General features: G+C 42.2%; 51 protein-coding genes and 2 pseudogenes (2 of these 53 running past the window's edge). 25 read left to right on the top strand and 28 right to left on the bottom strand.

Features of this window, described 5'->3' with window-relative positions; translation table 11 throughout:
* On the bottom strand, positions 1-97 hold the start of the coding sequence (locus DP114_RS27600) for a hypothetical protein (protein ID WP_169268090.1). 164 nt of this gene lie to the left of the window's left edge; only the first 97 of its 261 coding nucleotides appear in the window; the start codon lies at positions 95-97; its stop codon lies beyond the left edge, outside the window.
* A 71-nt stretch (positions 98-168) separates the two neighbouring features.
* Entirely contained in the window at positions 169-1,056 is an 888-nt protein-coding gene (locus DP114_RS27595; protein ID WP_171977641.1) for a hypothetical protein, read from the bottom strand.
* 44 nt (positions 1,057-1,100) lie between these two features.
* Between DP114_RS27595 and DP114_RS35870 the strand changes: the two genes are divergently transcribed.
* Positions 1,101-1,223: a hypothetical protein gene (locus DP114_RS35870; protein WP_256379288.1), complete on the top strand. Its 123-nt coding sequence runs from the start codon at positions 1,101-1,103 to the stop codon at positions 1,221-1,223.
* Positions 1,224-1,413: 190 nt separating this feature from the next.
* A complete protein-coding gene (locus DP114_RS27590; RefSeq protein WP_169268092.1) occupies positions 1,414-1,788 on the top strand; it encodes a DUF4870 domain-containing protein in 375 nt (124 codons plus the stop codon).
* Between the two features lie 223 nt (positions 1,789-2,011).
* Here the strand turns inward: DP114_RS27590 and DP114_RS27585 are convergent, their stop codons facing one another.
* Positions 2,012-2,281 (bottom strand): type II toxin-antitoxin system Phd/YefM family antitoxin, encoded by a 270-nt coding sequence (locus tag DP114_RS27585; RefSeq protein WP_171977640.1) that lies wholly within the window; start codon positions 2,279-2,281, stop codon positions 2,012-2,014.
* 157 nt (positions 2,282-2,438) lie between these two features.
* On the opposite strand from DP114_RS27585, the gene DP114_RS27580 reads away from it, so the two are divergent.
* Positions 2,439-2,702, top strand: a complete 264-nt coding sequence (locus DP114_RS27580) for a hypothetical protein (RefSeq protein WP_169268761.1) — start codon at positions 2,439-2,441, stop codon at positions 2,700-2,702.
* Positions 2,703-2,812: 110 nt separating this feature from the next.
* On the opposite strand, the gene alaS is transcribed toward DP114_RS27580, so the two are convergent.
* On the bottom strand, positions 2,813-5,455 hold the full coding sequence (gene alaS / locus DP114_RS27575; RefSeq protein ID WP_171977639.1) for an alanine--tRNA ligase: 2,643 nt from the start codon (positions 5,453-5,455) through the stop codon (positions 2,813-2,815).
* A gap of 332 nt (positions 5,456-5,787) precedes the next feature.
* Here alaS and DP114_RS27570 point away from each other — a divergent pair, with 332 nt between their 5' ends.
* From DP114_RS27570 to DP114_RS27560, 3 genes are all read left to right on the top strand, one after another.
* Positions 5,788-6,129, top strand: coding sequence for a 2Fe-2S iron-sulfur cluster-binding protein (locus tag DP114_RS27570; protein WP_169268763.1), 342 nt, complete (start codon positions 5,788-5,790; stop codon positions 6,127-6,129).
* Between the two features lie 276 nt (positions 6,130-6,405).
* Positions 6,406-6,816: a phage holin family protein gene (locus DP114_RS27565; RefSeq protein WP_169268764.1), complete on the top strand. Its 411-nt coding sequence runs from the start codon at positions 6,406-6,408 to the stop codon at positions 6,814-6,816.
* A gap of 143 nt (positions 6,817-6,959) precedes the next feature.
* Positions 6,960-7,151 (top strand): YqaE/Pmp3 family membrane protein, encoded by a 192-nt coding sequence (locus DP114_RS27560; RefSeq protein ID WP_169268765.1) that lies wholly within the window; start codon positions 6,960-6,962, stop codon positions 7,149-7,151.
* A gap of 123 nt (positions 7,152-7,274) precedes the next feature.
* Here DP114_RS27560 and DP114_RS27555 read toward each other — a convergent pair whose 3' ends face one another.
* The 6 genes from DP114_RS27555 to DP114_RS27530 form a co-directional block, all read right to left on the bottom strand.
* Entirely contained in the window at positions 7,275-8,054 is a 780-nt protein-coding gene (locus DP114_RS27555) for a histidine kinase (RefSeq protein ID WP_169268766.1), read from the bottom strand.
* 123 nt (positions 8,055-8,177) lie between these two features.
* A complete protein-coding gene (locus tag DP114_RS27550) occupies positions 8,178-8,363 on the bottom strand; it encodes a hypothetical protein (RefSeq protein WP_169268767.1) in 186 nt (61 codons plus the stop codon).
* A gap of 377 nt (positions 8,364-8,740) precedes the next feature.
* Positions 8,741-9,952, bottom strand: a complete 1,212-nt coding sequence (locus DP114_RS27545) for a glycosyltransferase family 4 protein (RefSeq protein ID WP_171977638.1) — start codon at positions 9,950-9,952, stop codon at positions 8,741-8,743.
* 4 nt (positions 9,953-9,956) lie between these two features.
* Positions 9,957-12,200, bottom strand: coding sequence for an ABC transporter ATP-binding protein (locus DP114_RS27540; RefSeq protein ID WP_171977637.1), 2,244 nt, complete (start codon positions 12,198-12,200; stop codon positions 9,957-9,959).
* Positions 12,201-12,369: 169 nt separating this feature from the next.
* The gene (locus DP114_RS27535) at positions 12,370-13,521 is read right to left on the bottom strand and encodes a glycosyltransferase family 4 protein (RefSeq protein ID WP_171977636.1); all 1,152 of its coding nucleotides are present in this window, start codon (positions 13,519-13,521) and stop codon (positions 12,370-12,372) included.
* A gap of 15 nt (positions 13,522-13,536) precedes the next feature.
* Positions 13,537-14,541 (bottom strand): glycosyltransferase family 2 protein, encoded by a 1,005-nt coding sequence (locus tag DP114_RS27530; protein ID WP_169267812.1) that lies wholly within the window; start codon positions 14,539-14,541, stop codon positions 13,537-13,539.
* 448 nt (positions 14,542-14,989) lie between these two features.
* On the opposite strand from DP114_RS27530, the gene gloB reads away from it, so the two are divergent.
* Positions 14,990-15,763, top strand: a complete 774-nt coding sequence (gene gloB / locus DP114_RS27525; RefSeq protein ID WP_169267813.1) for a hydroxyacylglutathione hydrolase — start codon at positions 14,990-14,992, stop codon at positions 15,761-15,763.
* Positions 15,764-15,986: 223 nt separating this feature from the next.
* A complete protein-coding gene (rplI, locus tag DP114_RS27520; RefSeq protein ID WP_169267814.1) occupies positions 15,987-16,445 on the top strand; it encodes a 50S ribosomal protein L9 in 459 nt (152 codons plus the stop codon).
* A gap of 74 nt (positions 16,446-16,519) precedes the next feature.
* On the opposite strand, the gene DP114_RS27515 is transcribed toward rplI, so the two are convergent.
* The 3 genes from DP114_RS27515 to DP114_RS27505 form a co-directional block, all read right to left on the bottom strand.
* Entirely contained in the window at positions 16,520-17,302 is a 783-nt protein-coding gene (locus tag DP114_RS27515) for an FHA domain-containing protein (RefSeq protein ID WP_169267815.1), read from the bottom strand.
* Between the two features lie 374 nt (positions 17,303-17,676).
* Complete coding sequence (locus DP114_RS27510; RefSeq protein ID WP_169267816.1) at positions 17,677-20,655, bottom strand: glycerol-3-phosphate acyltransferase; 2,979 nt, start codon at positions 20,653-20,655, stop codon at positions 17,677-17,679.
* A gap of 304 nt (positions 20,656-20,959) precedes the next feature.
* On the bottom strand, positions 20,960-21,100 hold the full coding sequence (locus DP114_RS27505; protein ID WP_169267817.1) for a hypothetical protein: 141 nt from the start codon (positions 21,098-21,100) through the stop codon (positions 20,960-20,962).
* A 694-nt stretch (positions 21,101-21,794) separates the two neighbouring features.
* On the opposite strand from DP114_RS27505, the gene DP114_RS27500 reads away from it, so the two are divergent.
* The 5 genes from DP114_RS27500 (at position 21,795) to DP114_RS27480 (ending at position 28,003) form a co-directional block, all read left to right on the top strand.
* Positions 21,795-23,192 carry a glycosyltransferase gene (locus tag DP114_RS27500; RefSeq protein ID WP_171977634.1) on the top strand — a complete coding sequence of 466 codons (1,398 nt, stop codon included), beginning with the start codon at positions 21,795-21,797 and terminating at the stop codon, positions 23,190-23,192.
* 167 nt (positions 23,193-23,359) lie between these two features.
* Complete coding sequence (locus DP114_RS27495) at positions 23,360-24,313, top strand: SGNH/GDSL hydrolase family protein (protein ID WP_171977633.1); 954 nt, start codon at positions 23,360-23,362, stop codon at positions 24,311-24,313.
* A gap of 121 nt (positions 24,314-24,434) precedes the next feature.
* Positions 24,435-25,127 carry a pentapeptide repeat-containing protein gene (locus DP114_RS27490; RefSeq protein ID WP_171977632.1) on the top strand — a complete coding sequence of 231 codons (693 nt, stop codon included), beginning with the start codon at positions 24,435-24,437 and terminating at the stop codon, positions 25,125-25,127.
* Positions 25,128-25,477: 350 nt separating this feature from the next.
* Positions 25,478-27,061, top strand: a complete 1,584-nt coding sequence (locus DP114_RS27485) for an FAD-dependent oxidoreductase (protein ID WP_171977631.1) — start codon at positions 25,478-25,480, stop codon at positions 27,059-27,061.
* Between the two features lie 66 nt (positions 27,062-27,127).
* Positions 27,128-28,003 carry an SMP-30/gluconolactonase/LRE family protein gene (locus DP114_RS27480; RefSeq protein WP_171977630.1) on the top strand — a complete coding sequence of 292 codons (876 nt, stop codon included), beginning with the start codon at positions 27,128-27,130 and terminating at the stop codon, positions 28,001-28,003.
* A gap of 846 nt (positions 28,004-28,849) precedes the next feature.
* Here DP114_RS27480 and DP114_RS27475 read toward each other — a convergent pair.
* A complete protein-coding gene (locus DP114_RS27475; protein WP_246162595.1) occupies positions 28,850-30,244 on the bottom strand; it encodes a transposase in 1,395 nt (464 codons plus the stop codon).
* 809 nt (positions 30,245-31,053) lie between these two features.
* Here DP114_RS27475 and DP114_RS27470 point away from each other — a divergent pair.
* The gene (locus DP114_RS27470) at positions 31,054-31,236 is read left to right on the top strand and encodes a hypothetical protein (RefSeq protein WP_169262992.1); all 183 of its coding nucleotides are present in this window, start codon (positions 31,054-31,056) and stop codon (positions 31,234-31,236) included.
* 107 nt (positions 31,237-31,343) lie between these two features.
* Here DP114_RS27470 and DP114_RS27465 read toward each other — a convergent pair.
* The 7 genes and pseudogenes from DP114_RS27465 to pdxA form a co-directional block, all read right to left on the bottom strand.
* Positions 31,344-31,628 (bottom strand): annotated as a pseudogene (locus DP114_RS27465) (polynucleotide kinase-phosphatase); the annotation flags it as partial.
* A gap of 14 nt (positions 31,629-31,642) precedes the next feature.
* Positions 31,643-31,849 (bottom strand): annotated as a pseudogene (locus DP114_RS27460) (3' terminal RNA ribose 2'-O-methyltransferase Hen1); the annotation flags it as partial.
* Between the two features lie 614 nt (positions 31,850-32,463).
* Positions 32,464-34,074, bottom strand: a complete 1,611-nt coding sequence (locus DP114_RS27455; protein ID WP_246162834.1) for an MFS transporter — start codon at positions 34,072-34,074, stop codon at positions 32,464-32,466.
* Positions 34,075-34,092: 18 nt separating this feature from the next.
* Positions 34,093-34,290: a type II toxin-antitoxin system HicA family toxin gene (locus DP114_RS27450; RefSeq protein WP_169262993.1), complete on the bottom strand. Its 198-nt coding sequence runs from the start codon at positions 34,288-34,290 to the stop codon at positions 34,093-34,095.
* On the bottom strand, positions 34,291-34,536 hold the full coding sequence (locus DP114_RS27445; RefSeq protein ID WP_169262994.1) for a DUF1902 domain-containing protein: 246 nt from the start codon (positions 34,534-34,536) through the stop codon (positions 34,291-34,293).
* Positions 34,537-34,586: 50 nt separating this feature from the next.
* The gene (locus DP114_RS27440; RefSeq protein WP_318284248.1) at positions 34,587-35,303 is read right to left on the bottom strand and encodes a 5'-methylthioadenosine/S-adenosylhomocysteine nucleosidase family protein; all 717 of its coding nucleotides are present in this window, start codon (positions 35,301-35,303) and stop codon (positions 34,587-34,589) included.
* 30 nt (positions 35,304-35,333) lie between these two features.
* Positions 35,334-36,440 (bottom strand): 4-hydroxythreonine-4-phosphate dehydrogenase PdxA, encoded by a 1,107-nt coding sequence (gene pdxA / locus DP114_RS27435; RefSeq protein ID WP_171978317.1) that lies wholly within the window; start codon positions 36,438-36,440, stop codon positions 35,334-35,336.
* A gap of 256 nt (positions 36,441-36,696) precedes the next feature.
* Here pdxA and petM point away from each other — a divergent pair, with 256 nt between their 5' ends.
* The 6 genes from petM (at position 36,697) to DP114_RS27405 (ending at position 41,359) form a co-directional block, all read left to right on the top strand.
* Complete coding sequence (petM, locus tag DP114_RS27430; RefSeq protein ID WP_169262995.1) at positions 36,697-36,810, top strand: cytochrome b6-f complex subunit PetM; 114 nt, start codon at positions 36,697-36,699, stop codon at positions 36,808-36,810.
* Positions 36,811-36,953: 143 nt separating this feature from the next.
* Positions 36,954-37,943, top strand: a complete 990-nt coding sequence (locus DP114_RS27425; protein ID WP_169262996.1) for an SDR family oxidoreductase — start codon at positions 36,954-36,956, stop codon at positions 37,941-37,943.
* Positions 37,944-38,066: 123 nt separating this feature from the next.
* Positions 38,067-38,984 carry an NAD(+) kinase gene (locus DP114_RS27420; protein ID WP_169262997.1) on the top strand — a complete coding sequence of 306 codons (918 nt, stop codon included), beginning with the start codon at positions 38,067-38,069 and terminating at the stop codon, positions 38,982-38,984.
* A gap of 263 nt (positions 38,985-39,247) precedes the next feature.
* Positions 39,248-39,934: a response regulator transcription factor NblR gene (nblR, locus tag DP114_RS27415; protein WP_171977629.1), complete on the top strand. Its 687-nt coding sequence runs from the start codon at positions 39,248-39,250 to the stop codon at positions 39,932-39,934.
* 67 nt (positions 39,935-40,001) lie between these two features.
* A complete protein-coding gene (locus tag DP114_RS27410) occupies positions 40,002-40,547 on the top strand; it encodes a DUF192 domain-containing protein (protein WP_171978316.1) in 546 nt (181 codons plus the stop codon).
* A 620-nt stretch (positions 40,548-41,167) separates the two neighbouring features.
* Positions 41,168-41,359, top strand: coding sequence for a DUF2949 domain-containing protein (locus DP114_RS27405; protein ID WP_169262999.1), 192 nt, complete (start codon positions 41,168-41,170; stop codon positions 41,357-41,359).
* 171 nt (positions 41,360-41,530) lie between these two features.
* Here the strand turns inward: DP114_RS27405 and DP114_RS27400 are convergent, their stop codons facing one another.
* The 6 genes from DP114_RS27400 to DP114_RS27375 form a co-directional block, all read right to left on the bottom strand.
* Entirely contained in the window at positions 41,531-42,157 is a 627-nt protein-coding gene (locus DP114_RS27400; protein ID WP_171977628.1) for a class I SAM-dependent methyltransferase, read from the bottom strand.
* 280 nt (positions 42,158-42,437) lie between these two features.
* Positions 42,438-42,683, bottom strand: coding sequence for a DUF5340 domain-containing protein (locus DP114_RS27395; RefSeq protein WP_169263001.1), 246 nt, complete (start codon positions 42,681-42,683; stop codon positions 42,438-42,440).
* Positions 42,684-42,780: 97 nt separating this feature from the next.
* On the bottom strand, positions 42,781-43,680 hold the full coding sequence (trpC, locus tag DP114_RS27390; RefSeq protein WP_169263002.1) for an indole-3-glycerol phosphate synthase TrpC: 900 nt from the start codon (positions 43,678-43,680) through the stop codon (positions 42,781-42,783).
* 90 nt (positions 43,681-43,770) lie between these two features.
* A complete protein-coding gene (gene lpdA / locus DP114_RS27385; protein WP_171977627.1) occupies positions 43,771-45,201 on the bottom strand; it encodes a dihydrolipoyl dehydrogenase in 1,431 nt (476 codons plus the stop codon).
* A 239-nt stretch (positions 45,202-45,440) separates the two neighbouring features.
* Complete coding sequence (locus tag DP114_RS27380; RefSeq protein ID WP_171977626.1) at positions 45,441-47,798, bottom strand: two-partner secretion domain-containing protein; 2,358 nt, start codon at positions 47,796-47,798, stop codon at positions 45,441-45,443.
* 395 nt (positions 47,799-48,193) lie between these two features.
* Positions 48,194-48,460, bottom strand: coding sequence for a hypothetical protein (locus DP114_RS27375; protein WP_169263005.1), 267 nt, complete (start codon positions 48,458-48,460; stop codon positions 48,194-48,196).
* 1,105 nt (positions 48,461-49,565) lie between these two features.
* Between DP114_RS27375 and DP114_RS27370 the strand changes: the two genes are divergently transcribed.
* The 4 genes from DP114_RS27370 to hpnK all read left to right on the top strand — a co-directional run bounded on the left by DP114_RS27370 (position 49,566) and on the right by hpnK (position 54,176).
* Positions 49,566-50,387, top strand: coding sequence for a squalene/phytoene synthase family protein (locus DP114_RS27370; RefSeq protein WP_169263006.1), 822 nt, complete (start codon positions 49,566-49,568; stop codon positions 50,385-50,387).
* Positions 50,388-50,815: 428 nt separating this feature from the next.
* On the top strand, positions 50,816-52,270 hold the full coding sequence (hpnJ, locus tag DP114_RS27365; RefSeq protein WP_171977625.1) for a hopanoid biosynthesis associated radical SAM protein HpnJ: 1,455 nt from the start codon (positions 50,816-50,818) through the stop codon (positions 52,268-52,270).
* Between the two features lie 147 nt (positions 52,271-52,417).
* A complete protein-coding gene (locus DP114_RS27360; protein ID WP_246162831.1) occupies positions 52,418-53,281 on the top strand; it encodes a ferritin-like domain-containing protein in 864 nt (287 codons plus the stop codon).
* 10 nt (positions 53,282-53,291) lie between these two features.
* Positions 53,292-54,176 carry a hopanoid biosynthesis-associated protein HpnK gene (gene hpnK, locus DP114_RS27355; protein ID WP_171977624.1) on the top strand — a complete coding sequence of 295 codons (885 nt, stop codon included), beginning with the start codon at positions 53,292-53,294 and terminating at the stop codon, positions 54,174-54,176.
* A 149-nt stretch (positions 54,177-54,325) separates the two neighbouring features.
* Here the strand turns inward: hpnK and DP114_RS27350 are convergent, their stop codons facing one another.
* Positions 54,326-55,405 carry an MraY family glycosyltransferase gene (locus DP114_RS27350; RefSeq protein WP_171977623.1) on the bottom strand — a complete coding sequence of 360 codons (1,080 nt, stop codon included), beginning with the start codon at positions 55,403-55,405 and terminating at the stop codon, positions 54,326-54,328.
* Between the two features lie 728 nt (positions 55,406-56,133).
* Between DP114_RS27350 and groL the strand changes: the two genes are divergently transcribed.
* Positions 56,134-57,671: the 5' portion of a chaperonin GroEL gene (gene groL, locus DP114_RS27345; protein ID WP_169263010.1), read on the top strand. Its footprint extends 145 nt past the window's final position; 1,538 of the gene's 1,683 nt are visible here — the first part of the coding sequence; the start codon lies at positions 56,134-56,136; its stop codon lies off the right edge, out of view.

Below are 57,671 nucleotides of genomic sequence, written 5' to 3'. Positions count from 1 at the left end.
ACCAATCATGCACTTTTGTTGTCGCGAAAAACGATTGCCCGTTCTCAAACATCCGGGTAAGTTCCATCTGTAGAGTGTAGGGATTGAGTCTGCCCATTGTTAACTACCTTTGTTAATAATGATTTATTATCCAACACTTGCTGGGGCTAGCACCCAGATTTACCTGGCTTAAATTTCAGCCGCAGCTCGCTCTATCAATCGACGTGCTAAAGTTTGTGTACCTGTATGTTCGTAGTAATTCGTCGAGATATCCAGCAACGCAGCAACATAATCTAGCTTATCATCAGCAATATCAACAAAACTTTGCAAGTTGTTAGCTACCTTTTGTGGTGTTAAATTCTTTGAAGTAATCAGACCATTCATCCAACCACTCACTAAATTGAAGCTTTCGCCGATAAAGTTCAGTTTGCTACTGGAATTGTTACCTGGAATTTGTGTTTTGATATTTTGAAAGGTCGAGTTTTGCTCTAACTCCTGAGGGCTTGTCTGATTAATTCTAGATAGTGCTTTGTTAATAAAGTCCGGACCTAAGGGTATCAAACCATCAAAGCAAACTAATGCAGCCATACGGATGAACGACTCACCGCTGTATTCACCCAAAGACTTGACAAAATCGCCAATACTGTTTCCAGGAATACCGTTAATTTGGCAGAAAGCGACTAACTCAACAACTAATTTCAAGCACAAATCTATGGTTTGTGCTTTATCAGCTTTGGGAGTCATTCGGTTTAAAAAACCCAAAAGGGGAATTTTCTCACCCACTTTGTTTGCTAAAGCGGCTGCACCAAGTGCTTTATCTGTGTGTTCAACGGTTTGATAAAGCCACATTGCTCGTTGGTATCCACCAGAGCGATCGTTGTAGAGATAAACTGCTCGTTCGCCAATTTGTTGAATCAGCCTTTCGTCGGTTTCGCCAGTGACAGTTTTGATGGTATTAACAAACCCAACTACATTTTGCCACTCACCAGGAGCAATAAAATCGAGCGCGCGCAATGCAGAAACGGTCAAATTGCTGGTTGGTAGTTCATCAACTAACTTAGAAATTGATTTGCTCATAAATACACCTCTTAATTGTTTTCTACTTACTCAGGATAGAAAATGTGTCTGAACAATACGCGCGCGGCGCGTCTGTTGCTACGAGTGCGATCGCCTTCGCCAGACACTGCATGCTGGAAGCACCTCGGAGTGATCTTAAAGCTGCGGAGCGCATTCACGCCTGTTAGATCTTAACTTTTCTTTTACTGTGTAAGAGTTCGGAAAACCTCATAACCTATAATTGATGAGTTGCACTCAAAGTTAACCTGTAGCTAAGGAAAAGCGTAAAAGCTTTCTAAGTACGGTAACCTGTAATGCTAAATTTATTTGGTAACCGTTAAAATCAAAACAAGAAAGCGAATTGAGGAGCCACCAACGATGCGAGTTACATACGATTCTGATAAGCGCAAATTGCTATCATCTCTGTGTCATGGGGCGATTTTTTTTAGTACAACATTATTTTCGGTTGGTGTTCCAATTTTAATTAACTTAATTTCCGATGATCCAGTTGTTAAAAGCAACGCCAAAGAATCAATTAATTTTCACTTCAATGTTTGGTTCTGGGCAATACTAATTGGAGTTCCAATTGGGATTATATCTTTTCTCACCCTTGGTCTTGGCGGAATTTTGTTCTTCCCTGTTGTTGCTTTTGGCTTTTTACTACACTGGGGACTGACAATTTGGGCGCTGTTGCACTGTTTCACTAACCCTGATGAACCGTTCCGTTATCCATTTATTTTTCGAGTTTTCTAATTAAATTAATTTTGGATAAAGTTTGTTTTTAAAAAAGGGATTGCGATAAGAATCCCTTTTTTATTTATTGGATGGGTAGACTACTCCGGTGCAAGCCTACGACACACAAGTCATCGAATGACTCAAAACTCCTTCTCTACGAGATGCACTCACGTTCGGAACCTCACCCTGCCCTGTCGGGCATCCCTCTCCTTATAAAGGAGAGGGAAAGATTTTAGCTATGCTAAAAGCGAGGGTGAGGTTTTGAGCGAGATGTGTGTACACGGTAACCCCGCAAGCTGTCTTCGGGCAAAGGTTCATCAAAATCATCAGGCACTGTAAATTCTCCAGCACACAAACCAAATGGTCGTAATTGCTTGTTAGTATTTGTAATTGGTTTTAGTTCGGCAATTGCCTTGTCTGCTTGGACAATGACAAAGCTTTCACCCGCCTCAACTTGATTAAGGTACTTCAAGGGATCTCGTTTAATATCGTCAACTGTGACTTTCTGCATCCTTTGTACTTCGGCGTAGTGGTGTGGAGATAGTACATTTTTTAAGCCAATTTTAGTATAAAGTACCTACCCACAAGGGTGAAGCACTTACTCAGTAATTTAGACTAAATTGGGAAATATTGCTCAACACTGTTATTTAAAAAGTCAAAAGTTTCTTATGGAACCATCACCACACGAACTAAACCAACCCAAATCAAAAGTAGAAAGTCCTACCACGTTGCTTAAGCGCTTTAGTGCTGGGGCGGCAGTCGGACTGATAATTGCTGCATTAAGTTGGGGTAGCTATGCTTATTTTTTTGACAATTTCATACCGCTAACCAATGGCATTATATTCTGTTTGGGACTGACAATCATCTCCGGGTTAATGACACTCAAATGGGGCTACAACACATTGGAGTCTTTGTTGCAGTTATTGTCGTAGTGTTAACAGACGTATACGGGGTTTTCTGTTCTAATGCTTACCTAACTCAGCCTACAAATTTATTCAAAGTTTCCAGGCAGGCAAGATGCCTGCCCCACAAGAAAATACAATTAACCCAAAGCCGATCGCAACTCATTTTGCGCTTGTTCCAACGCCAGAGGTAATTTACTCGCATCACGTCCGCCTGCTTGTGCAAGATTCGGTCTTCCGCCGCCGCCACCGCCACAAATTTTGGCGATCGCACCCACAAATTTCCCAGCTTGCAACCCTTTCTTATTCACTTCTGAACTAAAAGCTGCAACTAAGCTGACTTTCCCCTCTTCTGGAACAGAACCCAACACCACTGCACCATTACCAAGTTTTTGCAGCAAGCGTTCAGCTACAGTTTTTAAGGACTCTGGATCAACGCCTTCCATTTTGGCGACGAGAATTTTATAATCGCCGATGGACTCGACTGTTTGCAGCAAACTATCTGATTTGGCGATCGCAAGCTGTGACTTGAGAGTTTCTAATTCCTTCTGGCTGGTTCTGAGTTCATTTTGCAGAGTTGTAATTCTGTCGGGGAGTTCTTCGGGTTTTACCTTGAAGCGATCGCTCAAATCTTTCACGACCTTATCTCGTACATTCAGGTAATCTAGGATTGCAGGACCTGAAACTGCTTCAATTCGCCGCACTCCTGACGCCACCCCAGCTTCAGAGATAATTTTGAAAACACCTATCTCCGCAGTGTTACTGACGTGAGTCCCCCCGCACAATTCCATTGATACACCTTGAAAATCAATGACGCGTACTTCTTCGCCGTATTTTTCCCCGAACATAGCGACAGCACCTCTAGCTTTTGCTTCGGCTAAAGGTAGAATTTCCACTTTGGCAGAATGTGCTTCAGCTATCCAAGAGTTCACCAGTTCCTCAACTTGGTGTATCTCATCTGGTGTTAAAGCACGGGGACAGTTGAAGTCAAACCGTAATCTGTCAAATGACACCAGCGAACCTGCTTGCGAGATGGAGTCATCAACAATTTTCTTCAACGCCGCTTGCAAGAGGTGAGTTGCGGTGTGGTTAGCTTGGAGACGACGACGACAAGCTTGGTCAATTTGGGCGGTAACAGTATCTCCTACTCGGATTGTACCGCGTTCGATGCGTCCGAAGTGAACAAAGAAATCAGATTCTTTTTTCACGTCGTGAATTGTCACGAGGACGCCATCACCGGAGAGATATCCGCGATCGCCAATTTGTCCTCCCGACTCTGCATAAAATGGAGTTTGGTCGAGGACAATTTGCACGTCTGTTCCTGCTTCTGCTTCTTCTTGGGAGACGCCACTTACCAACAACACTTCGACTTTGGATGTCGCCACAGGTTGGGTGTATCCGATAAATTCTGTCGCCTGGATATCTTCTGCCAGCTTGTCCAGAGAACCTTGCACTGTTAAGTCGATTGTTTTGTGTGCTTCCTTGGCGCGTTCTACTTGCTTTTGCATTTCCGTATCAAAACCAGCCTCATCTACGGTGAGGTTGTTTTCAGCAGCAATTTCTTGAGTCAGTTCTAAAGGGAAACCGTAAGTATCGTATAAGGTGAAAGCACTTTCACCACTAATTTGGGTTTCGCCTTTGCTTTGCACCTGTTGGATAATTTCTGTCAGCAGTTCTTCACCACGTTCCAAAGTTTTCAGGAAGCGGGATTCTTCTCGTTGCAGTTCTGCTTTGATGGCGTTTTCTCTTTGCCGGACATTGGGGTAAGCTGATTCGGAGAGGGCGATCGCACTTTCCGCAACTTGGGTAGTAAACTCTCCACCAATCCCAATCAATCTTCCATGACGGACAACCCGACGAATCAGGCGGCGCAGAATATAACCTCGTCCCACATTAGAAGCGCGGATTTCATCGGCTATCATGTGGACGACTGCACGAATATGATCTCCAATCACTTTTAAGGAGACTTTAGTTTTCTCATCAGCTTTGGCGTAGTCTATCCCAGCAATTTCCGCTGCTGTTTTGATAATGGGGAAGATTAAATCAGTTTCGTAGTTGTTGGGAACTCTTTGGAGGATTTGCGCCATCCTCTCCAAACCCATCCCAGTGTCGATGTTTTTGTTCGCCAGTGGTGTTAAGTTTCCTTCAGCATCTCGGTTATATTGCATGAAGACGAGGTTATAAAACTCGATAAACCGGCTGTCATCTTCTAAATCTATGTTGTCATCGCCACGTTCCGGGTGGAAATCATAGTATATCTCTGAACATGGACCACAAGGGCCAGTCGGACCAGAAGCCCAAAAGTTATCATCAGCCCCCATGCGCTTGATTCGTGCTTCCTGAACACCAATTTTATCGCGCCAAATTCCAAAAGCTTCGTCATCTTCCTCAAAGACACTGACAACGAGTTGTTCTGGTGGTAAACCAAAGACTTTTGTGGACAACTCCCAACCCCAAGCTATTGCTTGTTCTTTGAAATAATCTCCAAAGCTGAAGTTTCCCAACATCTCAAAGAACGTGTGATGCCGTTTGGTGCGTCCGACATTTTCGATATCATTGGTGCGGATGCATTTTTGGGAAGTCGTCGCACGTTTGAATTCGCTTGTCCGCTGTCCGAGGAAGATGGGTTTAAATGGTAGCATCCCCGCGATCGTCAGCAGTACGGTTGGATCTTCTGGTACGAGGGAAGCACTCGGGAGAATTTGGTGTCCCCGTTGAGCATAGAAGTCAAGGAATTTTTGGCGAATGTCGTTTCCGCTGAGGTATTGGGGATAATCAGACATGGGTATTTACAAAAATAGTATCAACGAATAAAGTTTGTGAGTTGCGAGTCCTGAAAAATAAATTATAAGTTCGTAAGAAATCTTGAGTCATTTTCTCCTTATTATCTTGATTGAACTCAGCACTCATTAAGTACGTTTATATATTTTTGCATTTTGTTTCAGTTTGCGACCACTAACCTTTGCCAAGAGGGTAGGTTAGGGGTATAAGGGTGTAGGGGTGTAAGGGTGTAAGGGTGTAAGGGTGTAGGGGGAAATCCATCATTTGCCCTGATTCACCAAATCAAGCAGGATTTTTCGTCTTATGCCCTTGCCACTGTAAAACTACTTATCACATGACAGTTTATCAAGTTCGACTCGTCAATTCTGGAATCGGATTGGATCGCACCATTGAAGTCCCAGATGATCAATATATTCTTGATATCGCTCAAGAAGCTGGTATCCGTCTTCCTTCAGGATGCAATCAAGGGGAATGTTCCGCCTGTGTTGCCAAAATCATCAGTGGGGAAGTTGATCAAAGTGAGCAAAAGTTTCTACGTCCGCATGAAGTGGAAGCTGGCTACACAATCACCTGTGTTGCTTATGCTTTATCGGATTGTACTTTAGAAACTCATCAAGAACAAGTTTTGTATAAATCATCGCTTTATTTTAAGTCAAATGCAGCACCATCAGAATAGTTATAAAGGACATTTATCAAAGTCAGTGTAGGGTACGTTAACCAACAGTAATGCACCTTACAAATTTAATATTTTCTTTAGAATTCGCTAACAAGAAATTATTTATTTTATTCATAACACTTAACTCTCAATTATTTTCAAAACTAGCCAAATGGCGTAATAGGATATCTACCTTACTAGAGAGGTTGATACGCATCTGATCATTTCAAGATAGAAGAAGGATGCTAAAAACATCTTCTCTAGTTAGTTTTTAGGTTAGTTTTTAGGAAACAATTTATGCCCCCAACATTACTGCCAACATTTTTAACGACTCTAATAACAGCTTTGAGCTTGCTAATTGTTGATTTAGTTGTTCCTGGTGTCAACATTAGTAACTTTGTATCGGCTTTGGTTGCTGGTTTGCTTATAGGCTTTGTGAATGGTTCAGTTAAGCCAGTTCTATCAGCTCTTTCTTTGCCACTTAACTTAGTAAGCTTGGGAGCATTTTCACTCATTGTTAACGGGATTTGTTTCTCAATAGCTGCCTTTTTAGCTCCTGGGTTCCAAGTTCACGGATTAATAGCTTTTATTCTTGGTCCAGTTGTTCTTTCTTTTGCTGGTACTTTAATTAACAATTACTTTACTGAAAGAAGAATTTTAACTGCCAGTGAAGAAATTAAAGACAAGGCGCAACTACCTTCGAGTTAAATCTCAGCAATGAGTTGTAGAGACGACACCTTGTGATCTCTACTTAAAGCCGAATTCAAATAATTCCTCTGGAGGAGTTATTCTTTCGGTTAATTCAGGAAAATGTAAGTGAAAACAAATTTTGAAAAAGTAGCAGTGATATTATGACGAAACTACTCCGTTTGGTTCTTGGTTTGGTTATTCCTCCTTTAGGTGTTTTCTTGACAGTTGGAATTGGTCCTACTTTGTTGATTAACGTTTTGCTAACGCTTTTAGGTTGGCTTCCTGGTAGTATTCATGCAGTTTGGGTTATTGCTAAGTACGAAGATAAATTGAATGGAGAGCAAGTATACTAAAGTCCAGTAAATTATCCCAGCGACAACAAGTGGCGCTGACACAGAATAAAAACCTGCATCCGCAGGTTTTCAAATACAAAAAAGAGTCCGTAAATACGGACTCTTTTTTGTGATCGCCAAGATCTATTTATTAATCGGTTCTTTATCTTTAATCTTGTCAGCCGCTGTTAAAAGCAACTCTCTTAAGATTTGTCGGATTTGACGTTCTTTTTTGGCGATCGCCGTACCCGCTTCCCCAATCTTCTCATCCAGTTGCGAGCTTTTTTCTTGTACCTGTGTAACCACCGCTTCTGCTTGTGGACGCGCTTCGTTAAACCAGGTTTTGGCGTCGTCTAAATGTCCCTTCACTTCCTCAGAACGTCCACCATAACGTGCAGCTAAGTTAGCTTGGACTATAGCCAACTGTGCTCGTAGTTGAGCATAGCGTTTCTTCAGTAGTGAAAATTCCTCACTATCTTTAATAGCATCGACAGCAGAATTGATCGCGGTTTTTGAACTAGCTGATTTCTCTTTACTCGTGTCTTGAATTTCTGTTAAAATTCCATCTACTTCTCGCTGGATATTCTCTTCTTCTTCATCCAACTTAATTTGTAGCTGTTTAACTTCAGCTTGGGTTTTTGCAATATTTTCATGTCTTTTACTATTAACGGCTTCCAAGGCTCCTTCAATAGATGCCGTCACTTCTTCTTTCAGTTCGCCACCTTTGTCTTGCAAGTTTTCAACAACTGTACTTACAGCATCTTTCACAATAGTACGAAGTTCTGTAGAACCTTCTTTGAATTCAGAAACAACTTGAGAAACTGCGGCTTTGACAATTTCTCGAATGCGTTCTGTTCTGAGTTGTCCGGTTTGTTTAGCTTGTTGCAGGTCGTTTGTAATTTGCTCTTTTATGTTATTAGGCATCTTCAATTCAGGTTGAGATTTAACTTATACAAATTTATCGACATTCTGTCTATCTTTTATGTTGACGCAATATTTTCTCTGGTGGTACATCCGTTAGATAGAAAATAATTAGCTAGGCTTCTCTCAATAGTCCTCTAACTCTGCCCAATTATCTTCTTTATAAGCATCAGAGTTATAACTCTCAGCGATCCAACGTAATATTGGGGCTGTTCTGGGATGAGTATCCCCTACTGCAATTGCATAACTCCGATATGTTTGAGCTAATTGTCTTTCTTGGCTCCACCTTGTGAATTTTGTTACAAACCACATTCCGCACCCTGAAGTGTCACATACTGGAGGCTGTAGACAATGAAGGCACGATAGTACTAGTGCACTAACAAAAAAGAAGTGCGATCACACTTCTATAGCAGTCCTATTTCATTTGTGTGAAAGTGCCTGCGCTCTGCGCTTAAAAACAAAGTACATTTGTAAATTCTTCTTAAGCGTTAAGCGTTAAGCGTTCCCTACCTCAACGAGTAATTTCACAATTCATTTAGGATTGCTATAGAGAGTGAACAAGTATAAACGCAGTGAAAGCAATGATATCTTATCAGTACTGTCTGTGTTGAGAGTATCAACACCTGTGATTTTTTACAAATCATTTAGGATTGCTATAGCTGTTCAAAAATCAAATGAGAATTCTATAGTTAAGCAATAAGTGGAGGACGAAGAGATTCATCAACATAACTCAAAATTCTTGCGGCTCGATTTTCCCAAGAAAACTGCTTCACAAAGTTGATAATATCTTGATAGCCTTCGGCTTTCCTTGGATGAGTTTTTAAAACCTGCGCTATTGCTTCGGCAAATTTGTTAGGACTATCTGGTTCGCACCAAGCAGCGATCGCGTTAGTATTCTTAAACTCTACTAAAGAGGGAATTTCTGTTGCGACAATGGGATTTCCAGAAGTTAAGTAATCAAACAGCTTGAGGGGAGATGTGAATGTTGCAGCTTCTCCGGAACAATGGGGATGAGCTAAGATATCAGCGGCTTGTAGCAAAGATGGTAAATCTTTGTGCAAGAGATATCCCAAGAATGTTATGTTGTTAACTTGCTTTTCTTTTGCTAATTGCTGATAATGTGCAACTTCTTTCTCATCACCACCTGCACAGACAATTTGAAGATTTGGCATGAGTGCAGCAACATCAACGAGGATATCGATACCTTTAAATTTTCTTAATGCTCCTGCATAAACGATTAAATGTGAACGTTCATCTTTGAGAAGTTTTTTGCGCCACTCTGCAATTTTTTCTGGTTGTCTAATCATAAACGAAGAATTATAGCCATTGTGCACCGTAATGACTTTTTCTGGGGGCATCCCATGTTTTATCATGTGTTCTCGGACTGTATCAGTCACTGTAGCAGCCACTTGAAACAGTGGATGATTCACAATTTCTGGCTCAAATTCCTTATCTTCGTAATGGTGATGTTCGTAAATTGCTGGGACACCATTTTTAACTGCTGCTTTGATGAAATTCCAGTTCCAAGCGTGGACAAGTTTGGTAGTCGAAAGGATATGGAATGGAAAATAATATTTTGTGGCGATGGTGTTAGAGTCGGTGAATTTACTATTAATATAATCAATAGGCCAAGGCATGGGTAAGGGAGCAACTTTGAGCTTTTGCTGGATGTTGTAGTATTTGATGAGTGCTTCTGGTGTTTTCCTTGGTTGAAATGGACGAGCTAAATGAATTGGGTTGAAAGCTGCTAATCCTTTGCGAGGATATGCCAAAACTGATGAGTAACCCAAGTTTGCTGCTCCGTTTGCAGCGTTTGTACCTACTATAATATGAGCTTCTGGTTTGGGTATCTCTTCTGTTAAAAAGAAGACGTAGTTTTTCAGAAGAGTCGTATTTTTCATGATTTTAAACTTTAAGGTTATCGTCGAAATGATCTAACTTTTCTAGCAGATGCGTGAGCGCTTGATAAGCTTCCTGGATAAATTTCTGTTGGCTAGGGAGCGTATTTCTCGAATCATTGGCTAGGGAGTTTAGAGAGCTAAGTATAGGATCAAGAGTCATCCGAAACTGATTGCAGATAACTATCAAATTTTGATTGAGGGTGGCGACGTTGTGATTTGGCTGTGCGCCTGATAAAGTCCAGTTCGTTTGTAGGTGCACAATATCTTCAAAAACATCAATGCTGTTGAGAACTTTTAAGCCTGATTTGTAGGATTCTTCTATAAATTTATTTGGCTGTTGAAGATTGTTTTGTCTATCATCAACTAGTAAGCGCAAAGAACCAATCATAGACTGAAGCCGCGTACGAATTTCATGAGAGAGGCGCACTAAGTTTTGCTGGCGTTTGGTAGCTGTTTCCACTTTATCGGCAAATTGCATTGCGTACAAACGCGAGTAGTAACCACCCTTTTGTAAGAGTTCTTCATGGGTTCCCACCTCCACCACACTTCCTTGATCCAAAACAGCAATTTGATCCGCTTTTTGCACTGTGGAAAGGCGGTGAGCAATAACTAATGTTGTGCGATCGCGACTGAGGTTATCTATCGCCTCTTGCACTAAACGTTCGGAAACAGTATCTAAAGCACTCGTGGCTTCATCTAAAATCAAAATTTGTGGATCTTGTAGTAAAGCACGCGCGATCGCCAGGCGTTGTCTTTGTCCCCCAGACAACATGACACCGCGATCGCCAATGATAGTTTTAAATCCCTGCGGCAATTCACTGATAAACTCATAAGCATTTGCCTGCTTTGCTGCTGTGATAATTTCCTCTTTGGTTGCTTCCTGACGTCCGTATGCAATGTTATTCCACACTGAGTCATTAAAAAGGAAAGTATCTTGACTGACAATTCCCATTACCTGTCGTATTGAGAGTAAGTCGAAATCACACAAATCGATGTCATCAATAGTAATACAACCAGATGTCGGATCATAAAATCTGGGTAACAGATCTGCCAATGTTGATTTTCCTGCACCAGAACCGCCTACCAAAGCCAGTGTTGTACCTTGTGCTAAGTATAAATTTACATCTTTGAGTACCTGTTTTTCATGATCAGGATAGGAAAAGCAAACCGACTGAAAACCGACTCCTTTATTTAATTTTGTGTAAACAATTGAACCGTTACTCATTAACGGCTTATTCTCCCAGCTTAAGAACTCAGTAACTACGTCCACACTGGTAGTAGTACTAGCAAAGCTACTGCGAAGAGTATTTAACTGAGAAATAAACGGTAGCAGTCGTAGTAATACCAATAAATATGTTAGTAGTACTGTTGAAAGCGAGACAATTTGGTTTACAAAGAAGGTGCGACTCAAAAAGACAATTAGTATGATAGCTGTCACGCCCATGACTTCACTCAGTGGTGCGATCGCTTCCGAATAAACCTGAGACTTAAAATCAGCTTTTTCGCGAGCGTGAATGAGTTTCCGAATACGTTGATATTCTCTTTGTTCACTACCCGTTGCTTTAACTAGACGAATTCCGTTGAGAGTTTCTAGTATAGCGATCGAATAGGCTCTAGACATATCGCTAAGCTGCTTACCAAACTGTTTGGCACGGCTAATAGCATACTGATTTATTAACGTGACTAAAGACAGCAAAACCGTTGCAGCAATTGTCAATTGCCAGGAAATTGACAGTAGTATCCCGACAAAAACTAGAATTGTAATCCCTAAGATGATTAATTTAATCGTATTACCTACAGCACTGGCTGCACGGCTAATTTCTCCCCCAAGACTGTTGATTATGTCACCAACTTTCGTCTTGGCGTAATAAGATAAATCAATTTGTAGCAATAAAATTAAGCCAGTTTCGCGCATATCCGAAGTGACTTTGCGCGTTAAGGTACTAGATGCTAAAGTGCTAGCGTACGTTGCTATATTTTTTAACAGAATCGTAAAGATAATTGTCCCCGCCATCACTCCTAATAGGTAATTTTCGGGAATATTATCAAACGGAGACATCAGTTTTTTGAGAATAGCAGGAGCACCACTGAAATCCACTTCTTGTCCCACTATTCTTAAAATCACTGGAACAATCAGAGCAGTGCTAACACCATTAAATAAAGCTCCAGAAAACCCTAACAATATCGTCAGGAAAGTCAAAACTGGATATGGTTTCGCAAATCTTATTAGTAGTTTGCTGGTAGACATTGGGGATTTGTCTCACAATTTACTTTTGATTAACAGAATTCATAAATCAATTACAATAAATAATTTTCATCTTTCTGTTTTAGACAAATGCAAATACTCCTCATATCCTATTTTGACCGTCAGTGAAGTCTGATAAACTCACCCCTTGAAAATAATACATTAGAAATACTCATAACCCAGCAATTACCGACTCTAAGGTAGATGCCATAGTCTCAAGGCTATATTTATTTATACATCTTTCTCTTGCCTTGAAACCTCGCTCATTTGCTGACTCTAAATTCTCAAATATAAAATCAATTTGATCTGCAATTTGTTCTGGAGAACCAGGAGCAACCAAATAACCAGTTTCACCTAAAATTTCTGGAATATCTCCAACTCTAGTTGATAATACGGGTTTAGCCATTGCCATTCCATCTGTTAATTTTAAGGGGAATTGGGCACGAGCGATGATTGTATCTCGCTGAGGAACAACCACAATATGAGCAGCTGCTACAACCTCAGGCATAACCTCCACAGGACACTTGGGCAACTTGATAATCCAACGCCCCCATCTTTGAATGAGTTTATCATCATAATCATCATAAGGACTGCCACCAACAATCACTAGTCTTAAATCTGACTGGTTTAACTGATCCAACGCCATCAAGACATCTTCAACACCTTTATGTGGTCGTGGTGCACCTGGAAACATTAAAATACGATAGTCACCAAGATCATAACGAATTCGGCTAGCCTTTGAATCGTACAAACTAGGGTCGAACATAGCAGTATCTTTACCATTAGGCAGATAAATACCGCCAAAACGTTCTTGGAGAAACTGAGTATCTATTGTTACGGCATCAGCCTTTCGTACTAAGTTTTCCATCCATTGTATATAAAGTGGATGATCAGGAAATCTTAATGCACCATCTTTCTTTAAAATATCTCTGGCTAATTGTTTGAGACTAGGACGATACTTCCACTCCATACCTCCATACCAGCTTAATTCCCAGTCATCCATATCCAAAAGCAAAGGACGACGGCTGCTGATTTTTTTCAAAAGAGATAAACCAAAACTCGTAACCTTTGGTTTGACTGCATAAATAATATCTCCATCTATTTTTTCTAAAACTTGCCGACTGTAGCTCAAAAACTCAGGATAGTTTTTTCCAGGAACAGAAACAATCTTGATTCCATTGGGAGGAATTGCATAAAGTTCTTTTCCAAAAAGAAAACCGATAATTTCTACCTCATGGTTAAGCTTTTTAAGAACTTGTGCTAGCAAAAAGGCACGAACACTCCCACCACCGCTTAAGTCACTAACAATTAATGAAAATTTCATAAGTATTATTTTTTATCACTTTCCTTTTGGAAACAGCATGGATATCACTTTATTTGTACGGTTACCGCGATACTTTTCGTAGAGTAGGAAATTTGGGAGGATTTTTCGGATAGTATTGAAAGTCTGCAGTTGCTTTTGATTTTTGAGCGTAATTTGTTTGTTGAGTACGCGAACCGGCATAGGAACTATTTTTAGTAATCTTTCAAAATCGTCTTCCTCTTTCTCCATAATTGCTTCCTCTAAGAAGAATTCCAGACCGATTTGACAAAATTTGTTTAGTTCTGAATAATTTTTGAGAATATTTTCGTAAAAGATAATATAGTAGTTTTTCATATAATTCCAACTATTAGTTCTATTTGACTGATGCTTGGTGTAGTAAGTACCAATCATCGGGGTGTAAACGAAATTCGCACCTGCCATTAAAATAGCGACAGCAAAATATCTATCCCCCAGTGCTTTGAGGTATTCCGGAAATTTTGTCTTAGTCAAGACACTTTTTTTCATCAGCATAGCTTGCTGAAGCGCGGGATGAGGTGTATTTGCCAGGAAGTCAGGAATGAGTAAACGTTGAACGAATTCATCTTTAGTCAATGAGCCAATGACATTTTCCTGAGTGTTGACAATATTTTGGTTTGCATCAAAAAACACCCGTTCATAATCGCAGTAAAAGACTGTGTCGTTATTGGCGTTAACTTGTTCTAAATAGCTGAGGTGAAATCTAGTTTTGTCTTCATGAATCCAATCATCTGCATCTAGACATTGAATCCATTCACCCTGTGCTTTCTCAACGCCAAAATTGCGAGATGAAGGCAGACCACCGTTTTCTTTATAGTAGTATTTTACTCGCTCATCTAAATTCATCAACTGCTCAGCTACCTGACGAGTATTATCCGTAGAGCCATCATCGACAATCAAACATTCAACATCAGAAAAAGTTTGTGATAAGACACTTTTGACTGAGCGTTCAAGGTAACAACCTTGGTTAAAGCAGTTCACAATGATTGAGACTTTAGGTGACATTTATAAATAATTCCTTATTTGTGAAAATCTATTGATAGACTGAAAATCAAGATGTTCATTCATGAATGTCTTTGAAAAATAAATCCTAGCATTAGATTTTTGGCAGGATGACAACATGTTTTAAGTCAAATGACGCCTGTACATCATATTTATTGTTAATATCGCATGAGTTACCCTGAATGTCTCGTTCGCCAAATATTTACATCAAGCAAGCGCGATACGCACATGGGATCAGCTTCCGGGTGATCGCACTTTGCGTTCTCGCTCCCTAACTTCTGGCACAATCATAAGATAAGTCCCCAAAAGAATTGACGCTTCACGATTTATCTGGTCGAGAATTTCCCTTGTCCATTACAACATATAGCTTGTGCAGGTAGTCCAGTCCCTCTGTTTATCGATAGCATTGTTGAGAAATGCCAAACAGCAAATTTTCAGGGAGATACACTAAATGGAAGTTATTCGTCTTGAGGCACTTTCAGATAATTACATTTTTCTGCTGCACGATCCAAAGCAAAATATTGCTGCTGTTGTCGATCCAGCCGAGGCGGAACCAGTTTTGCAGAAACTCAACGAGTTAAAAGCTGAGTTGGTGGCAATTTTTAACACGCACCATCATCAGGATCACATCGGAGGAAACCGCCAACTTATGCAACAATTCCCTAATGTGATAGTTTATGGTGGGGCTGAGGATAAAGGGAGAATACTCGGACAGCAGGTGTTTTTACAGCAAGGTTCGCGCGTTGAATTTGCACACAGAAGCGCTGAGGTTATCTTCGTTCCCGGACATACCCGCGCTCATATCGCCTATTATTTTCCACCAGACAACCCAAGTCAAACGGGTGAGTTATTCTGCGGCGATACCCTGTTTGCTGGTGGTTGTGGTCGCTTATTTGAAGGAACACCAACGCAAATGATTCATTCCCTGAGCAAATTCCGCTCGTTACCTGATTCTACTCGCGTCTGGTGTGCTCACGAATATACTTTGAAAAATCTGCAATTTGCCCTTACCGTAGATGCAGATAATACCGACCTACAAACACGTTATGATCAAGCGAAAACGTCCCGCAGTCATGGAGAAGCAACTGTTCCCTCGCTTTTAGGAATCGAAAAGCTCACAAATCCCTTTTTACGTTGGGATCAGCCAGCATTACAATCAGCTGCTAATAGTCGCGACTCGCTACAAACCTTTACGCGATTGCGAGGAATGAAAGATAGATTTTAAGATAGTCATTAGGAGGCAGTGCTCGACTAGGAATAAATGACTCGGTGCAAAGAAGATTCATTTTTCTTGGCTTCAGAGTTGCGATCGCACCTTCCATTTCGCTATGATTTGTAGGTTTCGGGCTATACGCGAAGCTGCTTGGGATATAGCTGCATCCATATCAACTGTCCTGTTGAAGCCCAAGCAATTAAGATTTTACAGAAAACAAAGAAAAAGAACAACGATGGCGAAACGCATACAATTAGTTTTAACTCAAGATATCATCAAGCTAGGAAAATCTGGCGACTTAGTGGAAGTTGCTCCCGGCTATGCTCGTAACTACTTAATTCCCAAAAGTTTGGCAACTCGTGCTACTCCTAGTATTCTCAAGCAAGTCGAACGTCGCCGCGAAGTTGAACGCCAGCGGCAATTAGAATTGAAACAACAAGCCCAAGAGCAGAAAGCAGCTTTAGAAAAAGTTGATAATTTAAGAATTGCCAAGCAGGTTGGTGAAGCCGAAGCTATTTTCGGTACTGTCACCACCCAAGAAGTGGCAGAGGTTATTCAACAAACCACAGGACTCGAAGTGGATCGGCGTGGTATCACCCTACCCGATATTAGCAAGTTAGGAACTTATGAGGCTGAAATTAAGCTGTATACTGACGTGACAGCAAAAGTCAGCATTCAAGTTGTAGCTAGCTGAAACTTCTAAACCACCCACACTGTAACGTAAGATTCAGTGTGGGCTTCTATTGGTTAGCAAAAACGTTGAATCTATTAATTCTTTAGCAAACTATAGTTCAAAAATTTTCCACTCGTAAAGATTTGACATCCAGCGACTAACAAAGCACAGGATGCGAGAATAGCCAAAATAGATGCTGGCACAAAGGCATTCCCATTAAAAAACATAACTGTAATTCCTAATGCCATCAAAAACCATGCTATATGACGGAATGTTTGACGACAGATAAGGACTACAACCCCTACACTACATGACAGTACACCCGGAATGCGTACAGAAGGAGGAATCTGACTATTCACTGCTAAAATAAAAATTCCTACTACCATTAATACCAAGCCAATGAGCTTAGTCAAAAGCTCCATTCGAGATGGCTTTGTGTTTGCGACGAATTCAACCTGAATCACTGTCGGTGAATGATTCAGCATAGTATTATCAGACTGAGTTGGTATTTCTTGTTCTTGTTTCTGTAGAAAGATAAATGTGATCTTAGCCCCATGACCTAGGTCTATCTTATCTCCAAACTTAAGTGGATAGCGGTTTGTTGGCTCTAGCTTAATATTATTGAGATATGTACCATTGACGCTGCCGAGATCAACGAGATAGTAAGTATTTTTTTCGACATGAATCTCCGCATGAAGTCGAGAAGCAAAATTGGCATCTGGTAAGCCTGCAACATTGATATCAGGCATGGTCTGATCTTTGGGCTTACCAATGCTAATAACAGAAAAATTTTGGGGCAACTCAAGAGGAGTGTCGGTTTGAACATGAAAAAGCTCTAAACTTTGCCCTGTTGTCTGTGATTTGCCGGGGTTTTGCATGCCTTGTCTTTAGGGAGCAGTTTTTCAACTAATGTGAATTATCTTGTTTGGTCGCGAAGATGCGTCAGCTGATAACTCTTGATTTATTGTCTTAATTTTAATACTTACTATGATTACTTATATTGTCTGTACTATATTATATGCCCTGATGAATACTCTGCCGTCTTGTAAACGGTAGATCATAACAATTTCTTAAGTAACCATAACGCAAAACGGGAAGGATTTACACTTGAGCGCACCACATCCAGGAAGTTTAATCTGGCAAAAATCCCTGGCTTAGGCGGTTGCAGTGTTAATCTCAAAGGTAAGCCTGCTTGCTGACGAATTGTGCGTATCGCAATCTAAAACAGGTGATAACCAACTCTTTCGCTAAGTCATTCAACGAATCTCAAGTCGTCGGATATTTCCACAATACCTTTATACCCATCAATCCGCACTTTCTGACCATCTTGTAATAATGACATAGCATCTGTCACATCCATAATGGCAGGAATACCATACTCGCGAGCGATGATTGCCCCGTGAGAAAGTCGTCCACCCGCTTCAGCAATCAATCCTCCAGCCCTAACGAGTAGAGGTGCCCAACCGGAATCTGTATAAGGTACGACTAGGATGACGTCTCGGTCAATATCTCCAACACTCTGTAAATTCCGCAACACCTTTACCCGTCCTTCTGCTTGTCCAGGGCTGGCAGGAATACCTTGTAAAACATGATTTGGGGAAGGAATTCCTGTTTTTAAAGGGAATGCGGGAGGATTATTGCCGTAAACTAAAACAGGTACTGCATTTCGCTGATTATCTTGTGCTAGTTGTGTGCGCCTCAATTCTACTAAATCCTGCAACTGTTGGACAAAAGCAGGTTCAAAACTTTCAACAAGACGCCGTACTTCCTCAAGTTCTAAGAAAAAGATATCTCCTGGTTGTTTGAGTAAGCCCGACTTTAACCAAACCTGTTCCAAAGCTACAAAACACCAGCGCAACTGCGCTAAAAGTCGAGAATAAACCTCTGTGACTCGCCCTTTAAGATGCACACGCTTTTGGACAAACCTTCTGTTCTTCTTCCTTTGACGCTTTTGGTGTTTTAGCGGTTCATTTGTCTGCATCAATTGTACAAACAACTGCTTAACCGCCTCTGATTCTTCTTTCCAGGTGGGAACAGCAATATCAGTTCCTACTTCGCTCAAATAACCGTAATGCTCAAGCAATTTGTCGAACTTGTTTAGAATTTCTTGCCCTTCGGGAGTTCGTCTTAACTGCTCAAACACCGTTACTGGGTTAAACTCAGGTAAGATCTGCCGAGCTGTTGTGGCTAAATCTTGAATCGCTCGCAACGCCGCTACTTCTGGCGTCCGACTATTATCAATATCCCCATCCTTTACCCGAAAGATAGCTTGTCGCAACGCCGCACTCAACGGAGCTAATATACTGTAGTATGTTGCACCACGAAGTAACTCCAGAATTAAGTTAATTCTTGTCCACAGCCTTGCTGGCTCAAGGTTTTCTACGGGTTCTGAGGCTAACTCAGACAAAGCCGGAACAAACTGCTTGCGATTATCCCTGTTGAAATCCAGTGTGAGAGAAAACTCCCGCAACAGCAAACCCACTAAACCAGGAAAATTCCGCAATGTGGTTTCTATAGGAGGCTGACTCATTTTTGCTCCCCTAGTTAAAAACTCCAAGCTTTCAGGGGGTAAGCCCATGCGGCGGAAAATTTCTCCTAGTAGGGTGGCATTAAAGTAGGATCTTGAATAATGGAGTGTAGCTGTTTGGTTAAAATCCAACCCGACAGAGCCTTTACCCAATACCAAAGCAAAAATTTCTCCCCAAACACCACAAGTCAAAGGACGATTGATCGACCAAGTTAATGGGCGAATCAGTCCAGGAATCACCTCTGCAGCAATTTTGCGCGTCCATATCGGCAGTAAGGTGGTTATGGGTCGAGTTTGCAATGTCCAAAGAGTTTGACCATCGTATGTCCACTCAATATCTTGAGGAATACCGTGGTAATGTTCTTCCAGATGTCGAGATAGATATGCGACTTGCTTGATTAATGTTGGTGGTATATTCCCCTCACCTTCTAATTGAATAGAAGTGAAATTATCTGTCTCAACCACATAAGCGCGATACTGTTCGGGCGTTACTCGTCCGGAAACGACACCAGTAGCGTTTCCTGGCAAAGCTTCAATGATGATCGCATCTCCTTGCTTGGTAATGGGATCACGAGTAAAAGCGACACCAGAATAGACACCTTGGACTTGTTGTTGAATCAGCACCGCCATTGCTGCATCAGTAATGCTGCTTTCGCCCGTATGTTGCCCGAAGTCTTTCTGGGATTTTGCTGCGTTTGTTTGGAATGGAGAATCCTGTTTTGAAACAACAGGCTTGGTAACAGTGCGATCGCGTCGATACTGTATTGCCCGTTCACTATTGTATGACGCTCGACACTGGGCGATCGCATCTCGCAATTCCTGTTTACTCGTGACATTCAAAACCGTTTCATACTGTCCTGCGCCAGAGGCTAGTTCTGTATCTTCTCCTATGGCTGAGGAACGTACCACAAACGGTAAAACTGGTGAAGGTTGAAGCGTTTCTATCAACTGTTCCGGATTCTGGTACGGACCAATGATCCATCCTTTTGGGACTGGATAACCCCATCGTTTGACTTCGGCTAATCGAGCTGCCTTTTGTCCAACTAAAGCCGCCTCTAACTCGTCATCTAAAGTGAGAATGCTTTGATTCCCACGAAAAAATTTAAACGCTGCTTGTGAGTCGCTTTGTGCTTCTTCAACAGGAAGATTCAAGTCGTCAGGAATTTGTTTGTAAATCCAGGCAAGTAACCCCGCAAGAGCTGCCGCAGCCAAGATTCTTGCTGGGGTTTCTGGATGCAGGACGGCTACAATTGCAGGCAATAGAACTAAAACCCCAAATTTTGCCAAAAGCCTTGAGCGCACAATAGTAAAGCTGACGCCAGCAAGTAAGAAAACAAAGACTGCCGCAAGTGGATCATGTACGCCAAATCCCCACACAGCGTTAGTCGTGCCAGCTCCTTTACCCGCCAAGAATCTACCCAATACTAAGCCCATCAGAGCAATCAATTCCCAAGCTGAACCCTCTCCAAAGAAAATACGAGCCAGCAAGACTGCGGCAATACCCTTGATCGCTTCCGAAAAAACAGCCAGAATTCCAACCAGTGTACCGCCGTGGTAAAAAGCAGATGAAACACTAATATTGCCTGTACCAATTTGTGCTAACTGCCGCCCTGTTGTAGCTTGAGTGAGCCAAGCTATGATTGGTAGCGCACCTAACACAGGGCAGACAATGAAAACGACTACAAAACCCCAAAGTTCTAACATTTTTGCTTTTGGATTTTAGATGTATTTTTAACCTAAAATCTCAAACCTTAAATTTAATAATTATTTTTCTTCGTCATTACACCATAAAGGTAGACACGGGAGTTGTGACGCAAATCGTCTTTGCCAGTGTCAAATCTTGCTTGCTTAATTAAACTTTCTTTGCTTTTGACTATATTAATATGATTTATAGTTCCAGTCATACCTGAGCAGAGCACTCACGCTCATACATAGGGCGTAAAATGATACTCAGAATGACTTCTATGATACATCTAACTCCCTCAAGTTGGGAGTCCCATCATCCAACTTAGTGAACTGCGTAGGCTGCTTGCAGTGCCCAAATGATCAGCGCCAGAATTGACCCTAGAAGCAGCACGGAAGAGATGGTGACTACTTTTGGGGTATCAGCGCCTTCAAACTTCATAATTCCTCGGTTCAAGTCGGACATAGCTTTGTAATCCTCCTTCTGTTACAGTGCTAACGCGTCCGTTTCGATTCTAGTCCTTCAGAATGCATCTGATGCAAAGTTTATATTACAATTTTGTTTAAGTTTCGCAACATTTTCATCGTTATAAATACTCATATGAAGAGATACATTGTATGGGTTGAGACATTTTTTTTACTGACTTTTTCACAGAGGATTGCAAAAATTAGAACGTAGAACGTGACAATTGTCAATTGTTTAAAAAAATTACCGACTCAAAACTGCCAATATCGACATAATCGTGTCATGTTTGTATCCTAATAGCAACATTCTGGGCGTTGCTGAATCAGGGGATGATGTAAACAAACGTATATTTCTTTGACAAGCTGCGTAAATCCCCAGTCAACCTCTGATAAATCAACAAGGGGTCAAATCAGAACTACCTATTTCATACTTCCATTCTCTAATACCACATTCTGACTGTGATCGCATATGTCTGCGGCACTTAAGTGCGAATGCTGCGCGCCGAGATTACCTGTGCACAGGACTCAGGAATTATTGCTATATAAAGCAATAATTCCTGAGTCAGAAGTCATATCAGATCCGGCGAATTAGTTGTGATTTCCACGTTATAAGAGTTTTCCGTTCCCTACATACGTGAATCATTTCACCAAATTAAACCAGATGCCTATAGCTACTGTTCAAAACACTAGAAAAAATGAGCATTCAAGTAAGCAAGATGAAAACACTTTTGTTTGTATCTACTGTCTTTCCACCCATGATTAATCCGCTTGCAAATCGAGTCTACAAACTGCTCGTACAATTTCAAAAAAGTTGGCAAATTCTCGCATTGACTCGTGTAGAAAATGCTTATTTAAATGAAGAATCTAGCGTTCACTTTGTCAAACATTGGTATCCACAAAAATTAATTGACTTGATGAGTAAGCTGAAGCTTGAAAAGATACTAAGGTTATTAATTTGGCCAGATCAGGATATTTTTTGGGTATTACCTGCATTGATCAAAGGTTATCAGTTGATTCAGCAGCAGAAACCTGATGCTATTTTTGTATTTATGATGCCCTATTCAGCTAGTTTCATAGGAATCGGGTTGAAGTGGTTAACAGGTTTACCTTTAGTGTTCAGCTTAGATGACTCGATCACTTGCACTGATATGCATCCAGAATCTCAAAGTTTGCTGCATTATCATTTAAAACAATGGCTAGAAAAATTTTATGTTCGTCAGGCTGATGCATTAGTTTATGTTTCCCAATTCAATCTCGAACAGGTCAAAAAACGACAACCTTTATCTCAACAATCGAAATTTCACTTGATTCGTTGTGGTGCTGATCCCTTGGATTTTAGTACTCCCCTTCCTCCTTCAATTGACAAGAAACCTTTCGAGATAGTTTACATTGGTGGCATGAATGGCTGGTACGATTTCTACTATCGTCTTGAAAAACAATCGGTATTGAAAAAACTTTACAAAGCTTGGATAAGATTAGGCATCTATGAACAGGTAAAAATCGATCATCGGAGTTCTAGTCCAGTTTTTGTTGCCAAAGCAATACAGCAAGTCATTGCCCAAAATCCTAACTGGGAAAAAGAAATTCAACTTGTCATTCATGGAAACCCAGTTCCTAAACATATAGTGCAAACGGTGTTGGAAAACCAAAAACAGACAGATGTGGTTTCAGTCTTTGGTTCTGTATCCCACCACCAAGCACTTCAACTTGCAAGATCTGGAGATCTTTTACTCATAACTTTGCCTAATCGTCCAGATGGCTCTTCAGGTGGACGGATTTCATGTAAAACCTACGAATACCTAATGACTGATCGCCCCATTTTAGCAGCAGTGCCTAAAGGTGAAAACTGGGATTATCTAAAGGATAAGCCTGGAGTTTGGTTAGTCGAACCAACAGATACAGAGGCTATGAGTCGAGTCATTTCTGAAGTGGTGTCAGCACACTTTTCTAATTCTCCCCTCAGGTTTGATCGAACTGCTCTCCAACAGGAACTTAGCTATGTAAACTTAGCTGAAGATTACTTAAAAATACTCGACCAAGTTTGCTTGAACAACACCAAGGAAATTCAAGCTAAGCAATTAGCGACAAGTTAAGGTTTTTTAGGCTTTGTCAACAACCAGTATCAGTGACGAAAAAAACTGAGAAACTGTTAATGGTGCATCTTCCTACTTCTAAGTAATCAGAATAAGTCCTTGTCTTCGCGAAATCATTAACGGAAGAGCGTAAAATATACAGAACTTAGAACAAACGGACTTAACAAGTGAAAGTGTCGGTGGTTATCAGTTTAGTCGTCGTGCTCGGATTATTTGTCATCATAGAGTTGGGATTAAGATTACTCTTTGGGTTTGGCAATCCTCTAACATACATCCGGGATGAGCAGATTGGTTATTTGCTAAGTCCTAACCAACGCACCCGTCGCTTTGGTCATCGTATTACAATTAACCAGTATTCAATGCGGAGTGAAGCCATATCCCAGACGCGTTCACCATCTACTCTGCGGGTACTGCTTCTAGGAGATTCTATTGCTAACGGTGGCTGGTGGACAGACCAGAATAATACAATTTCTAGTTTAATAGCGCGCTTGTTAACTTCAGTAGTTAGTAGTAATTATCAACAATTTGAAGTACTAAATGCTTCAGCCAACTCTTGGGGACCAAGAAATGAATTAGGCTATTTGGAAAAGTTTGGCAGTTTTGATGCTCAAGCACTTGTGCTACTCATTAACACCGATGATTTGTTTGCTACCGCTCCCACATCTTTACCCGTAGGATGCGATCGCAATTACCCCGACAAAAAACCACCTCTAGCATTAGCAGAAATCTTCCAACGTTATATACTCAAGCCAACCCCAATACCAGGAATAGAAGCAATCCAAAATGAAGCAGGCGATAGAGTTGGTTTTAATCTAGAAGCAATTGGCAAAATCCAAGCACTTGCACTTCAAACCAATACTCAATTTCTTCTTGTCATGACTCCCTTACTTCGAGAAATTGGTTCGCCTGGTTCCCGCGATTACGAAGTTTTAACACGGAACCGCTTGAGTGAATTTTGTCAAGCCCAACGCATCACTTATTTAGATTTTCTTCCAATATTTAACTCCAACCAAGACCCCAAGGCCTTGTATCACGACCACATCCATCTTAACTTTCAGGGAAATCAGTTGGTGAGTGAGGTGATTTCGCTATCGCTGCTTGAACTATTGGCACAAAAATAAACAATACTTTACAATACCATTATTTTATATAAAAATAAAAATAACGAAAGAGAGATATGACGCCAGGAAAATATCTCGTAAAGTCAAAGAAGAGTGTATCTACATCGGTCAAAGTTGCCCAATGGTTAAAGAATCTTTCCAAGAACTTGTGAACTTGAACCAGCGCGACGAAGCACAAACTCATAACTTGTCTGCAGAAAACTTTGCAGGAGAAGACCTTAAAGAGGCAAACCTTAGGGGTACCAGCCTATTCAATGCTAACCTTAGTGGGGCAAATCTCAATAATGCCAAGCTTGACATTAGCAATCTCAGTATTGCCAACCTTGCTAGTTCTGACCTTAGTGGTGCAGATCTGCGTGGTGCAAGTCTCAGCCTTGCCAATCTCAGTGATGCCGATCTCAGCGGTGCCGATCTCAGTAATGCAAACCTGTGTGGTGCCAACCTCAGTCGTGCAAACCTCAGTGATGCAAACCTCACTGATGCCGATCTCAGTGCTGCCAACCTCAGTGGTACGAACCTCAGTGGTAGCAATCTCAAAAACGCGAACTTGAGCCTAGCCAATCTCGATAGTGCGAACCTCAAAGGTGCTAATATCAATGATGCCTATCTTGGCGGTATTCGGCTCAGTGGTGCGGACCTCAGCGGTGCAAACCTCAGTGGTGCGAACCTCAACGTTTCTGACCTCAATGGTGCAAACCTCAGTAATGCTGACCTCCGTAGTACCAATCTCACTAACGCTTATTTGAATAGTACTAACCTCTATGGTGCCAAAATTAACGATTCAACGAAATTTGATGATAACAGTTTAGATTAAGAACCTCTGGGAAATTACTGAGATTATAAAGATATCGGTCTATTTCTAAGATTAAGTTGCTCACCACGTACCGGGCGTGGTGATGTATCATTGATTAATTTTGGGCGTTTAAACTCATTGTCAAGAAAAATTTACTAGAATAAAATCATACAAAAAATTGCGAAGTTTCGATTAAGTAGAAGTCGCAATTATTACTCTGGTTTAACACTTGTTAGCTATAGTGCTAACGTCCAGTCATTCAAAAAGTACCCTAACAGGTACCGATTTATTTCTGGAATGACAAGAGGTAATATTGTTGACTTTATCTAGAAAATCAAATCTTACATCATTGAGGGTTAAGCAGAAAATCTATGCCTGAGGTTAAAGTTCCTACCATAACTAGCACGTATGACATTATTTGCTTCGGAGACGAAGTTCCTGGTATTCTCGCTCTAGTATGTGCAGCACGCGAATACAACCGTCAAAAAAATCAACTTCCACGGACTTTGCTACTGTTAAAAGGAAATTCTAAATTAGGAATTGGAGGTCATTTAGTACGCGGTGGATTGTGTTATCTTGACCGTTCTGCAGTTCCTGCTGCGATTCGTCAATCACGTAATTTAGATACTTTTGGTGATCCAGCCGCTATCTACAAGGAATTTTTGAAACGAGCTGGTGTAGCGCTTATTGCTCTTGATCCTGTTAAGGCAGATAGTGCTTTGCGAGCAATGTTGCAAGAGGTACGTGCAGATATTATAAGTGATATTGAAATTAAGTCTGTAATTAAAGAAGGACAGAAAATTACTGCTATTGGATTGACTAAAGGTGAAACCTATGCGGGCAAACAGTTTATTGACTGCACTGTGAATGCAGAGTTGGCGCAAGCGGCTGGAGTAAAAAAACTTAAGGGGTTTGAAACCTTTGGCTTACCTGACTCAGAACTAGCAGTGACTTTAGTCTTTGAAACTCAAGGGCTGAGTATTGAAAGACTCAAAAATGTAGAGTTTCAATATCTTAAACGCTTCACCAATACAGCAGATACTGAAGCTCAAAAATGGTTAAATGTTGCTGCAGGCGGAGATCCAGCAAGAGCAAATGAACTGAGAAAAAATCTGGTTGATTCTGCAGGCAAGCTCAAAACAATGTTTGCAGGTCAAGATTATATCGACGTTCGCACCAAAGCTCTCTCCATAGCCTACCATGCTTTCCGAGGTACTCCTGTGTCCTTAGCATCTAGTGGTACCATGCTTGACAACGGTAATATAGCTGTTTTGTCTCAGGGGAGGTTGTTTTGGAATGCACTGTTATATAAAGTAAATGCTGACCAAGCAGAAACTTTAGCACGCGCTAAATCCAAGCCAACATCACAAATGCTGAGTGAAATGCTATTTGTGAGAAAGTGGTTTGAAAGCATTGGCGCGAGTCAGGTGAAGCCTGTAGAAGAACTTTATATTCGTCATGCTGGTAATATTACAGGGGCAGTTGATCCCCTAAGTGGTTCTGAGATGCTTGCAGGTGGTGTGCCACAAAGTCAAGCTTTGGGAACATTTGGTTACCATTTTGATATTCGTGGCGGTATTACTGGCTTAGATGAAAGAGCTGCTGGTAAAGGTTTTAACGATTTTGCATTTCTGAACCCGCCTTTGTTCAATATTGGCATCCAGCACGCTTTGATTAAAAATGTACCTAACCTAGCAGTTATTAGTCCAGCTTCTGGATTTGTGGGGTATGCCTCTTCTGCTGGGAGAATTGTGGAATTCAATTGTGGTGTGGGGCAGGGAGTCGGGATTGCTGCTGCAATTGCGATCGCCCAAGGGCGTAACCTCGCTGAAATCTCTAACACAGATGTGCGAACCATCTTAGCTCAAACCGGAAAGCTATCTCAAGTTTATGGTACGGACAATCCACTACTAGCAAGTCAGCTAGGCAGTTTTGAAAATCAAATGATTGCTTAAACTTGCTCGGCAATACCATATAGTAATCATTTGAAAAGCACTGTAACTCAAAGAGTATTTTTGACAATGAGTCATACACAAGAAACTGGAATTCCAGGTGTGTTAGCGCCAAACACCAAGATAACTAAACTTGCCGATGGAATGTCCTTCTGCGAAGGTCCAGTTTGGGATAAAAAACATCATCGGCTCATTTTTAGTGACACTGATGCAGATGAACATAGATCCTGGAGTGATACTCAAGGGTTACAGACTTTTCGCAAGCCTAGCTATCAGCCGAACGGAAATGTTTTTGATTTGCAAGGCAGGCTTTGGACTTGCGAACACGAATCGAGGGCAATTAGCATGACCAACACAGATGGTCAGCGAACAATAATGGTGGATAATTATGGAGGCAAGCGCTTCCATTCACCAAATGACTTGGAAGTAAAATCTGACGAGACAATCTGGTTTAGCGATCCAACCTACGGTCTTGGTAACAGAACCAAGGAGATGGATTTTCAAGGCGTTTTCCGCTTCGATCCCAAAGAAAATAAGCTGACATTAATTGCGGATGATTTGAGTATGCCAAATGGCATCGCTTTTTCTCCTGATGAAAAGAAGCTTTATGTTGGAGATTCGGCAGAGGATAAGCGACAAATACGCGCATTCACGGTGAACTCAGATGGAACGGTTTCCGGTGGCGAAGTGCTATGCACGACTGAGAACCCAGTTTGGGGTCCAGACGGAGTTGATGTGGATGCAAATGGAAATATCTACACAGGTTGTGGTGATGGCGTAAATATTTTTTCTCCGGCAGGTTTGCTGTTAGGCAAGATATTAACTGAGGTTCCAATCTCAAACTTTGCCTTTGGTGGAAATGATGGCAAAATGCTGTTTATGACTAGTGAGCACGCTTTATATCGAGTCAATTTGTTAGTGGCAGGTGCGGTCAAACGATGGTGATTTCGTAGAAAGTGAGGAAATTTACCTTAATTTAGTGTGATTACTTATTTTTTGCTTTTCTTAGAGTTGATCGCCTTTTTTTGTGCATTTTTTTAACTTGTAGAATTCACGTTGTTGTACGGAGTGTGCTGTTATCTAATCCTAGACCACACTTCAAGATAATTCTGGAAAAATCTATACATGAGTACGGTTCGGTTTTTGTTGATAGTGCTAGTTTCATGCGATCGCACCTCTTGCTTATTTTGCATAGCCTAGGACTGCGGTTGTTGATTACGTTCACAGCGTCACGGCTTCGTTAGCTGAATGCCTGAATGTGCTAGTGGGTAAGCGTTTTCTCAGTATCAAGAAGGTTAAACGTAACCCCAACGAAGAAGTCTGAATGGCTTGTTTCAATTTCCTTACGGCGAAGCAGCCCTTTCAACGCGAACAAATGAACTAGTGAGTCATTCCAATGACACAAGTTGCAGATGAGTAGGAAAATAGATATTTTCGACCAATTTTAGCGTGTGTTAACTCTGAGAGTTATGAGTGGAGTTGAGACTAAAAATCGGCGATCGCCATCGACAGTAGAAACTTCGCTTAGGCGTGAGCAAAAGGTGTGATGAGCGAACAAGCGGAAATGCTCGAGTTGTCTCCAGGAGGCACGAGGGGGGCTGCGCCCTCCCTCAGGACTCCCCCCGTTGCCTGTCGCTGAGCGACCGCCGCTATCAAAATAGCGAGTGAAGCGGCATCGCCTGTCGTGGCGGTCACTCACCCTTCGGGTTCGCAGTCGCTACAACGGGGGGAACCCCCGCAACGCGCTGCGAACCGCTTCGCTGCGACAGGCTCAAAAAAAGATTACTTATCTCAATAGATATCTAAAAGGCGTGCAGTCGAAACATGACGATGTCTATGATCAACAATTAAAGGTTGGCGTTTTTTCTTCGGACTTCTTATGGCTTTGAGAAAACGTTTGAGATTCACGCCAGTCGCCAGCTGTTGTAAAAGTTGTCCCATTTGGTCTAAAGAATATGTCCTGAATATTTCCCACTGCTGGGATGGAATAGCAATCATCATCCCGCGATATGTGCCTTGAATTTCATCTACTAAGTAGAAATCAGACAAACCTGCATCAATTTTGGCGATGCCATGTACGCTTCCTAAGGCGGCTTTTAGAGTGGCGAGAATGTTGTATGTTACTAACGCCATCGAAAACGAGAACAGGGCAGCTTTAGGATAGGCTAACGTTTGAATTTCGGCGTTAAAATTTTCAGTTACGGTTTGAAAAAGGGTTTCTAGACTCCAACGATTACGATATAACTCGGCTATTTTTGCCGCATCAGCGTGGCTTAAGGGTAAGTTTGTCAAAATCGCTATTTCCCATTCTTTGTCTCGTGTTGGCACAAACAACTTCAGCACAACTCGTCGGCATTTTAAACGATTTCCCTCGTAACAAATTTCGATGCACTGCTCAAAAAGATTTCCTGTATCGGTTTGACCCAAAGCTCTTAAGGTGCTCAGTTCTGTCCAACCTAAAGACCCATGTTGCCGAATCACAAAGAAAGCTTTTTGCTGTGCAATCGTCCACAGAAACTTGGCTGTGCAAAAATTCCGGTCTCCAGTCCAAACATCGTTTGGTTGTACACCAGACAGCACATTATCAAATAAACTCCGCTCATTTGCATGACCATCTTGACAAAGAATAATATCTATTACCAGTTTTGATAGTGGATCTAATACAACTATTGCTTTACCTGGCAAAGCTTTAGCTGCAAATAAACGAATTGCATCTAATCGATGGTCTGTAGCAGCCAAACAAGTCCCATCTACAATTTTATGCCGATATCCTGGTAGTGGATTTGGCTGTTCTCCACCCATGATTTCAATTAGCACTCGCAAATCGCTCGCTGTTTCTCTTACCAATGCTTGACTCACACTCAGTTCTACACCGCAGAGCTTTTTATATAGTGCTGTGGTGCTCACAATCAGGTTTGTTGCTCTGGCTTTATAGGCGGCATGAACCGATTTTTGAATTCCACACACCACCAAACTCATCAAATCTACTTGGCTGGAAAATAGTAATTCTTGCTGGTGCTGTACTTTCGCGTGAGTTTCAAATAATTTATCCATCCGTTCCGGGGCAAATACACGCTCCATTAATCCTCGTGCCATTACACTTACTGGACTTTCTTGGACAAATTGTTCAAAAATGGAGCGTAGCATCTTGACACCCAAACTCGCCCTTATATCTTGAGGATACATCGAAGTTGTACCTCAGATTCCTGACTGGCACAGGGTTTTAGATTTCAAAATCCTAGTTCATTTGTTCGCGTTGAAAGGGCTGGTGGCTTTAGTCCTAGCAGTAGGTGCTAGCGTAACCGCCATTTTCTCTTGTTTAAAATAGCCGCGAGGGTCACTATGGTCGAATAGATTTTAAACGCCAAACTTGAGATACAATCTCAAGTTTGCATTGAATGATTTAGTTTTCTGGTTCCTGCCAGCAACTAATATCAAATCCGTTTATATCGGAATTTTTCCTTCTTCCTCTCTCTCTGTGTGTCCTCTGCGCCTCTGCGGTTTTTTTATCACTCAGATGCTACCGGATTTGATATAAAACGGAATGCCCATTTTAGTTTGGGGTGATTGCACTGAGGGGTGTCTCCCCTCAGTACGAATTCTGTTTACTCGCATATAAAAATTACATCAGGGTGCATGAGTCCAATTCATTAAGTGAAAGTCACTCTTTGTTTTGGTTTCTCGTATGAAAAAGCTAAGGTTCTTGAGTAATTACTTAAACGAGTAATTACTCAATCCACCTCAACTGGAGTGCGGAAGGTGGGTTTCACAAGTTCGTAGCGTTATTTAGCCTCTTGAAGCTTTACCAGTAGGTGATTCAGTTCGTCACGGATTTATGAAATGCTGTACTAAGCCCCCTTTTTAACTCTGTTGGGGGATCTTAACAAAACTAAACACCACTAACTGAACTGTATTGATTTTTATCAAAGTAAAGCTGGTTGCATAAGTTGTCAAAAGCCACTGTATTTATCTTCAGAGGTTTTTGGAGCAAGTTTATGCGAATCTACTGGAAGCCGATTATTTGTGAGGTGATATTAGAAATTCTGCTAGAACTAGCCCCAGGAAGCTTCGACATTATGGCGACTATTAGCGAGTATTTGGTGGAATCGACTTGGGAAGCTAGCAGAACTTCAATTCAACTAGTTTTGGGAATGAATTCCCAAGCAGCTTTCCACTAATCTCTCTAAAAGGAGTAAGTGCCATCTGCTCCTCAAAACACTTACTTTACAAGACTTGCAGACAAATTTTGTTTTTCCCCAAAATGAGCTAGTGGCTACAAAACTTTTTACAATCTTGGATCAACAGGTTCGCTCTCCATCGCCAAAATACCAAAAACACACTCATGCACACGACGCAGTGGAACATGAGCAACAAATAGCTCCAAAGCCTCGACACCCAAAGCAAACTCCCGCATCGCTAAAGAACGCTTGACAGATAGTCCCCGTTGACTTAAATGTTGCAAATTCTCAGGCGTTGAATATTCGGGATCGTAAATCATTCGCAGATATTCGCGTCCTCGACACTTGACAGCAGGCTGAACAATCTGGCGATCGCCTTTAACAATAAATCGCTAACATATTGTTAGCGATTTGCAGCACGTCCGCTCACTAACTTCACTGGATCAATATCCAAAAGCAGTGCTGCAGTGCATCGTTGCTCATTTGCTTCTGGATAGAAGACGTGCGCTTGTCCAAAGGAAAGAGGAAAAGACTAACAACGATCTGGGTGTTTATGCAGTAGGTATCCTAAATCTGTAGCTGGATAATATGTGGTTGTAATCGACAGCAGCATTCACAATAAACAGAGGTTCACTCTGGGCAGAATAATCATAATTACTGCTTAACAGCTCGTGATTACCAAAAATATTTATTTAATGCTGCCATAGCACTTCCTACTTGATATTTCTTAACAGATTCTTTGGAAAAGGAAAATATTTTGCTTGGCTAAATATTTGTGATAGGCTAGCTTATTTTCCTGTTTGTCTTTTCCTAAGTTGTATATAGAATTAAACACTCTAGATAATTAGGGAGCATCTTGTGAACTTCGACACTGATCGCGGTAGCGGCAGGTTTTTCCTGCAATGTTTCTGTTAATCTTGAACCTACACACCAAATCTTTTGTTAAGACTGGCAGTGAGGAGTGAAGTGTGTAGTAATAGCCGGGATTGTGGTACTGTCTCTACACCAATACAGGCGCAATCCATTGTACCTCTAGCCTTACACCTTTCATTCTTTGAAGACGTTAATTTTTGTTTGATTGTGTAAATCCCGTTCATCAATACCCCACCTACACAGCAACTAGGTGGGATTATTGTTTTAACTGATAAAACTTCTTCCTGGTTCTTTCATTTTGAATTTTGTTCGCCTTTGGCGTGCCCTTTGGGCATATTTTGAATTTTGAATTGCCTAACATGGACGCCTGTTGGGGTTTGAATAAATCATCTGTAAAACCTTGGGCGGTTCATCACCAATGTGAAAAGCACGGACTCGTTCCTCAATCACTCTATCTGTATTCGTCACCCGCGCAAATTGCCTTTTGTGTTCTGCCCAAGACTCTACAAGGATTGTTTCCACAAAGCGACTAGGATCAGATAAATCTTGATACAAGCCCCATTGAATCGCACCATCACGCCGGCGAATTTGGCTAAATGCTTGCATCACCTTGGTAAACTCTTCAGCGTTTGCTGGGTCAATGCGATATTCTAAAGTAATTAAAACAGGGCCATCATTTGGGCAAGGTTCAAAAGCAATGCGTGGCTGATCCCAATGCAGCGACGCTTGTAAGTCCAATTTTTCAGCACAGCGAAGACGATAACGCCTTGTCAGCAGGACACACACAATTAATCCTACAGCAGCACTGGTAAGGGCAGTCGAGATACTTGTATGTTGAGCCAAAGTACCCCACAAAAGACTGCCCAACACCATACTTCCTTGGAACACAAGCAATTGTACAGATAAAGCTCTAGCACGCACCCAGCTTGGAACTGATGTTTGGGCTGTGACAGTCAGACTAACCATCACGCACAGGGACGAAATGCCCACCAGTAGCATCACTACCCACACCAGTGGTACAATCCGGAAATATGCTAGTGCCAGCATCATCGCAGCCATCACTAAGGATGCGATCGCCACCAGGCTGTCGATTGAAAATTTCTCTCGTGCTTTGGGTAAAATAAACGCTCCTATTAAGCCACCAATACCCCAAAAGCCAAGAACGACACCATATCCAAACGCATCCAGCCCCAACTCTTTACGCCCCAGCAGTGGTAGTAGGGCAAACAAAGCGCTAGCAAAGAAAATGTAGGCTACTGTCCTAATCAGTACAGATTGAAAGACTGGGGCGTAACGGATGTAACGTACCCCTGCTTGCATAGCTCCCACAAACCGTTCTGTGGGTAAAGCACTCTTTTCATCCGTACGTTTCCAGCGAGAAATCACAAATATCACACTGACAAACGAAGCAGCGTTTAGCAGGAAAACAACACCCGTTCCTGCTGTGGCGATGACAATCCCTGCTACGGCTGGACCAATTGAGCGAGATAAATTAACAACAATACCACTGAGAGTGACAGCTTGCGGCAGTTCTTCTTTCGTTACGAGTTCGGGCGTTACAGCTTGCCAAACAGGCATATTCATCGAACTACCGATACTCAGAGCAAAGGTTAACCCTAAGAGTATCCACGGAGTTGTTATGTGAGCTATTGTCAGCACACCCAACAAAGCAGCTACGACTAACATCCAACCCTGTGTCCACAGCAGCATCTTGCGACGATCAACAACATCAGCAAGTGCTCCTGCTGGTAACGCCAGCAAAAAAAATGGTAAGCTAGACGCCGCCTGCATCAGCGCCACTAACAACGGTGAATTGGGGGCAAGAGTTGTCATTAACCATGATGCGCCGACATCGTGCATCCAAGTTCCAATGCTTGACACTGCTGATGCTACCCACAAGGCACGAAAGACTGGCTGACGCAGAGGAGTCCACATCGAAAGAGCAACTGCTGATGGTGATGTCATATTAGAAGTATTGACTCGTTAAAAGGCTTTAGACAGCCCAGCTTGTTTCAAAACAGCGTTGGCTGTATGGCGTGACTTGATAGAACTATCTACCACAAATCGACGATCTGTAATTGGACTGTACCAGATTTCATGGTCTCCTTTACCTTGCCGTTCAAAGTAACAACCAGCTTCAGAAAGAATCTTTTTCAACTCAGCAGTAAATGACGCACTCATTTAGTTAGTTACCGAAATTAACTCTTGCCGATGACTGATTAACTCAAAAGTGATAGAACCCGCATAGTCAGAAGGTACAATTCTGTTTATAATGATGAGTTCTGGAATCATATCTCGAAGCTTTTGTGTAAGAACCTCAATTGTAGAAGCTTCAGTGACTAATCCTGGCACGTCTTCACTCGTTGCAACCCAGACTTGTGCATCTTTATCCCAAAAAGCTTGAACTTTAAATGTGATTTGTGTCATTATTAAGCGCTCTGTCGAATTGACGACGTAATTTGAGTTTAAAACAAACGTCAAATATCTACCGTGTTAAACAAAAAAGTTGTTAAATCCTCTAAAATACGTAATCCCCTCAGAGAACCAGAAACAAGACGACTTGCAGCAATTGGTTGTCTAAGGAGTTCCATTGCTAAAGGAAATGCCTGCAAAGAACCATCAGAGTGAAATGCATTGGTGAGGTTAGGAATATTGTGATGTGCATCGTCGCTGATGACTCGCAACATTGCTACAGCAATTCCTCGCTGACTCAAAAATTCTAATGCTGCAAATCCCTCCATGTCTACAACGTCAGCATGATATGTTTGACCTAATTGAAGTTTTTCACTGGCAGAATAAATCAGGCGATCGCTCGTCAAACCAACACCCGTAAAAACTCTATCTTGTAATTGGTTTTGGACTATCTTTGTTAACTCGCGATCGCACAAAAGTTCAGCAGCACTTTTCTTTTCGTCTGTACCAGGATAAACGCAACTTCGATACAGTACAGCTTTACCAACACTATATTTACTTGACAAACTTCCACATAACCCCATCAACAAAACTCTCGGTTGCGGATGATGAGAAAGATGTTCAGCTTCCAACCATTGTTCTAAATGTTTGGTTAATGCTGAAGAACCCATAGGAATCGGAAAAACAGGCGGTGTGGGAACTGCAAGCCGATTTAATCCTTTGCAAACAGCTTTGTACTCTGGTCCAGTAACAACTAAAATGGCATCCACAAGCATTTTCATAATTTTTTGGCGCTATTGCGTATACTGCGATTACAGCTTTACTTTTCGCCTCTGGGATACCAACTCAGCTGCTAACAGAATTGCTGCTTTCATACTCCTAGCATCGGCAATTCCCTTACCGGCAATATCAAATGCCGTCCCATGATCCGGTGATGTACGAATAAAAGGAAGACCTATAGAAGTATTGACTGCTCTGTCAAATGCCATCAACTTTACGGGTATTAAACCTTGGTCATGGTACAGTGCAATGTAAGCATCTGCTACTTGTGACGGGTTTACCCTGAGCGGAGCCGAAGGGTCAATGTTACCATACCAAGCTTGTCCTGGCTTAACCCACATTGTATCTGGTGGAACCGGACCGTCTAATTGGAAATTTGGGCGGTTTTTACGTTCTTGCGAAATCCAGGGAATTAACCAATCTTGTTCTTCGTGTCCGAGTTGTCCTTGTTCGCCGCTGTGGGGATTTAAACCAGCGATCGCAATCCTCGCCCTTTCTAAACCAAAATCTTTCTCCAAACACTCCACCAGCAAGTCAAGTTTTTCTGTCATCAACTGCGGTGTTAATACTTTGGGTACTTGACTTAATGGCACATGTGTGCAAGCAAGCAGAGTACAAAGTGTCCAGTTAGTATGGGGCGAACGGGCGACAAATAACATTCCTACACGCTTGGCACCCGACTTTTCAGCCAAAAGTTCTGTTTGACCTGGATAATTATACCCTGCCGCCTTCCAGGCTGATTTGGCAATTGGACCTGTGACGATACCATCAAATTGATCTGCTAGTGTTTGGGCAATTGCAGTTTCCATATAAGCAAAGCTAGCCGCACCACTCGCTGCATTCCCAGTTCCAATAAGAATTTCATCCTGTATGTGCTTGTCTAAGGGCACATCAAAAATTGATAGTTCTTCTGGATTTGCTAAAGGCTGAGAATTCTTGGCTAATTTTAGTTTCGTATAAATCTCTACTAATAAACTACGGCTACCCACGACCGTCAGATCACAACTTTTGCTAACTTCTGGATCGGCTAAAGCTTTTAAAATAACTTCTGGTCCAATTCCTGCTGGATCTCCCAGTGTTAATGCTAAGCGTGGGCGGCTTTGCACTGGTGTTATATCTTTTTCATCTAATTTGTACATTGTTGGCATATTATTCCTTCTCAAGATACACTTCAACTTCGTAGAGAGCAGGAATTTGCTCAAAACAGACTTGTTTGGTCAGTTCTTGACTCAAGGACTTGCAAATAAAAAAATATTCAATCGGAGGGAGACAAGGAGGACGACTTGGGATATCGGCTACTTTACAATGTTTTACACTAGTCTAATACTTTGGCACCTCTTTCAGGCTCTGGTAAACTTAACTTAATTAAACAATTTGCAAAGGAGAATTGCAGCAATGAGCGGCGAAATGTTGAATGCAGCTTTGTTGTCCTTCGGATTAATCTTTGTAGGCTGGGCTTTAGGCGCTTTGTTGCTCAAAGTTCAGGGTGGAGAAGAGGAATCGCTGTAAAAAAGCATCGCGTTAGAGACAAGAGACAACTTTAAAGTCTCTTTGTCTCGTATACGCGCTTTAAAAGCGTGTAAAATTTTGTTTGCATAGTCAAGTCTGATAAGATTTTATTCATAAAAGTTTAAATTTTGTAAAAAGCTCTCATGACATTATTAATAATTGGTGCCACTGGTACCTTAGGGAGACAAGTGGCTCGTCGTGCGATCGATGAGGGGTATAAAGTCCGGTGTCTTGTTCGGAATGCAAAAAAAGCCGCGTTTTTAAAAGAGTGGGGAGCAGAAGTTGTACGAGGAGATTTATGCTATCGTCAGACATTGACAGCAGCACTTGAAGGTGTGACAGCAGTTATTGATGCGTCAACATCTCGTCCTGCCGATTCTGTTAGTATCAGACAAGTAGATTGGGAAGGCAAAGTCTCTTTGATTCAAGAGTCTGTTGCTGCAGGTGTAGAACGTTTTATCTTTTTCTCCATAGTGGATGCTGAAAAATATCCAGACGTACCGCTGATGGATATTAAGCGGTGTACAGAACTCTTTTTGGCTGAATCTGGTTTAAATTACACCATATTGCGACTGTCTGGCTTCATGCAAGGCTTAATTGGTCAATATGGAATTCCCATCTTGGAAGCACAGCCTGTTTGGGTAACAGGAGATTCGTCTGCGATCGCCTACATGGACACTCAGGATGTTGCTAAATTTGCCATTCGCGCGCTGAAGGTACCAGAAGCCGAAAAGCAAACTTTTCCAGTGGTGGGAACTCGTGCTTGGAGTGCCGAGGAAATTATAGCCTTGTGTGAACGCTTATCCGGAAAAGAAGCGCGGATTACACGGTTGCCAATTAATTTACTACGTACCGTGCGCCGAGTCATACGCTTTTTTCAGTGGGGATGGAACGTCTCAGATAGACTTGCTTTTACAGAAGTCATCGCCAGTGGTAAGCCGCTAAATGCTCCAATGGAGGAAGTTTATCAGGTTTTTGGGTTAGATCCAAACGAAACCGCAACCGTAGAAACTTACCTGCAAGAGTACTTCAGCCGAATTTTGAAGAAGCTCAAGGAGTTAGACTACCAGAAGATTCAGCCCAAAAAGCAAAAACCAAAAAGGTCCCCGTTTAAGAAAACCGACACTCAGTAGCTATCAGTCATAAGTCATGACTCAGTAGTTCTGACACAAAGACAAAATATTAATGACTAAATAGCCCAAAATGTGCAACGATTAACATAATAAAGTGCGTCACCAATAATTGGATATTTCAGTGTGCCCAAAGCAGGCATTATCTACAATGACGTTAAGCCGGTAGCAAGCCGAATCGCTATCGAACTGAAACAGACATTAACCGCCGCAGGTTGGGATATCTGTGTCACATCAGCTGTCGGCGGAATCTTGGGTTATTCTACACCGGAAAGTCCCGTATGCCACACCCCAATAGAGGGACTAACACCTCCCGGATTTGATTCAGATATGAAATTTGCGGTGGTGTTAGGGGGAGACGGTACAGTTCTGGCTGCTTCTCGCTTAGTTGCTCCTTGTGGTATCCCGATTTTAACGGTCAACACCGGTCACTTGGGATTTTTGACCGAAACTTATCTCAATCAATTACCCCAAGCAATAGAAAAGTTGCTTCTGGGTGATTATGAGATTGAGGAAAGAGCGATGCTCACAATCAGAGTTTTTCGGGAAGATTATGTCATGTGGGAAGCTCTGTGCTTAAATGAGATGGTGCTGCATCGAGAACCATTGACCTCTATGTGTCATTTTGAGATAGCAATTGGTCGGCACGCAGCAGTAGACATTGCAGCAGATGGTGTGATAGTATCTACGCCGACAGGTTCTACAGCATATTCGTTGAGTGCTGGCGGTCCAGTCGTGACTCCGGGTGTACCCGTACTCCAGCTTGTACCCATATGTCCTCATTCTCTGGCTTCTAGAGCTTTGGTATTTCCAGATAGTGAACCACTTAATATCTACCCAGTGAATACTCCTCGGCTGGTGATGACTGTGGATGGTAATGGAGGGTGCTATGTTCTGCCAGACGATAGAGTTTCTGTAGAGAAGTCACCCTATTGCGCCCCGTTTGTTCGTCTCCAACCCGCAGAATTTTTCAAGATTTTACGAGAAAAACTGGGTTGGGGTTTACCACATATAGCTAAGCCTAGCTCTGTAGAATTACCCTAGGGTTATTTGGGATTTTGGATGAGTGAGGCGTTGTCTAAAAGTAGAATTTATGATTTAACTCATAAACAACGCCAGCGAGATTTGAAATTAGTGATTAAAATGACTGTATCTGTCGATTTGTATGGCAGATACTTATATGTGCTAATACATGGTCGGTAGAACACGTGTCAAGTCAAGATTGATTGATCAGCAAAAATCCGTAAACTGCACTTCTACCAACTCAGTCAAAATCCTAAATCTAAAATCGAACATCCAAAATTAATATGACGGTAGCTCATAACCCTTGTGTATTGCTAATTGAAAGCGATGAAAATCTCGCAAATCAGCTTGCTTTCGATTTGAAAGAAGCTGGTTATGATCCCATCGTGGCTCATGATGGGACGAATGGTATACAATATAGTCGCGATCGCGAACCTGCTTTAGTTGTGATTGACCGAATGCTAGCAGGAGAATCAGGACTGTCGTTATGTAAAAATTTTAGAACGACTGGAATGCGATCGCCTGTGCTAGTGCTAATGGCACGCGATACAGTGGATGATCGCGTAGCTTGCTTAGATGCTGGGGCTGATGATTACTTTCTCAAGCCTTACCGGGGTGAGGATTTTTTGAACCTGGTTCGCTTATACTTAAAACCTGAAGTCGATACTTCCGAGCACTTACGTTTTGGTGATCTCGTTTTAGATATAGCAACCCGCCGCGCCATAGTTAATGAACGGGCGATTGACTTAACAATGAAGGAATTTGACCTGCTTAAGTATATGATGGAACATCCCCGTGAGGTATTAACCCGTGAACAAATACTGGAAAATGTTTGGGGTTACGACTTTATGGGCGAGTCGAATGTGATTGAAGTCTACATTCGCTACTTGCGACTAAAAATAGAAGACGAAGGTCAAAAGCGACTCATTCAAACGGTGCGAGGTGTAGGCTATGTATTGAGAGAAACTTGAACACGAGTGGGAAGAGTCGAGCAAGTGAGGTGAATAACAAAATAAATAGCTAATGACTAAAATTTCTATGATTAATTGGCTAAGTTTGCTATCAATAGTTTTGAGCATTTTGCTAGCGGGCTGTTCTGTTCCTACACAAGCAGTTCTTCCCACGGCTACGCCTAGTTCTCAATCCCAAGCACCAATGTCTTCAAACCAAACGAAGAATGCAGGTCAACAACTACCAATTTCAGCTGTGGCGGTTGTTCCCGATGGTACAAAAATTGAATTAGAAGTCGCACAAACACCCCAACAGCAAGCGATGGGGTTGATGCATCGCCCAGCTTTACCCGATAACCGTGGAATGCTGTTTGAGTTCCCATCACCGTTCCCAGCCAGTTTCTGGATGAAGAATGTACCAGTAGCACTGGATATGGTTTTTATGCTAAATGGGAAAGTGCAGTACATTGCTGCTTCCGCACCTCCTTGCAACACCACTCCTTGTCCTACTTACGGTCCCCAGACACCAATTAATCAAGTCATAGAACTGCGTTCCGGGCGGGCTGCACAGTTGGGCTTGAAGGTTGGCGATTCTGTAAAAATTGAGTCTTTAAAATCAGGGAATATACGGTAAAAAAGATTGAGATCCTGCCCACGGGGTCTTACAGCTAAAATTTCTTTTGTCAGATTTGTGTAAATATTTATTGCATTTTTAGGAAAGAAAAGAAATTTAAGACATTCTTTAACAAGTTAAAGAATAAAAGCCTTAGTCGCCAGAATGGACTGCGTCCCGCTCCGCTAACAGTATAAATTCTGTGCGACTTGCGGCTTCAAACTTGTGTGTTAACTCAATACAAATTCTTAAAAGCTTTATTGTTCCAAGACTAGATAACTAATTTTATCCTAGATCACAAAAAATATTCCTTTTGACATACGTGTAAAGAGTAGTCAATAAGAGAATATTAGGCTAAGGAATCTTTCTTACAACAGTTGTAGCTAACTAAAGCACTGATGTAAAAAGGATAAAGTAATAAATTCATCTAAATATTGTGCGGCTTAAGACTTATAAGATAAGTTGTATGACTGTCTATTTTTGATACAAAAGCATTCCTTGAGCAACACCAGACAAACTTTCCTGAGTTATCTATTAAGCAAAGGCACAGTGATAGAAGAATTATTGGCTACTTCCAACTACACCAAAAGTGGTGAATTGAAATATAAAAATACACACCATGTGAGGAGACCCAATACAAGATGTCACCATTAACCTATTCTAGATTTATTAGCTTTTTACAGGAAGATTTGGCAATTTCTACAGCTTCCATTGCAGTCGCTTTGCGTCGCAGTGAGCAAAATCCAGGTCCTTTGCCAATGATTCTTTGGCAATATGGGTTAGTTACCATAGAACAGTTAGATAAAATATATGATTGGCTGGAGACAATATAGGAAATAATCAGCTAGTTTAGGAGTGTCGAACTGTGCTTATATATGGAGTAAGCCTCTTACAAAGGCTTGTGTCTAAAATAAAAAAGATAAAATTTAATTTATTTGTCAAGGATAGCGAGTTCATAATTCAACTCGCTTTTTTGATTGTAGATTTGTCAGACTCACGTCTGTTTAATATTGGGGAGTCGCTGTAGCTACCATCAGCCCCCACACGATATCGAAACGAACTCTAGTTGCACGGCGAATCGTAAAATTTGTAGCTGCAAGAAAGTGATGAAACTCGTCTTGGGTATAACACTGTTTATAAGCTGGGTCAAATAACTTTAATACAATGTCGCTAATTTTCCAAAAAAAATAATCTTTGCACCAATCCAGAATGACAACTTTGCCCTCAGGTTTGAGGACACGTTTCATTTCCCTTAACGCAGCTAATGGATCGTCAAAGTAATGGAACGAACTGGCTGATATCACAACATCAAAAGTGTTACTAGCAAATGGTAACGCTAACACACTCGCTGTTTGAAACCAGACTTGAGGATAAATGCTACATTTGTGTTTGGCAATCTCCAGCATCTTCTCTGAAATGTCTACTCCAACAATGTGTTGTGTTGGATATTCACTCAGTAGCAGCCGTTCAAACTCACCTGTGCCACAAGCAACATCAAGTACAGTATCAAGTGGTGAGATTTGCGCCCAGTTTTTAACAAAGGATAGTGTCTTGGAAATGTAGCTTTTCCAACGTTTATCATACACAGATGACATTTTATCATATTGTTGACGAACTCTTGTTTCTGTCATCCTGTGCTTCCCGCGATGATCTATGATTTTTGCTTTCTTCAATAACTATAGCCATTCTCGTTTGAATCAAAGACACAACGATGTATAGAGACGTCACATGTCAGTCAGCGTACCTTTGGAGTTTTCCTCGTTGAGTATCGCTAACTCTCCCGTTGCGTAACGTCTCTACTATATTGCAATACAGTTCAGTTAAGAATAATTTTAGGTTAGGGTTTTTTAACCTTAATTGAATCGTATTGGGTTATTACGAACGCGAACGATAAAAAAAGTCTTGTTTGATTTACTCAGCAGCAATATTCTTAGTGTTGAGATGATTGAGCGACCAACGGTGGTCAATATTAAAAGACGATTGGCAAACTTCTTCCAGATGCTTTTGTTGTACAGCCGCTTTACGCAGGGTAATAATCAGCTGATTTACCTGATGCCGCAAACTCGGATCATTGTTAACCGCTACCATAGTTTGTCTCTCTAACAGTTGCAGTATAAGTTCGTAGTGAACAGGTGAAGGCAGAGGAATTTGCTCCATGAAATTAATATTTGATTTCAAATTTTGGACAACTCAGAAGTTGCTTGTCATTAAATGAATTGTTACACAAGCATCAACGAATTGCCTAAAGCTACAATTATTCATGGGCTAAAGGTTTACCAAAGAGGTTGGCGATCGCTTCCTCCGGATCTGGATGTTTGATTAGAGACTCTCCAATTAAAACAGCTGATGCTCCTGCTTGTTCTACTAAAATCAAATCATCTAAGTTATGTAATCCTGACTCACTCACAACCACAATATTCCTTTGCTGTAATTCCTTACCCCTTGCTGCTAAGAGTTGGCAAGTCGTTTGTACATCAACAGAGAAATCTTCCAAGTTGCGATTATTTATACCTACCAGTGAAACACCATCTATGGTTAACACGCGGTCGAGTTCTGCTAAACTATGGACTTCAATCAATGCCGCCATTTTTAAAGCTTTGGCAATTTTAACGAAGTACTGCAAATCTTGATCGCTGAGTATAGCAGCAATCAACAATACTGCATCTGCGCCTCGAACACGCGCCATGTACATTTGGTAAGGATATATGACAAAATCCTTGCATAGTAACGGTAAATCTACTTGAGCGCGGATTTTAGCTAAATTTTCAAAGCTACCAGAGAAAAACTTTTCATCTGTAAGTACCGAAATACAGCTAGCACCAGCTTTTTGATACTTTAAAGCAATCTCCACCGGATGAAAATCTTCTCGTAAAATTCCTTTACTGGGAGACGCTTTTTTAACTTCAGCAATCAAAGCTGGCTTTGTTTTGCCTTGCTGCAATGCTGCTACAAAATCACGGGATAGAGGCGCTTCAACCACCTGACGTTGCAATTCCTGCAAAGAAAGCTTTTCTCGCATTCGTTCAACTTCTTTTTCCTTATGCCAAACAATTTCTTCTAAAATATTGTTTGGCTGGGCATCAGGCGTAGCGACTTGATAGCGTACTGTGGATACAGCAATAGGTGGACTAGGTCTACAGCGACGGATTTGCATAATTAGTTATTAGTCATTAGTCATTAGTCATTAGTCATTAATTACTTGTCATTTGTCAAGTACAAAGGACAAATGACATAGGACAAATGACTAACTAGCAATTGCTCGTTTGTAAGCTTCGTCCAGCACTTCAGAAAGTGTTGGATGGGCGTGAACCAAATGAGCAAGGGTATGGACAGATTGGCGGTTGGCGATCGCCGCTGACGCTTCATGAATCAAATCAGAAGCATGTATCCCAAAGATGTGAACGCCCAGAACTTCGCCTGTGTCTTTGCGATAAATGACCTTTGCCATACCATCAGCTTCACCTTCTGCCAAAGCTTTGGAATTTCCTTTGAAGTAACTTTTCGCCGTCCCGACTTCAAATCCTTCAACGCTACCTTTTTCTTTGGCTGCGCCTTCAGTCATCCCCACATAACTGATTTCTGGATGAGTAAACGCTGCTGCCGGGATACTGTGATAGTCTACTTCCTTGTGCCGCCCACAGATATTTTCTACTGCGATGATACCTTGAGCAGAAGCTGCGTGTGCCAGCATCATCTTACCGTTAGCGTCACCAATCGCCCAGAGATGAGGGACGACTTCACCAGCAGATAGCACTGCCATGCTGTCGTTGACTGGGATAAAGTTTCGACGATCAAGTTCCACACCAATAGACTCTAAACCCAGGTTCTTTGTTGCTGGAATGCGTCCGGTTGCAACCAGACATGCATCGACTTCCAGCACATCCACGTCTTCTTTGGTTTTGAAGTTCGCTAGTTCAATAATGACAGGTGAACCAGGAGTGACTTTTTTGGCGTATATGCCCACATGAGTTTCAATATCACGCCCAGTGATGAGAACTCGTTCAGCTAGTTTAGCAATATCACGATCAAATCCTGGCATCAACTGATCTAGGGCTTCTATCATCGTGATTTCACTGCCCAAAGCTGAGTAAACATCGGAAAATTCTAAGCCGATGTATCCACTGCCAACAATTGCTACCCAATCTGGTAGTGATTCTAGCTTCACGCCTTGGTCACTAGTAAACACAGTTTTGCCATCAACTTCAATACCCGGAGGAACGAAGGGTACAGAACCAGGGGAAAGAATAATATCTTTTGCTGTAATGGTTTTTTCGCCGCTGTCTGTGGTTACAGAGACTTTTTGTGTTCCTGCGATTTTACCCCAACCTCGAATGATATCGACTCCCAAGCGTTTGAGACTATTGGTTAAGTCGCCTTGTATTTTGGATACGAGATTGTTTGCATGGTTGGCGATCGCCTCTCTGTCGAATTCCACACTTCCCAGTTGAATTCCCAGCGACTTGAGATGATGGGCGTCTCTTAACTCTCGCACACGTCCAGATGCCGCCAGCAGTGCTTTAGATGGAATGCAGCCTCGGTTAACACAAGTTCCTCCCATATCCGCTGCTTCGATAATGGCTGTTTTCAAACCACAGCTAACTGCGTGTAAGGCAGCCCCGTGTCCGCCTACTCCAGCGCCTACAATGACTAAATCGTAATCAAATTCATGACTCACGTTAGTTTCCCCGTGTGCTTCCGCCTATTTATTCTGAGATTGACCAAGCAATCAGTCTAAGTTTCTTAATTTTAGGCTCTTGTCACTCGCTTCGCTCAAATTCAAAATTCAAAATATGTCCTATGTCCAGAGGACACGCTGCGCGAACAAAGTTCAAAATTAAGAACCACCAAAATAAATGGAGTGTAAACCGCCTGGCAGTCATGTTATTAAGTAGCATTAAGATGGACTTTGTACTTTCATTTACAAGATGTAGGATTCAACCAAGAACCATGAGGTGTCGTAGTAGGTGCTTGTGCGACCAAAATCACATCGCCATTACTATCCAGCACCCACCCCTGCGCTTCTACAATCTCATCCGGTGGATATTTGACATCTTTCCTTTTTTGTGAATTGTTTCTACTTCTCTGCCTTTGTGTTTCTGTGCTTGAAGTATCTGAAGGATTATTTGTATCCTCTCCCAAAGACACCCAATCTACCTGCACATTGTTGCTTCTAAGAACTTCCCTAGGGTTAGGTGGTATACCACCGCGTCCGGTGATGATAAACTCACTTTGATTTTGCGTGACACCTGCATCACATCCTTGTGCCAATCTTGGTTCTTTTGGTTCCACAGGTAAGTTGATTAATCCACCGTTGACATCAACTTCAGGTGTATTGATATTTACTACGCCGTTTAAAGTCGGATTGGTTTGAGAAATTGCCGTGATATCGTTTGTAAGTAGGTTTTGTGGGTTGAGTTTTGTTGGGTCGTTGGTTTCTAATTGTCTTGCCAAGTCTTCTCGACTACGCAGTGCTATGCCAAAAAGACCAGTAGCGTTGATTTGGATTTTGCCACCAGAACCTGTGAAAGCATTGCTAGTGATGTTACTGTTTTCTTTTGGTTTGGCGACAATAAAGCCATTAGGAGCATTGATGAAAATATTACCGCCATCGCCAATAGCCTGTACTTTGCCTGCATTGGTGGATATTTGACTGTTGCGGCGTAGCAGTAATAAATCCCGCACTTGTAGGTTAATATTTCCGCCTTGACCAGTATCAGTTTCAGATGTAATTTTGCCTTGATTATCCAGAAGTATTGAGCGAGCATTGATATTGAGTTCGCCCGCTTTTCCTAGGTTCAGTGGATTCCCCAGGTAAATATAATTCTTCAGAGCTTCACTGCTTACAGTTACTGTAGCCTTGTCCTGAACAATCAATTGTCCTGTGGTGATTGTCAATTTTCCTGCATCGGCAGAACCTATAGTCGTAGCATACAAACCACTAGCTCTACCATCCGGTAAGGTTCCAACAATTTCTACAGACTTAGAAGCATTAACAATCAAACGACCTCCTTGTCCTGTAGCTGGTATTAATTCTTTAGGATTTAACGGGTTTTGCCTTCCACTAGAATCAGCTGTGACCTTTGCCCCATCTTGAATGCGCAATCTCCCAGTATTGATTATTAAGTCACCCGCCTTACCAGCAGCAAAAGTGGAACTAGACAATAGACTGGCATAAGTTTTACTAGTAATTGGTTCGGTATAACTACCAATTAGTTGTACAGACTCGGAGGCATTTACAGTCAAATTTCCCCCTGCACCCTCACCTGATGTAGCGTTAAAGAGTTGTGCACCATCCCGCACAATTAATTTCTCAGTAGTAATCGTTAAGTCTCCACTATCTCCAACACCTGTAGTTCCAGCTAGCAAGGTTACAATGTGACCACTCAATTCTACGGTTTTTCCTTGCACTTGAATAGAACCACCCCCATCTTTACCATAAACATCTACAATAGATGGAATCCTAGAACCGTTAGTTGTCACGGAGGTAAGTTGAATGTTCTGCAAAGTCTGGACACCCTCATAGCCCATTGTCCAACCTTGTTTTATTGGGTTCAAACTGACGAAACTATTACCTGCGACACTCCCTAGCTCAATTCGTCCGCTTTTTGCCAATAAACTTCCGCCTTCTAGCGTTACATCACCGCCTATAAGTGCCAAAGTTTTGCCTATAGCTACTTGTAAACCAGCAGGTTCCTCAAAAAAATTAGTTGCGCCATCTGGATTTGCTTGAGATTGATTACGGATGGGTGCTGCTGTTGCGCCAAATTGTAAGCCAATAGGAACATTGACTGTTAGCAGCGGTGTGGTTTGGGGATTTGTGGCACTAAACTTAGTACCATCGGCAAAGTTCAAACTACTTGCGGTGCTTGCTACAAATGAACCCCCAATATTTAACGAGGCATTGGGACCAAAAATAATACCGTTAGGATTGATTAGAAACAGGTTGGCTGAACCGTAAGCGTTAATAGTACCATCAATATTAGAGAAAGATTTACCCGTTACCCGGCTAATTATGTTTTGAATCTCTGCCGCATTGTTAAAGGAAGCCGTAGTCCCAGCAGGTACAGAAAACTGCTCGAAACTGTGAAAAAGATTATTTCCCGCTCGGGTTCCACCTTCAATAGTTCTGATGTTATCTTGTGTTGTAACGCGAGAATTATTAGGTAGAGTTGCATCTGGAATGATTTGGGCAATAGCACAGTTTGCACACAACAGGTTGATACCACCTATGGCCATTCCTAGTCCTTTAAACCAATTCCGAAGAGAACTCATCCCAGATATTGGACTCCTTTACGCAAAGTAGCTGTTACTGAATATATAGTGACACTACATCATTCTGTGAACTATATCAATATACAGCAAAATTCAGAAGTCAGAAGTCAGAAGTCAGAAGTAAAAATAGCTTTGTGTCTGGCTTTTAGACAAGAGCGTTGTACCTCAATCACTTGCAATACGCTGTAAGATTTTTTTCATTCTTCCTAAAGCTGAGATCATGCACAATATTATCAACTTAATTTTTGAGATCCAAAACTAGTGATTTGAGAATGACAACAAAACTTAATAATTTTTACCCGAGAATATACTTTCTCGGGTTTTGTTACTTGGGATATGCTTAATTAGTTGAGCTTCTAATCTTTAGGTTGATAGGATTGCTATACAGTTTACTATTAACAACAACCCCCCGAACACCAAACACAATCCACCATGACAAGCTCGTCGCCTGGAATTGCTTGCAAAGCATTTTTAATTTCCTGAACTACAGTAGCATCATCAGATTGAACGTTTTTCAGATCGAGCATACACTGAAATTTTAGGACATTACCTTCCATTAAACCGTATTTTTTGCATATCTCTAATAACTTAGGGTTATAAAGAGCCTCTATTACTGCTTGTTGAAACTCTTGTGTGAACTGATTTAAATTTGTAGAACTCATGTCTTTTTCTTCTCCTTCAAAATTGATAAATTGGTGAACTGTTATTACACAACTCACTGCGTGCTGTGCTATACCCGAAGGGATAACTAATAGGAAAACAGTTAACACTAAAAGCTTTTGCCCTTTAGCTTTCTTGTCTTCCTTCTACTTTTTTATAGGAGCAAGTCAAATTAACTTATGCACTGGGTGAAGAAAAAATTGAAGCGATCTTTTTTCTTCACCCCTAAATAGGTGGTCGTCATCAAACAGAAAATGCTTAGTTTTTAGGAAAGAACTGGCAGCATATCCATCTTAGTGATAGGTTTATCTTTGCTTGTGGTGCGATCGCCAATATTCCTCTTCCTTAAGAAACCACAGTAGGTGCTTCATTAATGACTTGGAAGGTACAGGACTGCTATATCTTGTGAAGTACTGAACTTCTATCTAGGTCTTAGATATAGCAATGACAAGACAGAAAAAAGCAATGGCGATCGCCAAAAGACCCAATTCTTCTGGTTTATGAGTCGTAAGCACATATGTACTGGGAACTTTCACCTATTACTATCGTCAATTGACACCAATGCAGGTCAATAGCATTTTGCGATATCGCACACAGAGGAGAGGAGCTTGCACAAGGTTAACCGTATAGTTTTAGTATTTATTTACGCGGTAATCAATAAACTCAGGAGTGAGAGCCAAGAAGCATATATGATCCATAGCTAACAAGTCCGGCAGGTGGAAACTGATGTCATTTTTGGCAAACATTTCTTATCTTTTTTTGAAGAAAATAGCTATTCAGAATCTGTATTGGGAGTCAAAAGTTGGTAACTTTTGGATTGTGTTGAGTTTGACAGCCGACTGTGGATTCATGTATTCATCTGTATAGACCCAGAATACTTTGTATTGCCGGGTTTACGGTTTGCCTTGCTTGCCCGAAGCAGTTCGGGTTTAGGGGGGTAGGACGTGCTGAAGAATCGATATGCCCAAAGGAAGTCGCCCAAAAGGCAGTCGCAGTTGAGTAAACAGGGACAACAATTTCCACAATTCCAACTTTTTGATTTGAGTGGTGACTTTTTCGCCAACAATATTAGGCAAAATGAGTAATACCCAATGGAGCTGCAATCTTATGGACTTGTATGGAGATGCCTTAAACATCCTCAAGGAAACGAGTCGGACTTTCTACATTCCAATCATCAAGTTACCACTGGGCTTGCAAGAAGCAGTCGCATCAGCGTACTTGTGTTTGCGAGCCATTGATGAAATTGAGGATCATCCAGAACTAGATAACTTTACTAAAGCAAAGCTGTTACGAACAATTAGCTTGACATTACAAGCAGGGTGTGATGGCTTTGCCATCGATGCTTTCTATAAAGGATTTCACTCACATGAACATCTCCTACCCGAGGTTTCTCTGCGGATTCGAGAATGGGCAATTCTTGCACCTGCAACCATTGCTCCTCGGATTTGGGATGCGACTGCGGCAATGGCAGATAGAATGGCTTACTGGGCCCAAAACGATTGGAAAATCCGTAGCGAGTCCGATTTAGATCGTTACACGTTTGGAGTTGCTGGTGCCGTTGGCTTGATGCTCTCAGATTTATGGGCTTGGTACGATGGGACACAGACAAACCGTATTCATGCAATTGGGTTTGGTCGTGGTTTACAGGCTGTGAATATCATCCGGAACCACACTGAGGACTTAGTGCGTGGAGTGGACTTCTTTCCAGAGGGCTGGAGTGCAGAAGATTTGCATCATTATGCCCGTCGCAATTTGACGCTGGCAGATGCATACATTAGCGCTCTTCCTCCGGGTCCTGCTTTGGACTTTTGTCAAATTCCCTTAACCTTAGCTTATGGCACCCTTGATGCTCTTGCCAATGGTAAAAGTAAACTCAGTCGCAGTGATGTTCTTGCACTACTGGAGCAATTTACTAACACCAGTAAATAAAACACCTGTTGTCAAGCTTTTCGCTTATGGAAAGTTCCACGGCTGTTTACATCCACCCATACCTCAATAAACTATCAACTATGTTTATTTAGGTCTGACTAACCGTCCACAGGTTCTACTTAACACTACTCCTCACACTTACTCACACACCTCAACCCGCATCGCGCATCTGTATCTTTACAGTCAGCTGTGCAGCGTTTACACCAACTGAACAACTGTTCTTATAGGACTAGAAATACCAACGTTGCAAAATTATTTTTTCTTATAGACCTCTGGATGATATTCAAAGATATACTCAGCCACAGTAATGTTTTTGCACTCATTGCATGATTGAGTACTCAGTTTTTCTGATAATTTCGATTGCTACAGACTATATAAAACCTTGCAATTGACTGTATTGCCTTACTTAAAAAAAGGAGAAATATTTCGTGAAAAAAACCCTTTTTCTTAGTCCTCCTTCCTTTGATGGATTTGATGGTGGTGCTGGTTCGCGATACCAAGCCAAGCGCGAAATTACCTCATTCTGGTACCCGACATGGCTCGCGCAGCCCGCTGCACTCGTCCCTGGAAGTAAGCTTGTAGATGCTCCTCCACATAATCAGACTGTGGAAGATGTGCTGAAAATCGCCAAAGATTACGAACTGATTATCATGCACACCAGCACACCCTCTCTGGCAAATGATGTGGCATGTGCTCTTGCAATCAAAGAACAAAACCCTGATGTACAAATTGGTTTTGTTGGGGCGCACGTCGCTGTCTTACCAGAGGAAACGCTGCGTGACAACCGTGTGATAGACTTTGTGTGTCGCAACGAATTTGACTACACCTGTCAGGAGTTGGCACAAGACTTATCTTGGGATCAGATTAAGGGACTCAGCTACCGAGATAAAGACGGTAACTTACACCACAATGCTGAGCGTGACTTGATCCACGATTGGGATGTGATGCCTAGCGTACTACCAGTCTACGGGCGTGACTTAGATATTACGAAATATTTCATAGGATATCTACTACATCCTTACGTGTCATTTTACACCGGACGTGGATGCCCAGCCAAATGTAGCTTCTGCCTCTGGCCTCAAACAATTGGCGGTCACCAGTACCGTACCAAAAGCCCAGAAGCAGTTGGGCGAGACATGGAAGAAGCCAAAGCCATCTTTGGTGACAAGGTGCAGGAATATATGTTTGATGATGACACCTTCACAATTGACAAGCAGCGGGCCATCGCCATCAGCCAACACATGAAACGGCTCAAGCTCACTTGGAGCTGTAACGCCCGCGCCAACTTAGACTACGATACTCTCAAGCAACTGCGTGACAACGGGTTACGCCTATTGCTGGTAGGATTTGAATCAGGTAACCAGCAAGTTCTCGACGGCATCAAGAAAGGGATTAAGTTAGAGGTGGCGCGGAAGTTTATGGAAAATTGCCATAAACTCGGCATTACCGTACACGGCACATTCATCATCGGCTTGCCAAACGAAAGTCAACAGACAATTGAAGAAACAATTCGTTTTGCTTGCGATGTTAGTCCGCATACCATCCAAGTTTCTATCGCCGCCCCTTATCCTGGAACTGAACTTTATCGACAAGCTCAGACTAACGGTTGGTTTAGCGATAATTCGCTAGTTGCCTCATCCGGGATTCAAATGTCTACACTGCAATATCCGAACCTCTCGGGCGGCCAAATTGAGGATGCAGTCGAGCAGATGTATCGTCGCTTCTACTTTCGACCCAAAGCCATTATCCCGATTGTCGGCGAAATGTTGACTAATCCTCAGATGCTAGTGCGTCGCCTGCGTGAGGGACGCGAATTTTTCTCTTACCTAAAAGAGCGTCATACACAAGCGGCTGCTAAAGAGCAATCGGTTGTGAGTGGTTAGTTAGGTTATAGAATAGTTAGCGTACTGCCTTTTTATCCTAAAGAGTGGACTGTCTCACCACGGCATTGTCCTCTCTAACGTACTGGCTTGGGTACACGAGCCTGGACGCCTTATGACAACTAACAAATAAATTGTTGCCATATTCTTATGATGAAACTTGGAAGCGAAGAACACAAAGAGCTTTTTTGCCGCAGCTTCATCGAAAGCCACCTGGAGTTTGAGCCAGAAAAGCTCTCTTGGCCCGTTCTGGATAGCGTAGCTCTCGAACGCATACGGAGTATTCCCTTTTGGAAAGAAGCTCTCAGTACAGAGCGACAGGCTGGGGCGATGGTCAGCGCCTTTGCAGCAACAATCAGTGATCCCCTGTTGCGAGAGGCGATCGCCCTTCAAGCGATGGAGGAAACCCGCCACTCCCGACTGATTGAGTTTTTGATCAATCATTACGATATTCAAATTTCTCAACCTCCTGAGCCAGCGCTCCCTAGTAATATCAAAACTGCCTTCATTGACTTTGGCTTTGGGGAATGCCTCGATTCTTTCTTAGCCTTTGGATTGTTTGGAATTGCCCGCCAGGCTAACTATATGCCTGAAGCAATATTCGACATTTTCGATCCAATTCTTAACGAAGAAGCGCGACATATTATGTTCTTTGTGAATTGGGTAACTTACCAACAAATCCATGAAGGTCGTAGGGCGAATTGGTTACGCGGGTTTGATGCTGTTTGGCATTACTACAGAGCGCTGCAAGATAAAATCAAAGCCTTTGGTGGCTCAGATGAAGACAAACAGGAGGGCTTTACTGCCACTGGGGCTATGAACTTCACGGACAATTTGACTCCGGAACTGTTTTTATCTACTTGCCTTCAAGAAAACGCCAAACGGATGAGCGTTTTTGACCAACGCCTTCTCCACCCGCAACTGTTACCTAGACTTGCCAAAATCGCCCGACGCATTATCAGACTGACGCCTCAGCGACAGTCCAACTCAACCCCTCAGTTGTTGGAACAATAAATCAGAACTTATGCAGGCTCAGAAATTCGCCATTATCAATGGTGATGACTTCGGCTTTTCACATGGCGTTAACCAAGCAATTATCAAAGCCCACAAAGAAGGAGTACTGACGAGTACCAGCTTAATGGTTACAGGTGAGGCATTTGATAAAGCGGTTGATTTAGCACAGGCTCACCCCACCCTAGGAGTAGGTTTGCACTTGGTTCTGGTGTGTGGTCGAGCTGCACTGCCACCCTCACAAATCCCTCACTTGGTTGATGATACAGGTAACTTTCCATACAGTCCGGAAACAAGCGGGTTGCGCTATCAGTTCAATCGGTCAACTCACGAGGAATTGCAGCGAGAAATCCGTGCTCAATTAGAAAAATTTCGCTCTACTGGGTTGCGCCTTTCCCATGTAGATGGGCATTTGCATATGCACATGCATCCGTTGGTACTGCGTATCCTAGTTGAGCTAGCGGATGAATTCGGCATTCGGGTTATCCGTCTTCCTCATGAAGAACTGGGAATGAACCTGCGGCTTGAGCGTCGGAACTTACTCACTAAACTAGTTTGGGCGGCTGTGTTCGGTGGACTGCGCCGCTATGGTGAGGGGTTGCTGAAATCAAAGGGCATTGGTTTTGCTGAGCGCGTTTACGGGTTGCTTCAAACTGGTTCTGTGACTGAGGAATACTTGCTTGGTCTCATACCCCAAATTCAGGCAAACCTAGTTGAAATTTATTCTCATCCAGCCATCGTCATAGCTGGCGAACCGCTGAATGGTCCATCAGGGGCTGGTGAAGCTGAACTCGCGGCTACCTTGAGTGGGCAAGTGGGTAAAATGCTGACTGTTAAGGGATTTGAATTGACGAATTTTGATCAACTTCTAAGAAACACGCTTAACAGGGTTGGGTGAAACCATGACAAAACAGAACTTTCTTCCCCTACGAGTACGGTTGAAGCAGTCTCAGCGATGTGATTAAACGCATGGCAGGAGAAAAGCTACCCAGGAATGAGTAGCTATCTCGTTGCTTTGTCTACAAATTAACTTGCGGCTTCAAACCCCTAAGTTGTTCGTATCCTTTGCAAGACAATGAAGCTTAGAAAGACGATGATCCCAATGGTTGTGGCAAGTATTTGTACCAAAGTCATATTTTGTAGTCTCATTGCCAACACGTTGCAAATCAAAGCAATTGACCAAAGAATCAGCGCAGCATGGCGTTGAGACAAGCCCCAAGCTAACAAGCGATGGTGCAAGTGGTCTTTCCCTGGGGTGCTAAGAGGGTTTTTCCCCGCCATCAAGCGTCGGATAAACACTTGAGTAGTATCGAGCACTGGCAACAGTAAAAACAGAACTGGTGCGAGGAGAGAGACAGCCGTGGGTGCTTGGAGATTACCTAAAATACTTGTAGCAGCTAGTACATAACCAAAAAAGTAGGCTCCGGCATCACCCATAATAATCCGCGAAGGGTGGAAGTTGTGGCTCAAGAAGCCCAACGCCCCCCCTGCCAATGCTGCTAGAACTAACGTCGCTGCCGCACGGTTGGGAACCTGAGCTGAAACTGCTAATAAACTTATAGCGGTGATAAAGCTTACTCCTCCCGCCAAACCGTCCATGCCATCCATTAAGTTGATAGCATTTGTGATTCCAACTACCCACAATACTGTTAGTATTACTGATAGTGTCGAGTCGATGGGAGTTCCAAAAGAGAATTCAATGGTAATACGATTAGCAACTAACAATAAAGCTGTCAGTATCTGAATTAACAATCGAACCAGAGGGGGTAAGCCAAATTGGTCATCAATAAAGCCCACAAGAACCAGTATCGAGCCCCCTAGAAGAATCGTCTGTACCTCAGCCAGTACTCTTTCGAGTTCTATAGGTCGTAAGAGACTGGCTAATACCACGGCAGCAATCACTCCTGCATAAATAGCTAGACCTCCTGCATTAGGTAAAGGTTCTCGGTTCAGCCGTCGCGCATTCGGTTGGTCAGCCCAACCTACTCGCAGGGCAAACTTGCGGACTGCTGGAATCAAGCGCCAAGTGACAGTACCAGCTAAAAGAAATGTAAATACTACCGCTAACCAGCCGGAACCGTTAGGGTCAGCAATACCGAGGGAACGAAGGGAGCTGTGTATATTCATCTCCCGATTTAACCATTAGTGTTAGTGTCGATAAGCATCAATTGTATGTTAGTGAATTTTTTCCTAACTATCTGTAACTTCATAAGAAGTTGCTTCTAATATAGAGTCATTCTGTGAAGATAAAGTGTCGGAGTAAGGGCGTAACACCTTACGTCTGTGCTGGAGTGGGGTGTAGAGTAGAAAGATTATTTTTTATTTTGTCTTTTAAAATTTAAATTGTCACTGGTCTTTAGTCCACAACTTCAACTAGTTCCCCAAGGACTTATGCAGCGCTAAATTGTTCCAAGGCAACTAACTGCAAAGTGGCTGCATTTGATTTCACTCATAATGCTTAGGCACTCTCCTCCTCAGGGCGTAGCCGTGCTGTAGGCATAGCGCTTAGGATATATCCGAAGGATGATTTGATCAAGAACCCAGAAGTCAGAATTCAGGAGCTGAACGCTGGATAGCTCCGCACCCCGAGTCAGAATCAATTAACATTGAGCTGCGTCGAAACGTTGGATAGGGGATTTAAACCGTTCGGCTGACGCTCACGGCAAAAGCCCCAACCCGATGTCGCCACCCCCATTGATGGTGGTGATTTAAACCCCCTACTGATCTGCGCGTCGCTACTATACTCATTCTGACTTCTGAGTCCTGATTTAGTGAGTTCTTTTTTTAAAGTGATTAGCACTCTTGGCCAGTGAGTGCTAAATTGTCTATTGGAAGCGCACGAGAGTACATAAAACATGGCAAAAATTGTTGCATTTAATGAAGATTCGCGGCGGGCTTTAGAACGAGGCATCAACGCTCTTGCCGATGCGGTGAAGATTACCTTAGGACCAAAAGGTCGCAATGTTCTTTTGGAGAAAAAATTTGGGGCACCCCAAATTGTTAACGATGGTATCACCGTTGCCAAAGAAATTGAACTAGAAGATCCCTTAGAAAACACTGGCGCAAAACTGGTTCAGGAAGTGGCGTCAAAAACTAAAGATGTGGCTGGGGATGGTACCACCACAGCTACTGTGTTGGCGCAAGCGTTGATCAAAGAAGGTTTGAAGAATGTTGCCGCAGGTACCAACCCTATAGCCCTGAAGCGGGGAATTGACAAAACCGTCGAGGCGTTGGTGCAGGAAATTGCAGCAGTAGCTAAGCCAGTAGAAGGTGCAGCGATCGCTCAAGTTGCGACAGTCTCAGCTGGGAACGACGAAGAAGTCGGTCAGATGTTGGCTGAGGCGATGGAAAAAGTCACCAAAGACGGTGTTATCACCGTTGAAGAATCTAAATCCTTAACAACGGATTTAGAAGTTGTAGAAGGGATGCAGTTAGACAGGGGTTACATCTCCCCCTACTTCATCACCAACAACGACCGGTTGACGGTAGAATTTGAAAACGCTCGCATTTTGATTACTGATAAGAAAATCAGCAACATCAGCGAGTTAATTCCAGTTTTGGAAAAGGTCGCCCGTTCCGGTCAACCTTTGTTGATTATTGCTGAAGATGTGGAAGGTGAAGCTTTAGCAACTTTGGTTGTGAACAAAGCACGGGGAGTGCTTGCTGTCGCCGCTATCAAAGCCCCTGGATTTGGTGATCGCCGCAAAGCATTGTTGCAAGATATTGCTATTCTCACCGACGGACAGTTGATTTCTGAAGAAATTGGCTTAACCTTGGATACCGCTTCTTTGGAAACCCTGGGAACTGCGCGGAAAATCACAATTGACAAAGAAAACACCATCATCGTTGCTGCTGGTGACAACACAAAAGCGGACGTGCAAAAGCGAATTGGTCAAATTCGTAAACAACTAGAAGAAACCGATTCAGACTACGATAAAGAAAAACTCCAAGAGCGCATTGCTAAACTAGCTGGTGGAGTTGCGGTGATAAAAGTGGGTGCGGCAACAGAAACCGAACTCAAAGATCGCAAACTGCGGATTGAAGACGCCCTCAATGCTACCAAAGCGGCTGTGGAAGAAGGTATCGTTCCTGGTGGTGGAACAACACTGATTCATTTGGTGAAAAAAGTACAAGAGGTTAAAAACACTCTTGAGGCAGAAGAACAGATTGGCGCTGATATTGTGGCGCGAGCGCTCGAAGCCCCCTTGCGTCAAATTGCAGATAATGCTGGCGTTGAAGGGTCGGTTATTGTCGCCAGAGTGCAAGACACTGATTTCAACATCGGTTACAACGCCGCTACTGGAGAATTTGAGGACTTGATTGCTGCCGGTATTATTGATCCTGCAAAAGTAGTGCGTTCAGCTATCCAAAACGCTGCTTCCATCGCTGGAAT

Origin of the sequence: Brasilonema sennae CENA114 (genome assembly GCF_006968745.1) — a bacterium.
Lineage (GTDB): Bacteria > Cyanobacteriota > Cyanobacteriia > Cyanobacteriales > Nostocaceae > Brasilonema > Brasilonema sennae.
The sequence above is the reverse complement of the archived record's forward strand: the minus strand, read 5'-3'. Positions and strand labels throughout refer to the sequence as shown.

Coding starts and splice junctions, on each gene's coding strand:
- DP114_RS27595 (WP_171977641.1), bottom strand. CDS start 1,056: ATGAGCAAATCAATTTCTAAGTTAGTTGATGAACTACCAACCAGCAAT.
- DP114_RS27590 (WP_169268092.1), top strand. CDS start 1,414: ATGCGAGTTACATACGATTCTGATAAGCGCAAATTGCTATCATCTCTG.
- DP114_RS27585 (WP_171977640.1), bottom strand. CDS start 2,281: ATGCAGAAAGTCACAGTTGACGATATTAAACGAGATCCCTTGAAGTAC.
- DP114_RS27580 (WP_169268761.1), top strand. CDS start 2,439: ATGGAACCATCACCACACGAACTAAACCAACCCAAATCAAAAGTAGAA.
- alaS (WP_171977639.1), bottom strand. CDS start 5,455: ATGTCTGATTATCCCCAATACCTCAGCGGAAACGACATTCGCCAAAAA.
- DP114_RS27570 (WP_169268763.1), top strand. CDS start 5,788: ATGACAGTTTATCAAGTTCGACTCGTCAATTCTGGAATCGGATTGGAT.
- DP114_RS27565 (WP_169268764.1), top strand. CDS start 6,406: ATGCCCCCAACATTACTGCCAACATTTTTAACGACTCTAATAACAGCT.
- DP114_RS27560 (WP_169268765.1), top strand. CDS start 6,960: ATGACGAAACTACTCCGTTTGGTTCTTGGTTTGGTTATTCCTCCTTTA.
- DP114_RS27555 (WP_169268766.1), bottom strand. CDS start 8,054: ATGCCTAATAACATAAAAGAGCAAATTACAAACGACCTGCAACAAGCT.
- DP114_RS27550 (WP_169268767.1), bottom strand. CDS start 8,363: ATGTGGTTTGTAACAAAATTCACAAGGTGGAGCCAAGAAAGACAATTA.
- DP114_RS27545 (WP_171977638.1), bottom strand. CDS start 9,952: ATGAAAAATACGACTCTTCTGAAAAACTACGTCTTCTTTTTAACAGAA.
- DP114_RS27540 (WP_171977637.1), bottom strand. CDS start 12,200: ATGTCTACCAGCAAACTACTAATAAGATTTGCGAAACCATATCCAGTT.
- DP114_RS27535 (WP_171977636.1), bottom strand. CDS start 13,521: ATGAAATTTTCATTAATTGTTAGTGACTTAAGCGGTGGTGGGAGTGTT.
- DP114_RS27530 (WP_169267812.1), bottom strand. CDS start 14,541: ATGTCACCTAAAGTCTCAATCATTGTGAACTGCTTTAACCAAGGTTGT.
- gloB (WP_169267813.1), top strand. CDS start 14,990: ATGGAAGTTATTCGTCTTGAGGCACTTTCAGATAATTACATTTTTCTG.
- rplI (WP_169267814.1), top strand. CDS start 15,987: ATGGCGAAACGCATACAATTAGTTTTAACTCAAGATATCATCAAGCTA.
- DP114_RS27515 (WP_169267815.1), bottom strand. CDS start 17,302: ATGCAAAACCCCGGCAAATCACAGACAACAGGGCAAAGTTTAGAGCTT.
- DP114_RS27510 (WP_169267816.1), bottom strand. CDS start 20,655: ATGTTAGAACTTTGGGGTTTTGTAGTCGTTTTCATTGTCTGCCCTGTG.
- DP114_RS27505 (WP_169267817.1), bottom strand. CDS start 21,100: ATGTCCGACTTGAACCGAGGAATTATGAAGTTTGAAGGCGCTGATACC.
- DP114_RS27500 (WP_171977634.1), top strand. CDS start 21,795: ATGAGCATTCAAGTAAGCAAGATGAAAACACTTTTGTTTGTATCTACT.
- DP114_RS27490 (WP_171977632.1), top strand. CDS start 24,435: ATGGTTAAAGAATCTTTCCAAGAACTTGTGAACTTGAACCAGCGCGAC.
- DP114_RS27485 (WP_171977631.1), top strand. CDS start 25,478: ATGCCTGAGGTTAAAGTTCCTACCATAACTAGCACGTATGACATTATT.
- DP114_RS27480 (WP_171977630.1), top strand. CDS start 27,128: ATGAGTCATACACAAGAAACTGGAATTCCAGGTGTGTTAGCGCCAAAC.
- DP114_RS27475 (WP_246162595.1), bottom strand. CDS start 30,244: ATGTATCCTCAAGATATAAGGGCGAGTTTGGGTGTCAAGATGCTACGC.
- DP114_RS27470 (WP_169262992.1), top strand. CDS start 31,054: ATGCGAATCTACTGGAAGCCGATTATTTGTGAGGTGATATTAGAAATT.
- DP114_RS27455 (WP_246162834.1), bottom strand. CDS start 34,074: ATGACATCACCATCAGCAGTTGCTCTTTCGATGTGGACTCCTCTGCGT.
- DP114_RS27450 (WP_169262993.1), bottom strand. CDS start 34,290: ATGAGTGCGTCATTTACTGCTGAGTTGAAAAAGATTCTTTCTGAAGCT.
- DP114_RS27445 (WP_169262994.1), bottom strand. CDS start 34,536: ATGACACAAATCACATTTAAAGTTCAAGCTTTTTGGGATAAAGATGCA.
- DP114_RS27440 (WP_318284248.1), bottom strand. CDS start 35,303: ATGAAAATGCTTGTGGATGCCATTTTAGTTGTTACTGGACCAGAGTAC.
- pdxA (WP_171978317.1), bottom strand. CDS start 36,440: ATGTACAAATTAGATGAAAAAGATATAACACCAGTGCAAAGCCGCCCA.
- petM (WP_169262995.1), top strand. CDS start 36,697: ATGAGCGGCGAAATGTTGAATGCAGCTTTGTTGTCCTTCGGATTAATC.
- DP114_RS27425 (WP_169262996.1), top strand. CDS start 36,954: ATGACATTATTAATAATTGGTGCCACTGGTACCTTAGGGAGACAAGTG.
- nblR (WP_171977629.1), top strand. CDS start 39,248: ATGACGGTAGCTCATAACCCTTGTGTATTGCTAATTGAAAGCGATGAA.
- DP114_RS27410 (WP_171978316.1), top strand. CDS start 40,002: ATGATTAATTGGCTAAGTTTGCTATCAATAGTTTTGAGCATTTTGCTA.
- DP114_RS27405 (WP_169262999.1), top strand. CDS start 41,168: ATGTCACCATTAACCTATTCTAGATTTATTAGCTTTTTACAGGAAGAT.
- DP114_RS27400 (WP_171977628.1), bottom strand. CDS start 42,157: ATGACAGAAACAAGAGTTCGTCAACAATATGATAAAATGTCATCTGTG.
- DP114_RS27395 (WP_169263001.1), bottom strand. CDS start 42,683: ATGGAGCAAATTCCTCTGCCTTCACCTGTTCACTACGAACTTATACTG.
- trpC (WP_169263002.1), bottom strand. CDS start 43,680: ATGCAAATCCGTCGCTGTAGACCTAGTCCACCTATTGCTGTATCCACA.
- DP114_RS27380 (WP_171977626.1), bottom strand. CDS start 47,798: ATGAGTTCTCTTCGGAATTGGTTTAAAGGACTAGGAATGGCCATAGGT.
- DP114_RS27375 (WP_169263005.1), bottom strand. CDS start 48,460: ATGAGTTCTACAAATTTAAATCAGTTCACACAAGAGTTTCAACAAGCA.
- DP114_RS27370 (WP_169263006.1), top strand. CDS start 49,566: ATGGACTTGTATGGAGATGCCTTAAACATCCTCAAGGAAACGAGTCGG.
- DP114_RS27360 (WP_246162831.1), top strand. CDS start 52,418: ATGATGAAACTTGGAAGCGAAGAACACAAAGAGCTTTTTTGCCGCAGC.
- hpnK (WP_171977624.1), top strand. CDS start 53,292: ATGCAGGCTCAGAAATTCGCCATTATCAATGGTGATGACTTCGGCTTT.
- DP114_RS27350 (WP_171977623.1), bottom strand. CDS start 55,405: ATGAATATACACAGCTCCCTTCGTTCCCTCGGTATTGCTGACCCTAAC.